At 70.9% G+C, this 57,671-nt stretch carries 47 protein-coding genes and 1 pseudogene (1 of these 48 running past the window's edge); 26 read left to right on the top strand and 22 right to left on the bottom strand.

Annotated elements, in window-relative coordinates:
* The 4 genes from ACFXBC_RS11890 to ACFXBC_RS11875 all read left to right on the top strand — a co-directional run.
* Positions 1-541, top strand: partial view of a hypothetical protein gene (locus ACFXBC_RS11890; RefSeq protein ID WP_385022118.1) — the 3' portion only. The gene continues 227 nt to the left of window position 1, outside the view; only the last 541 of its 768 coding nucleotides appear in the window; its start codon lies beyond the left edge, outside the window; it ends in the stop codon at positions 539-541.
* 32 nt (positions 542-573) lie between these two features.
* Entirely contained in the window at positions 574-1,035 is a 462-nt protein-coding gene (locus tag ACFXBC_RS11885; RefSeq protein ID WP_385022115.1) for a universal stress protein, read from the top strand.
* Between the two features lie 151 nt (positions 1,036-1,186).
* Complete coding sequence (locus tag ACFXBC_RS11880) at positions 1,187-1,723, top strand: sigma-70 family RNA polymerase sigma factor (RefSeq protein WP_385022112.1); 537 nt, start codon at positions 1,187-1,189, stop codon at positions 1,721-1,723.
* A gap of 170 nt (positions 1,724-1,893) precedes the next feature.
* Positions 1,894-2,379, top strand: coding sequence for a hypothetical protein (locus tag ACFXBC_RS11875; protein ID WP_385022110.1), 486 nt, complete (start codon positions 1,894-1,896; stop codon positions 2,377-2,379).
* A gap of 70 nt (positions 2,380-2,449) precedes the next feature.
* Here ACFXBC_RS11875 and ACFXBC_RS11870 read toward each other — a convergent pair whose 3' ends face one another.
* From ACFXBC_RS11870 to ACFXBC_RS11815, 12 genes are all read right to left on the bottom strand, one after another.
* A complete protein-coding gene (locus ACFXBC_RS11870) occupies positions 2,450-3,685 on the bottom strand; it encodes an NADH:flavin oxidoreductase (protein WP_385022107.1) in 1,236 nt (411 codons plus the stop codon).
* Between the two features lie 3 nt (positions 3,686-3,688).
* Positions 3,689-4,300: a helix-turn-helix domain-containing protein gene (locus tag ACFXBC_RS11865; protein WP_385022104.1), complete on the bottom strand. Its 612-nt coding sequence runs from the start codon at positions 4,298-4,300 to the stop codon at positions 3,689-3,691.
* A 107-nt stretch (positions 4,301-4,407) separates the two neighbouring features.
* The gene (locus ACFXBC_RS11860; RefSeq protein ID WP_385022100.1) at positions 4,408-5,595 is read right to left on the bottom strand and encodes a histidine kinase; all 1,188 of its coding nucleotides are present in this window, start codon (positions 5,593-5,595) and stop codon (positions 4,408-4,410) included.
* On the bottom strand, positions 5,592-7,082 hold the full coding sequence (locus tag ACFXBC_RS11855; protein ID WP_385022097.1) for a cation acetate symporter: 1,491 nt from the start codon (positions 7,080-7,082) through the stop codon (positions 5,592-5,594). The genes ACFXBC_RS11860 and ACFXBC_RS11855 overlap by 4 nt, the downstream gene beginning before the upstream one ends.
* Positions 7,079-7,465 carry a hypothetical protein gene (locus ACFXBC_RS11850; RefSeq protein WP_385022094.1) on the bottom strand — a complete coding sequence of 129 codons (387 nt, stop codon included), beginning with the start codon at positions 7,463-7,465 and terminating at the stop codon, positions 7,079-7,081. Before ACFXBC_RS11850 ends, ACFXBC_RS11855 begins: the two co-directional genes overlap by 4 nt.
* A gap of 110 nt (positions 7,466-7,575) precedes the next feature.
* Positions 7,576-8,325 carry a LytR/AlgR family response regulator transcription factor gene (locus tag ACFXBC_RS11845; RefSeq protein ID WP_385022091.1) on the bottom strand — a complete coding sequence of 250 codons (750 nt, stop codon included), beginning with the start codon at positions 8,323-8,325 and terminating at the stop codon, positions 7,576-7,578.
* Positions 8,326-8,429: 104 nt separating this feature from the next.
* Complete coding sequence (locus ACFXBC_RS11840) at positions 8,430-9,278, bottom strand: amidohydrolase family protein (RefSeq protein ID WP_385022088.1); 849 nt, start codon at positions 9,276-9,278, stop codon at positions 8,430-8,432.
* Positions 9,279-9,284: 6 nt separating this feature from the next.
* Positions 9,285-10,241, bottom strand: a complete 957-nt coding sequence (locus tag ACFXBC_RS11835) for an aldo/keto reductase (RefSeq protein WP_385022173.1) — start codon at positions 10,239-10,241, stop codon at positions 9,285-9,287.
* A gap of 19 nt (positions 10,242-10,260) precedes the next feature.
* On the bottom strand, positions 10,261-11,712 hold the full coding sequence (locus tag ACFXBC_RS11830) for a wax ester/triacylglycerol synthase family O-acyltransferase (protein ID WP_385022170.1): 1,452 nt from the start codon (positions 11,710-11,712) through the stop codon (positions 10,261-10,263).
* Between the two features lie 134 nt (positions 11,713-11,846).
* On the bottom strand, positions 11,847-13,919 hold the full coding sequence (locus ACFXBC_RS11825; protein WP_385022085.1) for a SpoIIE family protein phosphatase: 2,073 nt from the start codon (positions 13,917-13,919) through the stop codon (positions 11,847-11,849).
* A gap of 127 nt (positions 13,920-14,046) precedes the next feature.
* Entirely contained in the window at positions 14,047-14,217 is a 171-nt protein-coding gene (locus tag ACFXBC_RS11820; protein ID WP_385022177.1) for a hypothetical protein, read from the bottom strand.
* A 322-nt stretch (positions 14,218-14,539) separates the two neighbouring features.
* Complete coding sequence (locus ACFXBC_RS11815; RefSeq protein WP_385022081.1) at positions 14,540-15,994, bottom strand: SDR family NAD(P)-dependent oxidoreductase; 1,455 nt, start codon at positions 15,992-15,994, stop codon at positions 14,540-14,542.
* A gap of 287 nt (positions 15,995-16,281) precedes the next feature.
* Between ACFXBC_RS11815 and ACFXBC_RS11810 the strand changes: the two genes are divergently transcribed.
* Positions 16,282-16,698, top strand: coding sequence for an SH3 domain-containing protein (locus tag ACFXBC_RS11810; protein ID WP_385022078.1), 417 nt, complete (start codon positions 16,282-16,284; stop codon positions 16,696-16,698).
* A gap of 41 nt (positions 16,699-16,739) precedes the next feature.
* On the opposite strand, the gene ACFXBC_RS11805 is transcribed toward ACFXBC_RS11810, so the two are convergent.
* Positions 16,740-17,513: a helix-turn-helix domain-containing protein gene (locus tag ACFXBC_RS11805; protein ID WP_385022075.1), complete on the bottom strand. Its 774-nt coding sequence runs from the start codon at positions 17,511-17,513 to the stop codon at positions 16,740-16,742.
* Positions 17,514-17,586: 73 nt separating this feature from the next.
* Between ACFXBC_RS11805 and ACFXBC_RS11800 the strand changes: the two genes are divergently transcribed.
* Positions 17,587-18,849, top strand: coding sequence for an MFS transporter (locus ACFXBC_RS11800; RefSeq protein ID WP_385022072.1), 1,263 nt, complete (start codon positions 17,587-17,589; stop codon positions 18,847-18,849).
* Here ACFXBC_RS11800 and ACFXBC_RS11795 read toward each other — a convergent pair.
* The 3 genes from ACFXBC_RS11795 to ACFXBC_RS11785 form a co-directional block, all read right to left on the bottom strand.
* Complete coding sequence (locus ACFXBC_RS11795) at positions 18,839-21,181, bottom strand: GH92 family glycosyl hydrolase (protein WP_385022069.1); 2,343 nt, start codon at positions 21,179-21,181, stop codon at positions 18,839-18,841. The two genes, ACFXBC_RS11800 and ACFXBC_RS11795, sit on opposite strands and share 11 nt — an antisense overlap.
* A gap of 96 nt (positions 21,182-21,277) precedes the next feature.
* Positions 21,278-24,427 (bottom strand): discoidin domain-containing protein, encoded by a 3,150-nt coding sequence (locus tag ACFXBC_RS11790; RefSeq protein WP_385022066.1) that lies wholly within the window; start codon positions 24,425-24,427, stop codon positions 21,278-21,280.
* Positions 24,428-24,558: 131 nt separating this feature from the next.
* Entirely contained in the window at positions 24,559-27,111 is a 2,553-nt protein-coding gene (locus ACFXBC_RS11785) for a PA14 domain-containing protein (protein ID WP_385022167.1), read from the bottom strand.
* 200 nt (positions 27,112-27,311) lie between these two features.
* On the opposite strand from ACFXBC_RS11785, the gene ACFXBC_RS11780 reads away from it, so the two are divergent.
* From ACFXBC_RS11780 to ACFXBC_RS11755, 6 genes are all read left to right on the top strand, one after another.
* Positions 27,312-28,364, top strand: a complete 1,053-nt coding sequence (locus ACFXBC_RS11780; protein ID WP_385022063.1) for a LacI family DNA-binding transcriptional regulator — start codon at positions 27,312-27,314, stop codon at positions 28,362-28,364.
* Between the two features lie 170 nt (positions 28,365-28,534).
* A complete protein-coding gene (locus ACFXBC_RS11775; protein ID WP_385022060.1) occupies positions 28,535-29,623 on the top strand; it encodes an ABC transporter substrate-binding protein in 1,089 nt (362 codons plus the stop codon).
* Between the two features lie 2 nt (positions 29,624-29,625).
* Positions 29,626-31,158: a sugar ABC transporter ATP-binding protein gene (locus ACFXBC_RS11770; protein WP_385022057.1), complete on the top strand. Its 1,533-nt coding sequence runs from the start codon at positions 29,626-29,628 to the stop codon at positions 31,156-31,158.
* Positions 31,151-32,113, top strand: a complete 963-nt coding sequence (locus ACFXBC_RS11765) for an ABC transporter permease (protein WP_385022054.1) — start codon at positions 31,151-31,153, stop codon at positions 32,111-32,113. Before ACFXBC_RS11770 ends, ACFXBC_RS11765 begins: the two co-directional genes overlap by 8 nt.
* A gap of 5 nt (positions 32,114-32,118) precedes the next feature.
* On the top strand, positions 32,119-33,129 hold the full coding sequence (locus ACFXBC_RS11760) for an ABC transporter permease (protein ID WP_385022164.1): 1,011 nt from the start codon (positions 32,119-32,121) through the stop codon (positions 33,127-33,129).
* Positions 33,130-33,326: 197 nt separating this feature from the next.
* Positions 33,327-34,376 carry a DMT family transporter gene (locus tag ACFXBC_RS11755; protein WP_385022050.1) on the top strand — a complete coding sequence of 350 codons (1,050 nt, stop codon included), beginning with the start codon at positions 33,327-33,329 and terminating at the stop codon, positions 34,374-34,376.
* Here ACFXBC_RS11755 and ACFXBC_RS11750 read toward each other — a convergent pair.
* A complete protein-coding gene (locus tag ACFXBC_RS11750) occupies positions 34,346-35,704 on the bottom strand; it encodes a transglycosylase family protein (protein WP_385022047.1) in 1,359 nt (452 codons plus the stop codon). The genes ACFXBC_RS11755 and ACFXBC_RS11750 overlap by 31 nt on opposite strands.
* 159 nt (positions 35,705-35,863) lie before the next feature.
* On the opposite strand from ACFXBC_RS11750, the gene ACFXBC_RS11745 reads away from it, so the two are divergent.
* From ACFXBC_RS11745 to ACFXBC_RS11725, 5 genes are all read left to right on the top strand, one after another.
* Positions 35,864-38,323, top strand: a complete 2,460-nt coding sequence (locus tag ACFXBC_RS11745; protein WP_385022044.1) for a glycoside hydrolase family 3 C-terminal domain-containing protein — start codon at positions 35,864-35,866, stop codon at positions 38,321-38,323.
* 331 nt (positions 38,324-38,654) lie between these two features.
* Positions 38,655-39,437 carry an SAM-dependent methyltransferase gene (locus ACFXBC_RS11740; RefSeq protein WP_385022041.1) on the top strand — a complete coding sequence of 261 codons (783 nt, stop codon included), beginning with the start codon at positions 38,655-38,657 and terminating at the stop codon, positions 39,435-39,437.
* A gap of 326 nt (positions 39,438-39,763) precedes the next feature.
* Positions 39,764-40,591 (top strand): ArsR/SmtB family transcription factor, encoded by an 828-nt coding sequence (locus tag ACFXBC_RS11735; RefSeq protein ID WP_385022038.1) that lies wholly within the window; start codon positions 39,764-39,766, stop codon positions 40,589-40,591.
* A 213-nt stretch (positions 40,592-40,804) separates the two neighbouring features.
* Positions 40,805-41,227 (top strand): ATP-binding protein, encoded by a 423-nt coding sequence (locus tag ACFXBC_RS11730; RefSeq protein ID WP_385022036.1) that lies wholly within the window; start codon positions 40,805-40,807, stop codon positions 41,225-41,227.
* A 379-nt stretch (positions 41,228-41,606) separates the two neighbouring features.
* Entirely contained in the window at positions 41,607-43,199 is a 1,593-nt protein-coding gene (locus tag ACFXBC_RS11725) for a DUF4157 domain-containing protein (RefSeq protein ID WP_385022161.1), read from the top strand.
* A gap of 63 nt (positions 43,200-43,262) precedes the next feature.
* Here ACFXBC_RS11725 and ACFXBC_RS11720 read toward each other — a convergent pair whose 3' ends face one another.
* On the bottom strand, positions 43,263-44,588 hold the full coding sequence (locus tag ACFXBC_RS11720) for an ROK family transcriptional regulator (protein ID WP_385022033.1): 1,326 nt from the start codon (positions 44,586-44,588) through the stop codon (positions 43,263-43,265).
* Between the two features lie 142 nt (positions 44,589-44,730).
* On the opposite strand from ACFXBC_RS11720, the gene ACFXBC_RS11715 reads away from it, so the two are divergent.
* The 5 genes from ACFXBC_RS11715 (at position 44,731) to gndA (ending at position 51,185) form a co-directional block, all read left to right on the top strand.
* Positions 44,731-46,056: an ABC transporter substrate-binding protein gene (locus ACFXBC_RS11715; RefSeq protein WP_385022030.1), complete on the top strand. Its 1,326-nt coding sequence runs from the start codon at positions 44,731-44,733 to the stop codon at positions 46,054-46,056.
* 13 nt (positions 46,057-46,069) lie between these two features.
* Positions 46,070-47,131 (top strand): carbohydrate ABC transporter permease, encoded by a 1,062-nt coding sequence (locus ACFXBC_RS11710; protein WP_385022027.1) that lies wholly within the window; start codon positions 46,070-46,072, stop codon positions 47,129-47,131.
* Positions 47,124-48,032: a carbohydrate ABC transporter permease gene (locus tag ACFXBC_RS11705; RefSeq protein WP_385022024.1), complete on the top strand. Its 909-nt coding sequence runs from the start codon at positions 47,124-47,126 to the stop codon at positions 48,030-48,032. Before ACFXBC_RS11710 ends, ACFXBC_RS11705 begins: the two co-directional genes overlap by 8 nt.
* A gap of 70 nt (positions 48,033-48,102) precedes the next feature.
* Positions 48,103-49,458, top strand: a complete 1,356-nt coding sequence (locus tag ACFXBC_RS11700) for a GH1 family beta-glucosidase (RefSeq protein ID WP_385022021.1) — start codon at positions 48,103-48,105, stop codon at positions 49,456-49,458.
* A 287-nt stretch (positions 49,459-49,745) separates the two neighbouring features.
* Positions 49,746-51,185, top strand: a complete 1,440-nt coding sequence (gndA, locus tag ACFXBC_RS11695) for an NADP-dependent phosphogluconate dehydrogenase (RefSeq protein ID WP_385022018.1) — start codon at positions 49,746-49,748, stop codon at positions 51,183-51,185.
* Between the two features lie 95 nt (positions 51,186-51,280).
* Here gndA and ACFXBC_RS11690 read toward each other — a convergent pair whose 3' ends face one another.
* Entirely contained in the window at positions 51,281-51,685 is a 405-nt protein-coding gene (locus ACFXBC_RS11690) for an ACT domain-containing protein (RefSeq protein ID WP_385022015.1), read from the bottom strand.
* Positions 51,682-52,140 carry an OsmC family protein gene (locus ACFXBC_RS11685; RefSeq protein ID WP_385022012.1) on the bottom strand — a complete coding sequence of 153 codons (459 nt, stop codon included), beginning with the start codon at positions 52,138-52,140 and terminating at the stop codon, positions 51,682-51,684. Before ACFXBC_RS11685 ends, ACFXBC_RS11690 begins: the two co-directional genes overlap by 4 nt.
* Positions 52,141-52,205: 65 nt before the next feature.
* Here ACFXBC_RS11685 and ACFXBC_RS11680 point away from each other — a divergent pair, with 65 nt between their 5' ends.
* Positions 52,206-52,937 carry an ArsR/SmtB family transcription factor gene (locus ACFXBC_RS11680; protein ID WP_385022009.1) on the top strand — a complete coding sequence of 244 codons (732 nt, stop codon included), beginning with the start codon at positions 52,206-52,208 and terminating at the stop codon, positions 52,935-52,937.
* Positions 52,938-53,002: 65 nt separating this feature from the next.
* A pseudogene (locus tag ACFXBC_RS11675) lies at positions 53,003-53,122 on the top strand (SAM-dependent methyltransferase); the annotation flags it as partial.
* A 767-nt stretch (positions 53,123-53,889) separates the two neighbouring features.
* Here the strand turns inward: ACFXBC_RS11675 and panD are convergent.
* A complete protein-coding gene (gene panD / locus ACFXBC_RS11670) occupies positions 53,890-54,321 on the bottom strand; it encodes an aspartate 1-decarboxylase (RefSeq protein ID WP_385022006.1) in 432 nt (143 codons plus the stop codon).
* A 217-nt stretch (positions 54,322-54,538) separates the two neighbouring features.
* On the opposite strand from panD, the gene ACFXBC_RS11665 reads away from it, so the two are divergent.
* Positions 54,539-54,982 (top strand): DUF6355 family natural product biosynthesis protein, encoded by a 444-nt coding sequence (locus ACFXBC_RS11665; protein ID WP_385022003.1) that lies wholly within the window; start codon positions 54,539-54,541, stop codon positions 54,980-54,982.
* A 111-nt stretch (positions 54,983-55,093) separates the two neighbouring features.
* Here the strand turns inward: ACFXBC_RS11665 and ACFXBC_RS11660 are convergent, their stop codons facing one another.
* The gene (locus ACFXBC_RS11660; RefSeq protein ID WP_385022000.1) at positions 55,094-56,635 is read right to left on the bottom strand and encodes a sulfatase-like hydrolase/transferase; all 1,542 of its coding nucleotides are present in this window, start codon (positions 56,633-56,635) and stop codon (positions 55,094-55,096) included.
* Between the two features lie 245 nt (positions 56,636-56,880).
* Here ACFXBC_RS11660 and ACFXBC_RS11655 point away from each other — a divergent pair, with 245 nt between their 5' ends.
* The gene (locus ACFXBC_RS11655) at positions 56,881-57,621 is read left to right on the top strand and encodes a hypothetical protein (protein WP_385021997.1); all 741 of its coding nucleotides are present in this window, start codon (positions 56,881-56,883) and stop codon (positions 57,619-57,621) included.
* Positions 57,622-57,671 lie beyond the last annotated feature (50 nt).

The following is a 57,671-nucleotide window of genomic DNA, read 5'->3' as shown; positions in this document are numbered from 1 at the left end:
CATGGAGGCCCAGGCCCTGCACGAGGTGGACGCCCGCTCGGCCGTCTATCCCCCCTCCGTCCACCAGCGCATCCACTCCGATGTGGAGACCTATGTCAGCTATGTACTGGACACCGAGTGGAAACACATGGGCGAGCACGGCGATCTCACCGATCGTGGAGCGCAACTTCTCGGCCAGGTACGCCGGGACGTCAGCGACTACAAACCGGCCAACGATCACGAGGGCGAGGCGTACCAGCCGCTGGTCGACCAGGTGTCGGCGGCCGACGACGCCCGCAGTTCGCGTGCGCAGAACGCGCAGGCGACGATGCCGGGGGTGGTCTGGTTCGGCCTGATCGTCGGTGCGGTGATCACCGTCGGGCTGATCTTCACCCTCCAGATCCGGCGCTCCCCGAAGGAACTGCTGCTCGCCGGGCTCTTCAGCGCGCTGATCGCCTTTCTGCTCTTCCTGATCTGGGACTTCGACGCTCCCTTCGGCAGGGGAGTCATCTCCGCCACCGCGGGACCGTTCCTCGACCTCTTCCCGCACGCCACCAAATAGGAGTCCGAACGCCGGAGCGATAACCTCTCGGCGTGACAGATCAGCAGCCTCACCAGTTCGAACGCGGTACGGACGGCCCCAAGGTCATCGTGGTCGGAATCGACGGATCGGAGCCGTCGCTACGGGCCGCCTCGTACGCCGGGGGGCTCGCCCGGCGGCAGAACGCCCTGCTCGCCATCGTGTACGTCCAGCCGGTGCTCTCCGCCGGGGTCTCGCTCGGGGCCCCGGTCGGGGACACCACCGGGGAGATCGCCGAGGGGCTGGTCGCCGAGATCCGGGCCGCGACCGAGCGGGTCAAGGAGATATTCGCCGTGCGCTGGGAGTTCCACACCTTCCGCGGCGACCCGTACAACGGCCTGGTCACGGCGGCCGACGAGCTGAAGGCGGACGCCGTGGTGGTCGGAGCCTCCGAGTCGGCCGGCCACCGGATCGTGGGTTCGGTCGCCGTCCGGCTGGTCAAGGCAGGCCGCTGGCCGGTCACCGTCGTTCCGTAGCGGCAGCCACAGGCCGCCCGAGGGCCCCGGCGCTCAGGAGCCGGCCGCACGACGACCGCTCACCGTGCCGTTCGTCGCACGGTTCAACCGCTCGCCGCAGAGCCGTGCCGGGCCGCTGTCCCTTCCGGCCGTGCTGCGCTCGGATACGACGGTGACCTCCACACGGACTTGCCGCGGAACGGACGAGCGGGACCTCCGCGAACTCCAGCGCGCCCACGGCGGTGCGCTGCTGCGGTTCCTGCTGCGTCTGACGTACGGAGACCGGCAGCGGGCCGAGGACCTGGCGCAGGAGACCCTGGTACGCGCCTGGCAGCACCCCGAGGCGTTCGAGGGACCGTACGAGTCGATACGGCCCTGGCTGTTCACGGTGGGCAGGCGGCTCGCCATCGACGCCCGCAGGTCCCGGCTGGCACGTCCGGCCGAGGTGAGCGACCGCCTGCTGGAGTCCACCGCGGCCCATGGCGACCCCGCCGAGCGGTCGGCCGCCGCCCTCGATGTCCGTGAGGCGGTACGGACGCTGAGCCCGGAGCACCGGGCGGTACTGGTGCAGCTCTACTTCCGCGGACTGAGTGTGCACGAGGCCGCTTCGGCGCTCGGCGTACCGGCCGGCACCGTCAAGTCCCGTTCGCACTACGCCCTGCGCGCCCTGGGCCGCAGCCTGCCGGGCTATCCGGACGGAAGCCGCTGATCCTCACGGCGGCGGCGCGTCCCGCCCCGCGCCGCGCCGCCCGGTGAATCCTGGCTTTATGGCAACGGCGGGCGCCCGGCACGGGTTCAATGCTCCGTGGAGCGCCGGACGGCGCGCCTGCCGATGTGCCGGGCAACGGGCCGGCCGAGTCAGGGAAGAGGCGAGACGGGATGCGTCCCGAGGGCACCAACGGGACCAGCGGTCACGAACTGCTGGTCCCGATGGACTGGATGTACGCCGAGTACATCGCGGATGAACTGCTGCGCACCGGCGATCTCATGCCGCCGACGACGATCGAGTACCAGGCGGGACGGGACGCGCTGGCCCTGACCGTCTTCCTCTCCGACGGCGCGGTCGGCGGGGCGCGGACGGTGGCACGGCTCGACGAGTGGCTGTCGCTCACCTCGTACGACGCCCGGTGGCGGGAGTGGGTGTGCGGCCGCATCGCGGCGCTGGTCGCGGACGGTTGCGGGGGCCCCGATCTGCCGCTGGCCCTGGCGGCCTGGCGGTGGCTGGAGGACACCGAACTGTTCGCCGCGGACCTCGACGCGGTCGCACCGGGAGCCGTGGCCGGCCAGGACGAAGAACCCCGGGTGTGGACCCCGGCCTGGCGGCTCGGGCTGCCGCTGGGCCATCTGGCGATCCACCTGTTCTGAGGGGTCCGCCCCATGCGGTCCGCGGTGCTCTTCGTTGCCGGTCCACCGGCCGGCCCGGCGAACGGCGTGCCTACGGCCGGCCTGTGCGGTCCGGTTGCTCAGGGCCAAGGCTGTCCGATGCGGGCTCGACCAGCACGCACCGTGTACCGGAGTAGATCGTCGGCATGCAGCGGTTGCAGTGGATGCACAGCGACTTCGTGGCCCGGTCCTGCTCGATCCGCCGGATCAGGTCCGGCTCGCGCAGCAGTGCACGGCCCATCGCCACGAACTCGAAGCCCTCGGCCATCGCCAGGTCCATGGTGTCCCGGTTGGTGATGCCACCGAGCAGGATCAGCGGGAGTTCCAGCGCGGCGCGGAACTGCCGCGCCGACTCCAGCAGGAACGCCTCCCGGTACGGATAGCCGACGAGGAACTTCTTCCCGATGAGCTGTACGCCCAGCCGCTGCGGCTGCGGGAACGCCGCGGCGAACTCGGGGATCGGCGCGTCTCCGCGGAAGAGGTACATCGGGTTCATCAGCGAGCTGCCCGCGGTCAGCTCCAACGCGTCGAGCGTGCCGTCCTCCTGGAGCCACTCGGCGACCTGGATGCTCTCGTCCAGCCAGAAGCCGCCGGGCACACCGTCGTCCATGTTGAGCTTGGCGGTGACCGCGAGGCGGTCGCCGACCGCTTCGCGCACCGCGCGGACCACACCGCGTGCGACCCTCGCCCGGTTGACGAGGCTGCCGCCGTACCGGTCCCGGCGCTTGTTGATCTTCGGGCTCAGGAACGAGCTGGCGAAGTAGTTGTGTCCGAGGTGGATCTCCACCGCGTCGAAGCCCGATTCGACGGCGATCCGCCCGGCCTCGCCGTGTGCGCGGGTGATCCGCTCGATGTCCGCGTCGGTCGCGGCCCTCGCCATCCTCATGCTGACCGGGTTGAACAGGCGTCCGGGCGCGAGCGCGGGCCGCCCGTTGGATTTCGCGTCGGCGACCGGCCCGGCGTGGCCGATCTGGGCCGAGACCGCCGCGCCCTCGGCGTGCACGGCGTCGGTCAGACGGCGCAGGCCCGGTATCGCATCGGGGCGCATCCAGATCTGGCGGCGCTCGGTGCGCCCCTCGGGCGCGACCGCCAGGTACGCGACGGTGGTCATCCCCACGCCGCCGGCGGCGGGCCGCCGGTGGTACTCGATGAGCCGGTCGCTGACGAGGGCGTCAGGTGTGGCCCCCTCGAACGTGGCTGCCTTGATGATCCGGTTGCGCAGGGTGAGGGGGCCGAGCTTCGCCGGGGCGAGGACGTCAGGGTGGTCACGGGATGTCGGGACAGTCATGAGTCATCCTTCGTACGCTTGCGTGGAAGGGGCGTCGAGACCTGCCGTCACGAAGGCGATCACCGTGGCGGGCAGAGGGGCCGGGGTCGCGCCGAGCCTTCCGGCGTCGGCCAGGGGTTCCCCGTACAGCTGGAGCAGCAGGTCGAAGGCCAGGCACCAGCGGTCCTGGACCTCCTGCGCCGTCAGGTCCGGGCGGGCGGCGGACAGCAGCTCGCACCAGGGGTCGTGGCGGAACCACGGCTCGTCCCAGCGCAGGTCCCGGTTGCGGAAGACCACACGGGCCAGCAGGTGCAGCAGCATGCGCCCGCCGGGGCGGGCCGCGAGCTCGTCCAGGGGCCGGACGACCACATCGACGATCTCGGCCGCACCAGGGGTCCAGCCTGCTTGGCGACGCTGCGTCAGCCCGGTCAGGCGGCCCGCCCAGAGCGGGCCCAGCCGGCTCTGCAGCAGCGCTACGACCAAGCCCTCCTTGGAGCCGAAGTGGTAGTGGACCGCTGCGGGGTTCATCCCCGCGGCGGCGTTGACGGCGCGTGCCGAGACACGCTCATATCCGTGTTCCAGGAAGAGCCGTTCGGCCGCGTCGAGGAGTCGGGCCCGGGTGGTGTCGGTGGCCATGGCACGACATCACAGCACAGCGCACCACACTTTTCAATCACTGATTGAAAAGAACCCGTATCCCGTTCACCGCACGCGAAGCCGCCGCCCCGGGGGTTCCCGGTGGGTCATGAACCGTGCACGCCCGCACGGTATTTCGGGATGCGCAGGGTCACCTTCATGCCCGCGCCGCGCGCCGTCTCGATCACCAGGCCGTAGCCGTCCCCGTACACCTGGCGCAGCCGTTCGTCCACGTTGAGCAGCCCGATTCCGGAGGAGGTCCCGGCCTCACCGCGCAGAATCCGGCGCAGCAGCTCCGGTTCCATGCCGACGCCGTTGTCCTCGACCACCACCTCGGCCTCGGCGCCCGCGTCGAGGGCGCTGATGGTGATGCGGCTCTGTCCGGCTTCCCCCTCGATGCCGTGCTTGACGGCGTTCTCGACGAGCGGCTGCAGACAGAGGAAGGGCAGCGCCACCGGCAGCACCTCCGGCGCGACCTGGAGCGTGACGCCGAGCCGGTCGCCGAAGCGGGCGCGCACCAGGGCCAGATACTGGTCGATGGAATGCAGTTCGTCGGCGAGCGTGGTGAAGTCTCCGTGGCTGCGGAAGGAGTAGCGGGTGAAGTCGGCGAACTCAAGCAGCAGTTCGCGGGCGCGTTCGGGGTCGGTACGGACGAACGAGGCGATGGCCGCCAGCGAGTTGAAGATGAAGTGCGGGGAGATCTGCGCCCGCAGCGCCTTGATCTCGGCCTCGATCAACTGCGTACGTGAGCGGTCGAGTTCGGCGAGTTCCAGCTGTACGGAGACCCAGCGGGCCACCTCCCCGGCCGCGCGGGCGAGCACCGCGGACTCGCGCGGAGCATAGGCGACGAGCGCCCCGAGCACCCGGCCGTCGACGGTCAGCGGGACGGCCACGGCCCAGCGCAGCGGGCAGCCCGGATCGCCGCAGCCGCTGCTGAACGCCTGGTCCCTGCCGGTGTCCAGGAGGGTGCTGAGCTGTTCCATGGCGGGGGCCCGGTGGTGCTCCCCGATGCCGTCCCAGGCGAGGACGCGCTCGTCGTCGGTGAGGCAGAGTGCGTCGGTGCCGAGCAGCGAGCGCAGCCGGCGTGCGGCCTTGCGTGCGCTCTCCCCGGTGAGTCCGGCCCGCAGCGGCGGCGCGGCGAGCGAAGCGGCGTGCAGCGTCTCGAACGTGGCGTGCTCGACCGGGGTCCCGACGCCGCTGCCGCGCGCGGGGCGGGTGCGCCGCCCCAGCAGGAACCCGCCCGCGAGCAGCAGCGGTCCGAGCACGATCAGCGCGGCCGTCGCGGCCCCGCTCACCGGCCGCCGCCCCGGGCGGCGGCCAGCGCCTCCGGCAGGTGGAAGCGGGCCATGGCGGCGCTGGTGCCGGGCGGAATACGGCCCGGGGTGGCCAGCGAGACCAGGATCATCGCGAGGAAGCCCACCGGTACGGACCACACGGCGGGCCAGGCGAGCAGGGTGTGCGCCCAGCCGGGCCGTACGCCCCCGCCCATCGTCACCGACACGGCGATCAGCGCGGAGCCACCGCCGAGCAGCAGCCCCGCGACGGCGCCCGGCGGGGTGAGACGGCGCCACCAGATGCCCAGGACCAGCAGGGGGCAGAAGGACGAGGCGGAGACCGCGAAGGCCATGCCGACGGCGTCGGCCACCGGCACACCGCTGACCAGCAGCGCGCCACCGAGTGGTATGCCCATGGCCAGCACCGTGGCGAGGCGGAAGTGGCGTATGCCGCGGGCTCCTTGGGTGAGGACCCCGGCGACGGCCATGGTCAGCCCCGACGCGGTGGAGAGGAACGCGGCGAAGGCACCGCCCGCGACGAGCGCGCCGAGCAGTGCGCCGCCGCTGCCGCCGATCACCCGGCCGGGCAGCAGCAGCACGGCGGCGTCGGCGTCACCGCCGAGGGACAGCTCCGACGCGTAGAGCCGCCCCAGCGCCCCGTACACCGGCGGGAGCAGATAGAAGACGCCGATCATGGCCAGGACCACCACGGTGGTACGGCGGGCGGTGCGGCCGTCCGGGCTGGTGTAGAAGCGAACGACGACATGGGGCAGGCCCATGGTGCCGAGGAAGGTCGCGACGATCAGCCCGTAGGTCGCGTACAGCGGGTGGCCCGCCCGGTCGAGGCCCGCAGCGGCTGCCAGTTGGGGGCCTGCGGCCGGCATCCGGGGCCGGCCGTCGCCCTGCCAGGCGAGCACCAGGAAGAGCGCCGGGACCAGCAGGGCGGTCAGCTTGAGCCAGTACTGGAACGCCTGGACGAAGGTGATGCTGCGCATTCCGCCCGCGGCGACCGAGAGCACGACGACCGCGGCGACGATCACCGGGCCCAGCCAGCCGGGCGCGCCGGTGAGGATCTCCAGGGTGAGCCCGGCGCCCTGGAGCTGGGGTACCAGATAGAGCCACCCCGCTCCGGTGACGAGGACCCCGACGAGCCCGCGTACCTGCCGTGACTCCAGGCGCCCCTCGGCGAAGTCGGGCAGGGTGTAGGCGCCCGAGCGGCGCAGCGGTGCGGCGATGAGCACCAGCAGGACGAGATATCCGGCGGTGTAGCCGACCGGGTACCAGAGCATGCCGGGGCCGTGGACGAGGACGAGTCCGGCGATCCCGAGGAAGGAGGCGGCGGAGAGGTACTCACCGCTGATCGCCGCGGCGTTGAGCCGTGGGCCCGCGGTGCGCGACGCCACATAGAAGTCGGAGGTCGTACGGGAGATCCGCAGGCCGAAGCCTCCGACCAGGACCGTGGCGAGGACGACGGCGGCCACCGCCACCACGGCGTACGTCCGGCTCACCGCGCGGGTCGGCCTTCCACGAGCCGGGCGAAGTCCCGTTCGTTGCGCTCCGCGCGGCGGATGTACCACCAGGCGACGGCCACCAGGACCGGATAGGCGCCGAGGCCCAGGACGATCCAGACGGCCAGGTCGCTGCGGAGCGCGGCGAAGGCCAGCGGCAAGGTGCCGGCCAGCAGCGCCACCAGGCCGAAGGCACCCAGCCCGGCCCGCAGCTGACCGCGCATCAGGGAGCGGACATAGGCGTCGCCCAGCGCGGTCTGCCCGTCGAGTGCCGCGGCGGGCGCGGACAGCGGTTCCGATGGCACCCTGCGGCGGGGCAGCGGCCGCACCCGCCGGGACTCGCCCGTCACGGTCTCGCGTCGGGGTGGCGGCTCAGCGGACATGGCGCGGAGTGTACGCAGCGGGGCGAACGGCCGGGAGGCAAACGGAGAAGGAGTACGCGTTAAGGGGGCAGCGGCCGGGTGCCGGCGGCCCCGGGTTCAGCAGACCCGGGTCAGCGGCCGGGGCGGCGCATGAGGCGGTCGCGGAGCGCCCTGGCATGGCGCCGGCTCACCTGGAGTTCGGCCGTGCCGATCCGTACGCTCATGGAGCCCGCCTCCAGGCGCAGTTCGTCGATCCGGTCCAGTGCGACGAGGCGGCTGCGGTGGATCCGGACGAAGCCGCGAGCGCGCCAGCGCTCCTCCAGGGCGGAGAGCGGGACGCGGACGAGATGGCTGCCGTCGGGGGTGTGCAGCCGCACGTAGTCCCCGTGGGCCTCGGCATAGGTGATGTCGGAGACGTCGACGAAGCGGACGACTCCGCCTAGTTCGACCGGGATCTGGTCGGCCGTGTCCAGGACCGGGGCCGCCCGGTCGGCGACGAGTTCGGCGGCCCTGCGCACGGCCTCGGCGAGGCGTTCCCTGCGCACCGGTTTCAGGACGTAGTCGACGGCCTTGAGGTCGAACGCCTGCAGCGCGAAGCCCTCGTGCGCGGTGACGAAGACGACCAGCGGGGGCCGGGCGAACCCCGCGAGAAGCTGGGCGATGTCGAGACCGGTGAGCCCGGCCATGTGGATGTCGAGGAAGACGACATCGACGGTGGCCGTTCCCCCGGCCCCGGTGCCGAGGGCGCCGCCGATCCGGCGCAGCGCCTCGGTGGCGCTCGGCGCGCCCTCCGCACTGCTGACCCGGGGGTCGCTGCGGAGCAGATACAGAAGCTCCTCAAGGGCGGGCTCCTCGTCGTCCACGGCCAGTACGCGCAGCATGGCCCGGAGTGTACGGCCCGGGGCGTGGCCCACGGCCCGCGAAGGGCCGGCCGGAGCGTCCCCAATGGGCTCTGTTGCAGAGGGCGTTGAGATCGTGCTGTTGATCAGGGCGTGGCGATTCCGTAGACCCGAGCCGCAGTCCCCCCGAACACCTCGGCGCGCTCGGCTTCGCTCAGACCGTCGGTCAACCGGTGTGCGGCGTCGGCGACTTGGGCGTAGGAGGCATGGAGGGTGCAGACCGGCCAGTCCGATCCGAACATCAGCCGGCCGGGGCCGAAGGCGTCGAACACCGTATCGGCGTACGGACGGAGCCCGTCCACCGTCCAGTCCGGGCCCGCCTCGGCAGCCATCCCGGAGAGTTTGCAGACGGTGTTGGGCCGGGCGGCCAGGGCGCGCACATCGGATGCCCAGGGCTGGAGCGTCCCGTCGGCGATGGGCGGCTTGCCCAGATGGTCGAGTACGAAGGTGAGTTCCGGCAGCTGCGCGGCGACAGCGGCGGCGACCGGGAGCTGGTGGTCGAGGAGGATCAGGTCGTACGCCAGTCCGGCCCCCGCGACGGCGGCGAGACCGCGCCGGACATCGGGGCGCAGCAGCCAGCCGGGGTCCGGCTCGCCCTGCACCTGGTGCCGGATGCCGACCAGATGCTCCCCGCCCGGCAGTTCACGCAGCGCGGCGAGAGTGTCGGCGATCGCGGGATCGGTGAGGTCGGTCCAGCCGACCACGCCCGCGACCAGGCCGCTCCGCCCGGCCAGGGCCAGGAACTCCGGGGTCTCTTCGGCGACCGTGACGGTCTGTACGAGGACGGTGGCCGCCACACCCGCCTGCCGTGCCTGCGGTGCGAGTTCTTCGAGTGCGAAGTTCCTTCGCAGCGGGGCCAGTCCGGGCCCGGTGATCCAGTCCTGGTCGCGTACGGAGAGGTCCCACACATGGTGGTGGGCGTCGATGATCCGCATCGGCTCTCAGCCCTCCCGCAGTGCGGCGAGCTCGTCCCAGAGCGCCTCCGGTATGCCGGTTTCCAGCATCTCGGCGGCGTCCCGCACCTCGGCCGCCGAGCGGGTGCCGACGAGCACGCTCGCCACCGCCGGGTGACGCCGGGGGAACTGGAGGGCGGCGGCCCGCAGCGGGACCCCGTACCGTTCGCAGACGGCTTTCATCCGCAGGGCGCGGTCGAGGACGCCGGCGGGCGCCGCTCCGTAGTCGTACGGGGCGCCCGGCCTGGGGTCGGCCAGCAGGCCGGAGTTGAAGACGCCTCCGACGACGACGCTCCTGCCGCGGGCCTGCGCCTCGGGCAGCAGAGTATCCAGGGCCGACTGGTCGAGCAGGGTGCAGCGTCCGGCGCAGAGCACCACGTCGGCGTCGGTGTCGCGCAGGAAGCGGGTGAGCATCGCCGTCTGGTTCATCCCGGCGCCGATGGCGCCGACCACCCCGTCCGCGCGCAGCTGCTCCAGGGCGGGGTAGGCGTACCGGAAGGCGTCCTCGGCGTGGTCGTCCGGATCGTGCAGATAGGCGATGTCGATCCGGTCGGTGCCGAGCCTGACCAGGCTCTCCTCGATACTGCGCCGCACCCCGTCCGCGCTGAAGTCCCAGACCCGGTGGCGGTCGGCGGGGACCGCGAACCCGTTGGAGAGGTCGTCGCCCTCCCCTGGACCTGGCTTCAGCAGACGTCCTACCTTGGTCGACACCACGTACGCGGCACGGGGCCGTTCACGCAGTGCGTCGCCGAGCCGCTCCTCGGAGAGTCCGAGCCCGTAGTGCGGCGCGGTGTCGAAGTACCGGATGCCCGCGTCCCAGGCGGCGTCGACGGCCTTTCGGGCGTCCGCCGGGTCCACCGGGGTGAAGAGATTGCCGATCCCGGCCGCCCCGAAGGACAGTTCGGTGATGCCGACCGTGCCGTTTCCGATCTTGTTGCGCCGCATCACACGAATATTCATCGGATCACTTCAGGGCGTCAACACCCTTGCATGATCTCTCCTCCACAAACTCCTGCTCCGCGAACCTCTCGTCCGCGACCCCCTCCCCAGAGATTCTCCCCTCCGCCGCTCTCTCCTCCGTGATGTCCAGCAGAGCGGACAGCTCGTCGGAGAAGCACTGGGCGAGCCGCCCCGCGTCCGGCACCGCCTTCCCGTCCGCGACCAGCCCGACGTGGATCCGCCCGCCGTAGGCCGAGAGTGCGACGGCGAGGGACTGCCCGTGCGCGAGCGGCGCCAGCGGGTAGAGCTCCCGGAGCGGACAGCCGCCGAGCGAGAGCGTCGAGCGAGGCAGCGGCACACTGGTGACCAGGACGTCGAAGAGCATCCGGGCCGCGCTCCCGGCCAGTTGGGCGCCCACCCGGTGGGCGAGCGGCGGGAGCCGGTCCGCGAGTACGGCCACCGCGCCGGGCCCGCGCGCGGGCCCGGCCGCCTTGTTGCGGTCCATGGCCGCACGGACGCGGCCGACCCGCCGCCAGGGATCGGGTTCGGAGACCGGCAGGCCGAGCAGATACGCGGACAGCCTGTTCGCCGAGCCGGGCGGGGAGCCGGGGCGGCGACGGGACACCGGCACCAGGGCCCGCGGATCGGCGGCCGGCAGCCGCTCCCCGCGCTCCAGCATCCAGCGGCGCAGCCCGCCCGCGACCACCGCGAGCAGCACGTCGTTGGCGGTGCCGCCCGCCTCCCGGCGCACCCGCAGCACCTCGTCCTGGTCGAGCACGGCGGTGGCCAGCCGCCGGGTGCCGCTGGAGCTGGCAGCCAGCGCGGACCCGGCCCACAGGTCGATGCGGCTGGCCCGCATGACGGAGGCGCCGATCCCCACGGCCCGGCCCAGCTCCTCGATCCGCTCCCTGGCGAACCCCGCGAACTGCCCGGGGCCCGGCAGCCAGGAGCGCGGCGGTACGGGTCGCGTCCTTCTGCCCTCCGCGCCGCGCCCGTCCGCGATCTGGTCGAAGATCCCGGCACCGATCGCCACCGCCCGCATCCCGTCGGCCAGCGCGTGGTGGAGTTTGACCAGGACCGCGAAGGGGCCGCCGGACCGCCCGGTCAGCACGTACATCTCCCAGGGCGGGCGCCCGCGCTCCAGCGGCCGCTCCATCAGCTCCCCCGCGAGGCCGTTCGCCCCGGCGGCGAAGTCCCCTTCGGGCAGTACGACATGGCGCAGATGGCGGCATACGTCGAAGTGTCTGTCCTCGGACCAGGCGGCGCCGCCGAGGGGCAGCAGCACGGGGCGTACAGACATCCGCAGCCCGGGGATGGCGGCGGCGCGCTCCGCCAGCAACTCCATGACGTCGCCGGGGGCGGGCCCCGGGCCGGTACCGGGCCCGAAGACCGCGAGCGCCCCCAGATGCATGGGGTGCTCCGCGGATTCGAGGTGCCAGAACGCGAGATCAAGCGGGGCCAGCGGCTCGGAGCTCAACAGATCCTCGATGTCGTCGTCGGGAGCCGGTGCCGCGATGCCATGGGCGGACACCCGGGATGCAGCAGTCAAGCTCCATGGGTCAGTTACGGTCAAGTACGATCTCGATACTTACAGTTACTAACTGGTATCCCTCACATCGACGTCGTCCCGGGCAGGGCGAATTCACTCCAGACGCACTTGCCGCTGCCCCGGGACTCGACCCCCCACCGGTCCGCGAGCCGAGCCACCAGCACAAGTCCCCGCCCGGAGACCCCGGTCTCCCCCGCCTCCCGCAGGCGCGGCAGCGCGCTGGAGCCGTCATTGACCTCGACCCGCAGTCTGCGGTGCGGCCGGGCGAGGACCCTGAGGGTGATCTCCGCACCGCCCTCGGTGTGCAGCAGGGCGTTGGTCAGCAGTTCGTCGGCGGCCAGTTCGATGTCGTCAGCGCGCTCCGCCGCGCCCCAGGCCCGTACCGCCGCACGGACCATGTGGCGTGCGGCGGTGAGCGCCTCGGGGTCGGACTGGGCCACCCGCTGCTGCAGCCTGCCCCCGGTCTGCGGGGCCTCAACCCCCTGTCTGCGCAGCAGGAGCACCGCGACGTCGTCGGCGCCGCCCCACTCGTCGACCACCTCGCACAGCTGGTCGGCGAGGAGCTGGAGATCACGGGGGCCCGACCGGACCAGCCGGGTGAGCCGCTCCATCCCTTCGTCAAGGTCGGTACCGGGCCGCTCGACCAGCCCGTCGGTGAAGAGCAGCAGGGTGTGCCCGGGGTCCAGTTCCAGGATGGCGACCGGGTAGTCGAGCCGGCCGAACTCGGCGGAGAGCCCCAGCGGCAGTCCGCCCTCCACCGGCACCCGGCGACAGGTGCCGTCGGGCGCCCGCAGCAGTGGATCGACATGTCCGGCGCGGACGAGCTGGACCACCCCGGTGGCCAGATCCACCTCCGCGTACAGGCAGGTGGCGAAGCGGTCGGTGTCGAGCTGGTGCAGGAAGTCGGATGCGCGGGCGATCACGGTCGCCGGGCTGTGCCCCTCGGCCGCGTAGGCCCGCAGGACGATGCGTAGCTGGCCCATGACGGCTGCCGCGTGGGTGTCGTGCCCCTGCACATCCCCGATGACCATGCCGAACCGGCTGCCGGGCAGCGGGATCACGTCGTACCAGTCACCGCCGATGTCACGGCCCGCCCCGGCGGAGCGGTAGCGGACGGCGACCTGTCCCCCGGCGACCTCGGGTATCCGGCGCGGCAGCATGGCCTGCTGGAGCCCCTGGGCGAGGTCGTGGTCCTGCTCGTAGAGCATGGCCCGCTGGAGGCTCTGCCCGATGGAACTGCCGAGCGCGATCAGCAGATCACGCTCGTCGGCGCTGAAGCCGGCCTTGTCCCGGTAGAGCAGACCGATCGCACCGATCGGTCTGGCCTGCGCGATCAGCGGCAGATAGGCGGCCGATGTGATGCCGAGGTCCTTGATGTGGGGCCACAGCCGGGGGTAGGAGACGGCGAAGTCGTGCGGCGATTCGATGAAGCGGGGGGCGAAGGTCCGGACCACCTCGCTCATCGGGAACTGCTCGTCCACCCGGGTGTACCGGGTGCCCGGCACATAGCTCCCCTCGGGCCCGTCGGCGACCAGCCGGATCCGCCCGGCCTCGACGAGCCCCATGACCAGACTGGTCACACCGAGGTATTCGAGGCCCCGTGAGTCGCTGAGCACATCGGTGACGTCCTGGACGGTACGGGCATGGGCCAGCGCCGCCGCCGTGCCCGCGACCACACTGGATCTCCGCCGACCCTCGTCATCCAGGGCGATACGGACCGAGGCGTCCGTGAGTTCCTGGTCCGCGTGCCTGACGATGCCGATGATCCGGTGCGGGCGGCCCGTCGCATCGCGCCGGACAGCGCCCTGGGTATGGGTCCACCGCAGCGAACCGTCGCGGCGGCGGATGCGGAAGTACGCGCCGTAGGTGGTGACTCCGCCCTTGAGCGCCTGCGAGACCATGGCGTCGAGTCGGCTCGACTCGTCGGGCGGGACCCGCCGGGCGAGCGTCTCCGGGCGGCCGTCGTACTCGTCGGCGTAGAGGTCGAACACGTCGAGGGCGGCCTGATCGAGGTGCATCAGCCCGGTGTCCAGATCCCAGTCGAAGCTGCCCATACGGTTGAGGGCGAGGCTCAGATCCGGGTGGGCGGGCCAGTCCGATGGCAGGGACAGGGCGCCCTGTGCCCGTTCAACCATGTGATCACTCTGTCATGGTTCGTCCCATTCTTCTCCCCCGCTCCCGCTCCGGAACGTCCGCACCCCGAGCACGCGAACGGCCCGCTCCAGGTGCGGAACGGGCCGTTCGGTGGTGTGCGTGCAGCGGTCAGTCGATCCCCTGCAGGATGTGGGGCTCGGCGAGGTCGTCCTCGTAACCGGCCAGCCTGATCGGGGCCGACCTGGCCCAGACGTCGAGATTCTGAAGCTTCTCGGGCCGGACGATCCCGGTACGTTCCGCCGGGCGCTGCTCGCGCTTGGTGATGGTCTCTGATGTCACCGCGCACTCCTTTGTGTCGCGTAACCGCATGGACAGGGGCAGTTCGGACGCGGTGGCGCCGGCTTTCTGGCGGGAGCGCGGCCGTGGTGCGTGCCTGTCCCGGGACGGGACGAGAGATTTGGTGGAACCTCTTCGGCTGTCCGCCCACATCAGAGTAACCAAATGAGCGGGGTTCCGCTCGATAGGGGCGCCAGTCGGTCGGCCAAGTTTTCTTTGCCTTCCGTTCAGAAGGACGCCCACCCGGCCATGATCTGCCGAAATCGGCCAGAAGGCACCTCGGGGCGGACAGACCTGTGGCGCCGACCGGGCCTGGGCGCCGGCCCTACCAGTTCGCGGGGGCGTAGTCCTTGAGGAAGACGCTGTGCAGGTCCTCGCCGGCCTCGCCGCGCACGATGGGGTCGTAGACCCGCGCCGCGCCGTCGACCAGGTCGAGCGGTGCGTGGAAGCCCTCGTCGGCGAGGCGCATCTTGTCGGGGTGCGGGCGCTCGTCGGTGATCCAGCCGGTGTCCACCGCGGTCATCAGGATGCCGTCCGACTCGAACATCTCCTGTCCGCTGGTACGGGTGAGCATGTTCAGCGCGGCCTTGGCCATGTTGGTGTGCGGGTGGCCCGCACCCTTGTAGCCGCGGCTGAAGACGCCCTCCATCGCGGACACGTTCACCACATAGGTACGGCCGGCCGCCGCGGCCGCCATCGCCGGGCGCAGCCGGCTGATCAGGATGAACGGCGCCGTGGAGTTGCAGAGCTGGACTTCGAGCAGCTCGACCGCGTCGACCTCCTCGACGGTCTGGATCCAGCTGTTCGTGTCGTGCAGGTCCGGCACGAGGCCGCCCGCGTCGATCGCGGTGCCGGCCTCGATCCTTGCCGGTGACGCGGACCCGGTCACCAGGGCGAGCTCGGCCACGTCCTGGGCGCTCAGCCCGCCGGGCCTGGCGCTGGGCAGGGAGACCTGCGCACCGCTGCCGAAGGCACCGATGACCTGCGACGCGGGCAGCTCCCCCGCGGGCAGCGGCGCGGTCTCGGCGGCGATCAGCTCGCTGTACGCCTGGGGGGAACGGCGCACGGTCTGCGCGGCGTTGTTGATCAGGATGTCCAGCGGACCCTCGGCGGCGACCGAGTCGGCGAGGGCGATGACCTGGGCGGGGTCGCGCAGATCGATGCCGACGACCTTGAGGCGGTGGATCCACTCGTCACTGTCGGGCATCGCCTTGAAGCGGCGGACCGCGTCCTTCGGGAACCGGGTGGTGATGGTGGTGTGCGCGCCGTCGCGCAGCAGCCGCAGCGCGATGTACATGCCGATCTTGGCCCGCCCGCCGGTGAGCAGGGCCCGCCGGCCGGTGAGGTCGGTACGGGCGTCGCGCCGCGCGCGGTTCTCGGCGGCGCAGTCACGGCAGAGCTGGTGGTAGAAGACGTCGACCTCGACGTACCGGGCCTTGCAGATGTAGCAGGACCGCGGACGCTGGAGTATGCCCGCGATCTCACCCCGGGCCCGCGAGGAGGGCAGCACGCCCTGGGTCTCGTCGTCGATGCGCTCGGCCGAGCCGGTGGCGGTGGCTTCCGTGACGGCCTTGTCGTGGGCGGTCTTCGCGGCCCGGCGCTCCTGCCGGCGGCGCTGCTTCACTGTGCGGTAGACACCGGCGGTGGCACGGCGCACCGCGACGGCGTCCGGATGGTCGACATCGATGCTGTCCAGCTCGTCGAGCACACTGAGGCAGAGAGCCAGCCGCTCCGGATCGATGCCCGGGCCGAACGCCTGGCTGTCCTCTGTCACCGTCATCGTCGTCCCTCTGTGTTCCGTAGCCCCAGGTCAGCAGTCGGCCATCGACCAACTGACGAAGATATACGCAGCCGGGCGGGATACCAAAAAAGGCGGCCCCGCGCTCAGCCCCTCCAGCACCCGGAAGACCCGTCCTTCACCGCCCGCCGGACCACCGGCGAGCACGGGTTTCAGCCTCACACGTTCGGCCCAACACCGCGTGTTCTCCCACTCGTTGGGCATTTTGCGGCTTAATGTCCCACTCGCGCCAATGAGTGTCATTGCGCTTCAAGAAACAGGAGAACGTCTTGTCCACAACCGCTGCCCTCCGCACCGCCCGCGGCCGGAACATCATCGCGGGCGCAGGCGCGCTGACCACCGCCCTGACCCTCGGAGCCACCCTGATGGCCGCCGCCCCGGCCCAGGCCGCCCCGCCGCGCCCGTACGGCACGGTCACCTCCCCCTCCGGCCTGATCCAGCGGATGTACCCCAGCACGGACTCCTCCGTGCGGGGTTCGCTCCGCTTCCACCAGCAGGTGGGCCTGCGCTGCAAGGTCCGCGCCCAGAACATCGACGGCAACACCATCTGGTACCTGCTCCGCGACAGCAACACCTGGATCTCGGCGCGCTACGTGGACAACACCGGTTTCGTGAACTACTGCAAGGACGTCCAGCGCAGCAGCCGTGAAATGATCAACTCGGTGCCGAAGGGCGCCAAGGGCTGATCAGCCCCATCGGCTGAGCACGCCCGGGATGCCCGGCGCGCTCAGCGCCCCGGGGTGAAGTACCCGGTGGGACTGATACCGAGCGCACGGCGGAACATCGCGGTGAAGGCGCTCGGCGTCGCATAGCCCAGCGCGCCGGACACCGAAGTGACCGGCACTCCCCTGGCGAGAAGTGTCACCGCGTGAATGAGCCTGGCCTGCTGAACCCAGCGGGCCAGGCTCATTCCGGTTGCGGCGGGGAATCTGCGCTGCAGCGTACGGGGGCTGAGATGCGCGAACTCCGCGGCCGCCCCGGTGCGCCAGTCGGCGCCGGGGGCCCGCTGGACAGCCGCGCAGAGGGACGCGAGGCCGTCGTCCGCCGGGGCGGGCAGATGCAGCGCGGGGACCGGATGCGGGGTCAGCTGGAGGAGCAGCAGCTCCATGACCTTGCCGTCGCGGCTCTCCGGGTCGTACTCCACGGGCAGCCGCGCCGCCTCCTCGATCAGTTCGCGCAGCAGGGGCGAGACGGAGACGACGGTCGGCTCCCGTGGCAGGTCCGGCTGGGGCTCGATGTACAGGGTGCGCATCGCGACCGCCCCCGCGCAGGTCATCTCATGGGTGAGGCCGGCCGGCACCCAGACACCCCGGGTGGCCGGGACGACCCAGGCGCCGTGGCCGGTGACCACGGTGATGGCCCCGGTCGTGCCGTAGATCAGCTGGGCCCGCCGGTGGTGGTGGGGCGGGATGTGGTGGCCGTCGGGGAGGTCCCTGGCCATCGCGGCCAGCGGCCTGGGCACCGACTGGTAGTCGTCGCGCTGCTCGCTCTTCCCGTACATTGGCGCATTCTCGATAGACGTTGGCGTAGCGGAGAAAGTATGCCACCGGGTGCCCGCCCTAACGTCGACTCATGTGATCGAATCCAACATTTCCGCAGGCCAGGGCCGTGCGGCCAGAGCCAGGACCCGTCAGCTGACGCTGCTGCTCACCGCCACCAGCGCCGTCACGGCCGCCAATGTGTATCTCAGCCAGCCGCTCATGGGGGCGGCGGCCGCCTCGCTGCGGGCCGGGCCCGACGCGCTGGCCGCCGTTCCCACCGCCACCCAGCTCGGCTACGCGGCGGGCATCCTGCTGGTCGTACCGGCGGGCGACAGCCAGGACCGGCGGCGGCTGATCCTGTGGCTCGGTACCGGGTCGGCCGTCGCACTCGCGGGGTGTGCGCTGGCCCCTTCGCTCGGCTGGCTGGTCGCCGCCGGGTTCGCCGTCGGTCTGCTGTCGCCGGTCCCGCAGCTGGTCACCCCGCTCGCGGTCGCCCTGGCGGGCGACGGGCGGGCGGGCGCGGGGCGGATCGTCGGCACCGTGCAGGGCGGCCTGCTGATGGGCGTGCTCGCCTCCCGCGCCTACTCGGGGTCGCTGGCCGAACTGGCGGGCTGGCGGGCCGTGTTCGGCTGTTCCTGTCTGCTGACCCTGGCACTGGTGCTGGTCCTGCGCGGGGCGCTGCCTTACGTCCCCGCCGCCGCGGGCGCCGCCTCGTACCGGGCCACCCTCTCCTCGCTGCCGCGGCTCTTCCTGGCCCATCCGCTGGTCCGCCGGATCACCGTGTCGGGAGCGCTGGTCGGCATCGCGTTCGGCGCGTTCTGGACCACGCTGACCTTCCTCCTGGAGCAGCACTTCCACATCGGGCCGACCGGCGTCGGGCTGTTCGGTCTGGTCGCCGCGGCCAGTGCGCTCCTCTCACCGTCCGCGGGGCGGCTGGCCGACCGGATCGGCCGGCGCGGTGCGCTGGCGGCGCTGACCGGTCTGGTCATCGCAGGGTGGCTGGTGCTGCTGCCGGGCGGCAGCCGCTTCTGGTGGCTGGTGGCCGGGGTCGTCGTGCTCGATGTGGGGGTCTGGGGCGGTCAGGCCGTCAGCCAGACCGTGCTGTTCACCCTGGAGCCGCGCATCCACAGCCGCCTCAACACCCTCTACTTCACCTTCCGTTTCCTCGGGATCGCGCTGGGCTCGCTGGTGGGCTCGCTGGCGTGGGCGGGCGGTGGCTGGCCCGCCGTGGTGGCCACCGGGGCGGGCGTGGCACTGGCCGGGCTGGCCGTGGGGGTGCTGCCCGCCCGCGAAGGGGACCGCCCGCCCCCGGGCGCGGGGACGGGCGGGGCGGAGCGGCCGTCGGTCAGCGGATGACGGGCGGGGCGGCGGAGGCTTCCGTACCCCAGCCGGACGGCTTGGCGCCGACGCTGAAGGAGAGGGTGCGGCCGGAGCGGATCTCGTCGGTGGTGAGATACGTCTTCGCGTGCGCCCTGCCGTCCACGGCCGCCGACTGGATGTACCGGTCGGTGTCCGAGGCCCCCGGCGCCTTCACCGTGAAGCGGCCCTGCGGGTAGTAGCGGCGGTCGAGCCTCAGGTCGACACGCTGGAAGGCGGGTGTCGAGAGGCCCCAGGTGTCGGTGCCGGGCTGGACCGGGAAGACCCCGATGGAGGACAGGACGTTCCAGGCGGACATGGTGCCCAGGTCGTCGTTGCCCGTCATACCGGTCGGGGTGTCCGTGAAGAGCGTCAGCGCGGCGTGTACGACATCGGTGGTCTTCCACGGCTGGCCGGTGGAGAGATAGGTGTACGGGGCGATCAGGTCGGGCTCGTTCTGCGGGTTGTACTTGTCCGCGTTGTAGTAGTCGTACGGGCCGTTGACCCACACGTCGGTGGCCGTCTTCGCCGGGTCCGCGAGGAGCTGGTCGTAGGCGAAGAAGGAGTCGAGGCGCTTGTTGGCCGCGTCCTTGCCGCCGATCAGGTCGACCATGCCGGAGAGGTCCTGCGGGACCATCCACTGGTACTGCCAGGCCGTGCCCTCGTGGAAGCCCTCGCCCTGCGCCGGGTCGGCGGGACCGGTGAAGTTCCCCTTCTCGTCACGGGCGCGGAAGAAGCCGGTCGAGGGGTCGAAGATGTTGCGGTAGCTCTGCGCACGGGCCGCGTAGCGCTTGGCGTCCGCCCGGTGGCCGAGGTCGCGAGCCATCTGGCCGAGCATGGCGTCGGAGAGCGCGTACTCCAGGGTGGCCGACGCGCCGTGGTCGAAGTCCGAGTCGCCGGGCTTCGCATGGGGGCGGTCCTTGATGTACGGGGCGAAACCGTCCTTCAGATACTGGACGTTGGCCTCACGCCCGACCGCCGGGGAGTCGGTGGGCGGGGTCCCGTCGGCGTTCTTCTTGAGTGCCCGGTACGCCTGCTCCTCGTACCCCTTGAGCAGCCCCTGCCGGTAGGCGTTGGTGAGGAAGGGGGTGACCGGGTCGCCCGTCATGATGTTGGTCTCGACCGTGCCGTAACCCCACTTGGGCAGCCAGCCGCTCTGCTCGTCGATCTTCAGTACGGAGATCGCCATGTTCCGTTCCTCGCGCGGCGCGAGGAGCGAGAGGAGCTGGGTCTGGGTGCGGTAGGTGTCCCACAGCGACCAGTTCTGGTAGTAGTCGAACCCCTTGGCACGGTGGATCTTCTGGTCCCAGCCGGTGTAGCGGCCGTCGGTGTCGCTGCCGATGTTGGGCGCGAGGAACGACCGGTAGAGCGAGGAGTAGAACGTCCGGCGCTGGGTGTCGCTGCCGCCCTGCGCCTGTACGTCCTCCAGCCGGTCCTCCCAGCTCGCCTGTGCGGCGCGGTGGACGCGGTCGAAGCTCCTGCCGCCCTCGGCGCGCAGATTTCGGGCCGCGCCCGTCGCGTCGACGTAGCTGATGGCCGTGGTCGCCTCGACCGTGCGGTCCTTGGAGGTGTCGAAGCGCACCCAGGCGCCGTTGCCGCCGGTCCCGGTGGACTTGCGTGAGCCCTGGGTGACCGTGCCGTCCTTCCAGGTGCCCGACGTGGTGAAGGGGCGGTCGAAGTGCGTGACGGTGTAGAGGGTGTACGGCTTGGTGTCCTGGCAGAAGCCGCTGCCCGTGATGGCGGTGCGGATGGTCCGGGAGTCGAGGACCTCTACGGAGGTGGAGACCGTCTTGTGGAGCGACTGGCCCGCGTTCAGCAGGACGTTGGCCTTGTCGGTGGCGGGGAAGGTGTAGCGCTGCACCCCGGTCCGCTTGGTGGCGGTGAGTTCGGCGGTGATGCCCGAGTCGAGTACCGCCTTGTAGTAGCCGGGGCTCGCCTTCTCGGTGTCGTGGCTGAACTTCGCCGCGTACTTGGCGTAGTCGGTCTCGGTGACGTCACCGGTGGTCGGCAGGGTCGGCAGGTCCCCGCCGAGCCCGCAGCCCACGCCTGAGATGTGCACGCTGGAGAAGCCGCGGATCTCGTTCTGGGCGTGGTCGTAGCCGGTGTTGTGCCCGGTGTCCGGCGAGAGCTGCACCATGCCGAAGGGCACCGCGGCCCCCGGGTAGGTGTTCCCCTCGTTCTCCGTACCGATGAACGGGTTGACGAGATCGGTGAGCCGGCCACCGTGACCGGCGCCCGCGGCCTCGGCCGCCGGCGCGGCGAGCACCCCGCCGATGAGCGCTGCGGCGGCCACGGCCGTCCCTGCGCCGCGCAGCCGTTGTGTCCAGTACATGGGTGGAGACCTCCGCGAGGATGAAGGGGGAACTACGGGTGCCCGGTCCGGGACTCTGGGGGCTGTGGGAATCGGGGCGGGCGGCGGGGCGCCGGTTCAGGTGATGCTGAGGGAGACGAGCGCCGCGTCGCCGTGGCGCCAGCCGGGGACGGAAAGGGCGACGTAGCGGGCGGACCCGTCCGTGGTCAGTGCGCTGTCATGACCGTGGCGGGAGCGTGCGGAGAGCCGGCCGGCGGGCCGGTAACCGATGCCGTCGGCGCTCAGCTCCGCCTGCGCCGCCGGTGTCCGGCCGCCGGTCCACACCGCCCGCACCGCGCTCACCCGCCGTACCGAACCGAGGTCGACCACCATCCGCCCGCCCGGCCCCGGCGTCCACGACGTGTGGGACTGCCCGTCGACCGCCGCCGCGGGGTCCGACATGCCGGGCGGCAGCGGAGCCGTCGGGAAGGTGGTCCGGCCGAGCGCGGCGTCGGTGAGCGGGTACGGGGTGACTCCCGGGACCCTGACCTCGTACGGGCGTCCGGAGCGCAGGGTCACCCGGGCGCTGTGGCCGCCCGGAGCGGTGACGGTGTACCGGCCGGAAGGACCGGTGAGCCGTACCGTGCCCGCGTCGGTCACCTCGGCCCGCATCCCGGCGGGGACCCGTGTGCCTTTCGCCGTACGCAGCGTGAGCCGTGCCGGGGCCAGGACCGCCGCCGCCGCGCCGAGTGCGGCCGTGTACGCGGTGCCCGTCGCGGTGACGCGCTGGTCGCCCGGGTAGAGCCGGACCGAGCGGGTGTCCTGCGGGAGCGTGACCGTGCTGGTGACCGGCTGCGCGGTGAGGTTGAAGAGGCTCAGATACCCCTCCGCGTCACAGGCCAGCACGCCCGGGTGGTCGGCCGCCGGGACCTTCCTGCCCGCGGCGGCGCGGGTCCGGCCGGGGTCGGCCGACGGGTACCCCTCCACGAGCAGCGGCTGGGCGGGCCCGTCGCAGAGGACGACCGTGTCGCCGTACACCGCGAGCGGACTGCGCGCTCCGCGTACGACGAGCCCGGCCCGCCCGTCCACGCAGAGCCAGTCACCCGTGCTGGTGAGATCGGGGTGCGGATAGCGGGCGAGCTCGGTCCAGTTCCGCCCGTCGGTCGATCCCTGCACGGTGTACGCACGGCCGGCCGCGGCCTCCCAGCGCAGGGTGGCCCGGTCGAACCGGCGCCCCGTGCCGAGGTCGACGGTGAGGCTGCTGTCCGCCCGGCCCCGGTCGGCGCGGGACACGGCCCAGCGGGTCGTGTTGTCGCCGTCGACCGCGAGGGCCGCCGCTCTGCCGGTGTCCTCGGACGACGCGGTGGCGGTGGCGCCCCTGGCCAGGTCGGTGCCTGTGGCACCATCGCGGACCTCGATGGCGTAGAGCGAGTATCCGTAGGCCGGGTCCGGGGTGATTCCCTGCATCCGTACATAGCGGAACTCGCTTGCCGCGCAGGGGAGTTCGTCGGTGCGTCCGGCTGTCGCCGTGGGCGCGGCGCCGTCCTGCGCGGGCACGGTGACCGCTCCGTCGGCCGCCGTGTAGGTGCGGCTGCCGTCCAGTCCTGGCATGCCCGGCATGGTCAGGTTCCGCACCTCCAGATGGCCCTCCCCCGCACCGGTGCCGGACGTCGCGTAGACCACCGCGCCGGACGGCAGCGTGGTCAGGCCGGCGAAGCCGCTGTCCAGGGTGAGCAGACTGGCGCTCCCGTCGAAGCCGTCGCGCAGCGCGCTGTACGTCACGGCGGTGCGGGCGGTCACCTTGGCGCCGGTGCCGGGGAGGAACATCGGGGTGTGACCGCTGAGCGCGAAGAGCCAGTCGTCGTGGGCGGGCTGCCAGGCGAACTTCACGAAGCCGGGTTTGGTGACAGCGGCCGCCCAGGCGCCGGGCGACTGATGGGCCAGCAGTCCGGGCCCGGCGCCGAAGTCCTTTGCGCCGCTTGCCTGTTCGAACAGCTGACGTTCACTCAGCGGGCGCACCGGGGAGCCGGTGCGGGCGCGCCACTCGTGCAGCAGATAGCTGATGGCGATCTCGGCTCGGGCCTCGGGCTCGTACTTGGGCTCCCCGGAGAACTTCGCCATCCGGTGCTCCGGCGGGTACGCCTGGTAGGCGACGAGCCGGTCGGCGAGTGCGGCCTCGGCGCGGGCCGCCGCCCGGTCCCCGACGACCTGGGCGAGGAAGGCGAGCGGGATGACATCGCGCCCGTACAGATGCTCGCGGTCCTCGACCATAGGCATCAGCGGTTCGCCCGCGTCGCTGGCCATGGTGAGCAGGGTGTCCCAGAGCGGGCCGGCGTTCGGCTGGGCGGTGAGTACCTCGGGGAGCGGCTGCCCCGCGGTGATGAAGTGGGCGGCGTTGCGGCCGGAGGTGCGCCAGAGTTCCTCCTGGTAGTGCGGGCCGAACGAGCCGTGGTTCTCGACGATGAACGTGTCGTACAGGTTCTGCGCGGTGTTGTCGCTGACCGGTACGCCGTCCACCCGGGCCGGGTTGGCGAGGTCGGCCGCGGGCAGCCCGGTCTCGTTGCGGCTCCAGCGGCCGAACGCGGCACGCCAGGCGTCCTGTTGGGGGTCGGAGGGCGCCCAGGCGAGGCCCGGTGCGAGCGACTGGGCGTAGACACCCATCTCCTCCAGTTTGGTGTCGCCCTGGAAGCCGCCGGTGGCGCCGTGCGGGGTCCAGCTGCCCGACGCGGGGTCGTCGCCGGTGCCGAGGGATGTCGTGTACCGGGCCTGGGCGCGGGCGATGGTGTCGACGTTCGCCCGGGTCTTCTCGTCGAGGCCGGACCAGAGCAGCCGTGCGGCGAGGATGAAGTACGACTGGAAGGTGGTGTCGAAGAAGAGGGTGCGGCCCCATTCGGTGCCGCCGGTGAGCCGGTTGGAAGCGGCGAAGTGGCGGATCGTGGCGAGGGTCCGCGCGCGCAGGGTCGCTTCGTCCACCCCCGCGGCGTCCGCGTCATAGGTGCCGCGCGTCAGCAGCAGCGCATGGCCCAGGACGACGGCGAAACCGAAGTCGGTGGCGGTGTAGTGGCCGGACTTCGCGTCCCACTGGGTCTCGGACCAGCGGGTGTGGTCGAGCAGGACCCGGTAGTAGGTGCCCGCCACCGTGTCGGGGTGGCCGCCGCGGGCCGGCCGGCCGCTGTCCGCGGCGGCGGGGGGTGTGCCCGTCACGAGCGGAACGGCCGTCAGTGCGGCGGAGACGCCCAGCAGTTGGGCGAAACGGCGTCGGCTCGGCTGGTACGGGTGGTGCGACACGCCGCTCCGCCTCCTTGGACAACGTTGTCAGAACGCGATCATTGTTGGTTCCTGTCGGGCTCGCGTCAAGAGTTCCGACCGGAATGCTCCGGGTGCCCCGGGCCGCGTACGGCACGGGGCACCCGGCCCCGTCAGGAGGACGGGCACCCTGCCGGAACCGCCTGCGACGCGTCATGGATCAGCGCCTGCTGGGCGTCCCTGACCCGCTTCACATCCGGCTTGATGACCTTCCGGTCGTAGGTCATCAGCCCGTTCAGCTCGCCCTCCACATCCGAGATCTGGGTGTAGACGGCGCCGTTGCTGCCCTGGCAGGCGAGCTTGCGTACCTCATTGAGCTTGGTGAGGTAGTCGTCCGTGTACGTGGCCGGGTCGACCGCGACGTATGACTGCTGCACCGCCCAGGCGTGCCCCGGGACAGCCAGTCCGAGTCCGCCGTACTCACCGCTGACCAGCGCGCGTCTCCCGTCGGGCGCCGGCAGCGCCGGACTGGGATAGCCGTGCTCGTCGATGATGTCGCCGGTACCGCCGTCGGCTCCCAGGTTGATCCCGGACATGCTGTTGACCAGACGCGTCGGGTCCCAGGCCTTGGCCTGGTCGGCGATGCGCGCCATGTCGTACTGGCCCCAGCCCTCATTGAACGTCACCCACATGACGACCGACGGGTGGCTGCTGTGCTGGTCGATCATCTGCTTCATCTCGTGCTCGTACTCGGTGCGCGCGGCCGGCGACGGGTTGGTGCCCGCCTCCATGGCCGGCATGTCCTGCCAGACGAGCAGCCCGAGCTTGTCCGCCCAGTAGAACCAGCGGTCCGGTTCGACCTTGATGTGCTTGCGGACCGCGTTGAAGCCCATCGCCTTGTGCATCTTGAGGTCGTACGCGAGGGCCTGGTCGGTCGGCGCGGTGTACAGCCCGTCCGGCCAGAAGCCCTGGTCGAGGGTGGCCATCATGAAGACCGGCTTGCCGTTGAGCACGGTGCGCGGGGTGCCGTTCACCTTCTCGACCGCGATGGAGCGCATCCCGAAGTAGCTGCCGACCCGGTCGGAGCCGACGGTGACCTTGAGCCGGTAGAGATGCGGGTCGTCCGCCGACCAGAGGTGCGGCCTGGGCACCGGCACGTTCAGCGCGGTGCCGGTACGTCCGGTGGCGGTGCCCACCTTGCGCCTGCCGTCGTACGCGGTCGCCGTGACCGGCACTCCGCCGCGCACACCCTGCACCTCGACGGCGACCTTCTGCGCCTTGACGTCCGGGGTGAGCTTGAGGGAGTCCGCGTGGTCGGCCGCGACCGGCTCCATCCACACGGTCTGCCAGATGCCGGACGACGGGGTGTACCAGATACCGCTGGGGTCCTGGCGCTGCTTGCCCATCGGCGGGTTCTCGCCGTCCTTGGCGTCGGTCGGGTCATAGACCCCGACGATCACCTCCTGGGTGCGGCCCGGCTTCAGCGCGTCGGTGATGTCCGCGCTGAACTTGTCGTAGCCGCCCTTGTGTTCGGTGACCTTGGTGCCGTTGACGTACACATCGGCCTGCCAGTCCACGGCCCCGAAGTTGAGCTGGAGCCGCTTGCCCGAGCCGACCTTCCAGCCCTTGGGGACGGTGAACGTACGCCGGTACCACATCCGGTCCTCGTGCCGCTCCACTCCGGAGAGCTGGGACTCGACCGGGTACGGGACGAGGATCTTCTCCGCCAGCTTCTTCCCGACCGGCGGCTTCTCGCCCGCCTTGGCCGCGGCGAACTGCCAGCTGCCGTTGAGGTTCTGCCAGTCGTCCCGGGTGAGCTGGGGTCGCGGGTACTCGGGGTGGGCGTTGGACGGGCTGACGTCGTCCGCCCACTTGGTGCGCAGCTCGTACTCGGAGTTGTTGGAACCGCTCGACCAGAAGGCGCCGACCGCCTTGCCGTCGCGGCTCTTCAGCGAACCCTTGCCGTCGTAGCGGATGTCGGCGAGACCGTTGGCACCGCCGCCCTTCTTGCCGACCACGGGCTGCTTGAGTGCGACGGTGAGGCTGTGCGGGTCGGAGCGGTCGGCCTTGACGGCGCCCAGCGGCCAGGTAGCGCCGCCTATCTCGGCGTCGAGATGTCCGGCGAGTCCGGCGGGCGGGGGTGCCAGCTTCTGCGCGAAGTCGAGCTTGAGGGTGCGGCCGGACTTCTGGACGGTGGCGGCGATGGCACCGTCGTAGTCGTATCCGTCGGGCAGCCGGAACGCGGACTGCGGGACCGGCGTCTTGGTGCCGCCCGGCGGGGTCCACTTCAGATGGAGGTTGGAACCGCCCTCGTGCTCGAAGTACTCGATCTTGATGTCGTAGGCCTTGCCCGCCGTCAACTCGACCGGCTGGGAGGTCTGTTCCTTCTCCCAGTCGTCGACCCAGTGGTCGATGACCGGCTTCCCGTCGATCCAGAGCCGAAAGCCGTTGTCGCCGATCATCGAGAACGTATGGGCGCCGGTCTTCTCCGGGACGATCTTCCCGGTCCAGCGGACGCTGTCGTTGTCCGACTGGCCGGTGGCGGACTGGAGCCGTGACTCCAGGGTGGGGAAGTCGATGTCCGGGTCGAATCCGGTGGCCTTGAGCTGCGCGAAGTCGAAGGCTCCCGGGGCCGACTGGGTGTAGTACTCCCCCTTCAGCCCATGGGCGGTGACGGTGGTGCTCGGGTGTGCGGACCTGGCCGGCGCGGCCGACGCGGCCGGCATCGCGGAGAGCCCCGCGAAGCCGGTGACGGCGGCGAGGAGTAGGGCCAGATTTCTTCGGATGCGCACGGATCCTCCTTTGGTGAGGAAGGGTGGCGGCTCGTTGCATCAGTCTGTACAACGTTGGAAGGAACGGCAGTTGGCATGACAGCACGACTCCTGCCTGCTGTCCAGCGGCATGACCAACTCGGAGGGGAGACTCAGTGGGCGTAAGCCTCAAGGACGTCGCCGGGCTCGCGGGCGTCTCGATCAAGACCGTCTCGAACGTGGTGAACAACTACCAGCACGTCACTCCGGCGATGCGGGCCAGAGTGCAGGCGGCGATCGACGAGCTCGGCTACGTACCGAACCTCACCGCCCGCCACCTGCGCAAAGGCCGTACGGGAATCCTGGCGCTCGCCGTGCCCGAACTGGGCAACCCGTACTTCGCCGAGCTGGCGGGGGCCGTCATCGACGCGGCGGCCGAGCACGACTACACGGTGCTGCTCGACCACACACGCGGCGAGCGCGAACAGGAGATCCTGGTCAGTCAGGGATTCCGGGGGCGGGTCATCGACGGGCTGATCCTCTCCCCCATCGAGCTGGAGCCCGAGGATCTGAGCAGCCGGATCCATGACGCGCCGCTGGTGCTGCTCGGCGAGCGCGAGTACGACGCCCTCCCGTACGACCACATCGCGATCGACAACGTCGCGGCCTCGCGCTGCGCGGTGCGGCATCTGATCGGGCTCGGCCGCACCCGGATCGCCTACCTCGGCGCCCGCACCGACCGCATCAACAGGCCCGCCCAACTGCGGCTCCGCGGCTGGCGCGAGGAGCTGACGGCCGCCGGGCTGCCCGCGCCCGACGGGCTGGCGGCCCCGACCAGCGGCTGGGACCGCGGGGACGGGGCGCAGGCGATGGCCTGGCTGCTGGACTCGGGACAGCGGCCCGACGCCGTCTTCGCCTACAACGACCTGGTGGCGGTGGGTGCGATGCGGGTGCTCTCGGAGCGGGGGCTGCGGGTGCCGTGGGATGTGGCGGTGGTGGGGTTCGACGACATCGCGGAGGGCAGATTCGGTGCGGTCACACTCACCACCGTCTCGCCCGACAAGCAGTCCATCGCGCGGCTCGCCGTGGAGTCGGTCATCGGCGGTCTCCAGAGTCCGGAAGGGGGCTCCGACCAGCACAGCGAGCAGTCGGGCGGGACGCGCGCCGGACGTGAACTGGCCGCGGAATTCAGGCTGGTGGAGCGGGAGAGCACTCTGGGGCGCCGGTGACGCGGGATCAGGCCCGGTATTGGGTTGTCAGGTACGCGAAGGGTTTACAGGACCCTTCTAACGTTGTAAAAAGTGCCCCGGAACGCTGTGAGTCGACTCGTACGAGCCCGCCTCCCGTGCCTCAACCACCACGGGCCTGCGCCAAATCTGGGGACGCCATGAATCCGACCATGCTCCTTCGACGCACCACCAGCAAAGCTCTTCTCGCCACCGGCCTCACCGCGTGCCTCGCGCTCGCGTCCGGCTGCGCCAAGTCCGAGGACGACGGCTCGAAGGACACCTCCGCCTCGTCCGGCAAGGGCGATTCGGGCCAGGTCGTCGCCACTCCGACCGCGGGCGACGCCAAGAGCTGCACCATCGGTCAGTTCGGCGGCAAGAAGCTCGACATCAAGAACGCCACGATCGGTTTCTCGCAGTCCGAGAAGGAGGCCAACCCCTTCCGGATCGCCGAGACCGCGTCCATGAAGGCCGAGGCCAAGAAGCGCGGTCTGAAGCTGCTGACGGCCAACGCGCAGTCGCAGTTCTCCAAGCAGATCAGCGATGTCCAGGACCTGATGGCCAAGGGCGCGGACCTGCTGGTCATCGCCCCGCTGAACTCGGACGGTTGGGGCCCGGTGCTCCGTACCGCGGCGGCGAAGCACATCCCGATCGTCACCGTGGACCGGAAGATCAACGCCACCCCGTGCAAGGACTACGTCAGCTTCATCGGCTCGGACTTCGTCCAGCAGGGCAAGCGGGCGGCCGACCAGATGATCGCGTCGACCGGCGGCAAGGGGAAGCTCGCGATTCTGCTGGGCTCCGCGGGCAACAACGTCACCACCGAACGCACCAAGGGCTTCAAGGACGAGCTGAAGGCCAAGGCCCCCGGGCTCAAGGTGGTCTTCGAGCAGACCGGTGACTTCGTACGCGAGAAGGGCCAGCAGGTCACCGAACAGCTCATCCAGTCGAACCCCGACATCGCCGGGATCTACGCGGAGAACGACGAGATGGGCCTCGGCGCCGTCAACGCGCTCAAGGGCGCGGGCAAGAAGGCCGGCGCGGTGAAGATCGTGACGGTGGACGGCACCCGCAACGGCGTCCAGCAGATCGTGGACGGCTGGATGAGCGGTGACGTGGAGTCCAACCCGCGCTTCGGGCCGCTCGCCTTCGAGACGCTGGACAACTTCACCAAGGGCCAGAAGGTCGCGCAGGACATCGTCATCCAGGACAGTGAGTACAGCAAGGACAACGCCAAGTCCGACATCGACAAGGCGTTCTGAGCATGGGGGCGCCCGAGGCGCCGGTGCTGTCCGTCACCGGTCTGACCAAGACCTTCCCGGGTGCCCGCGCGCTCGACGGGGTGGACTTCGCGGTGCGGCCCGGTGAGGTCCACGCGCTGATCGGTGAGAACGGCGCCGGGAAGTCCACCCTCATCAAGGTACTGACCGGTGTCTACCACCCTGACGAAGGCGAGTTGACCTACCGTCAGGAACCGGCCTCCTTCGCCACCCCGCTCGCCGCACAGCACGCCGGGATCTCCACGATCTACCAGGAGGTGAATCTGGTCCCGCTGCTGAGCGTGGCCCGCAATCTCTTCCTCGGCCGCGAGCCCCGCAACCGTATCGGCCTGATCGACTTCCGCCGGATGCACCGCGAGGCGGACGAGGCGCTCCGCTCACTGGGTGTCCGTACCGATGTGCGCAGGCCGTTGCGGTCCCTCGGCGTCGGCACCCAGCAGATGGTGGCGCTCGCCCGCGCGGTTTCGGTGGACGCCCGGGTGGTCATCATGGACGAGCCGACGTCCTCGCTCGAACCGGCCGAGGTCCAGACCCTGTTCGGGGTGATCCGGATGCTGCGCGACCGCGGGATCGCGGTGATCTACGTCAGCCACCGCCTGGAGGAGCTGTACGAGGTCTGCGACAACGTCACCGTGCTGCGGGACGGCAAGGTCGTGCACACCGGGCCGATCGCCGAGCTCGACCGGCTGCGGCTGGTCTCGCTGATGCTCGGGCGGGAGATGGGCGAGGTGCGCAGCGAGGGCCTCACCAAGTTCACCGGCGGACACATCGAGGGCGCCGAACCCGTCCTGAGTGCAGAGGGATTGACGGTACGTCATGTGCTGGACGGGGTGTCGGTCACCATCCGGCCCGGTGAGGTGGTCGGTCTCGGCGGGCTGCTCGGCTCCGGCCGGAGCGAGACCGCCAAGGCCATCGCCGGGGCGCTGCCGCCCGACACGGGCCGGGTGCTGGTCGCGGGCGGCGCCGTCCGTACCGGCTCCACCCCGGCCGCCATCCGGGCGGGCATCAGTCTGCTGCCCGAGGACCGCAAGGCCGAGGGCATCGTGCCGGGGCTCTCGGTACGGGAGAACATCGCCCTCGCCGCACTGCCGGGGCTCTCGCGCTTCGGCCTGGTCGACGAGAAACGCATCGACAGCATCGTGGAGACCTTCATGACGCGGCTGCGGATCAAGGCCGCGGGCCCGCACCAGAAGGTGGGCGAACTCTCCGGCGGCAACCAGCAGAAGGTGCTGCTCGCCCGCTGGCTCGCCATGCACCCCAAGGTGCTGCTCCTGGACGAGCCGACCCGGGGCATCGACGTCGGTGCCAAGGCCGAGGTGCAGAAACTCATCGACGAACTCGCCGAGGACGGGCTCGGCGTCCTGCTGATCTCCTCCGACATGGAGGAGCTGATCGAGGGCTCCGACCGGGTCGTCGTCCTGCGGGACGGCGCCGTCGTCGCGGAGCTGTCCGGTGACGCCGTCACCGGGGAGCGACTGCTGCGGGCCATCGCCGCGAAGGGCGGGGACCATGACTGACCTGGCGCTCCGGCGCACTTCCTACGACCGTGACCGGCTGCTGCGGCTCCTCCAGGAGTACGGCGTGTACGCCGGGGTGGCCGTACTGATCCTGGCCAATATCGCCTTCACCCCGCACTTCCTGTCCGCGGAGAACTTCCGCACCCAGGCCGTGCAGGTCGCACCGGTCCTCATCGTGGCGCTCGGGATGGCGCTGGCGATCGGCAGCGAGGGCGTCGACCTCTCCGTCGGCTCGGTGATGGCCCTCTCGACCTCGCTGGTCTCGCTCTACCTCGGCTACGGGGTGTGGATCGCGCTCATCACGGCCGTCGTCGGCGGGATCGTGGTGGGGGTGGCCAATGGATCGCTGATCGCGTTCATCGGCGTCCAGCCCATCGTCGCGACCCTGGCACTGATGGTCGCAGGACGCGGGATCGCCCTGGTCCTGCTCCCCCAGCTGAAGGACATCCACGACCCGGGCATGGCGTCGCTGGGCTCCGGGGACGTGCTCGGCATCCCGTATCTGGTGCTGATCGCGGCGGCGCTCGCCCTGGTCGTCGCGTTCACCGTGCGGCGTACGACCTTCGGCAGGCAGCTGCTCGCCATCGGCGACAGCCGGCCCGCCGCCCAGCTGGCCGGGCTTCCGGTCCGGCGGGTGCTGATCCTGGTCTATGTCTGCTCCGGGGTGCTGGCCGCCGTCGCGGGGGTCCTCGCGTCGGCGCGGCTGCAGGCCAGCGATCCGACCTCGCTCGGCAATCTGATGGAACTCTCCGCGATCACCGCGGTCGTCGTCGGCGGTACGCCGCTGAGCGGCGGCCGCATCAGGATCGGCGGCACCGTGGCGGGGGCCGTCCTCATCCAGCTGCTCACCGCCACGCTCATCAAGCACGATCTGCCTCCGTCCTGGACGCAGATCGCCCAGGCCGTGGTGATCGTGCTCGCGGTGTACGCGGCACGGGAACGGGGGAAGCGGTGACCGCCGTGCAGACCATCGGGACCGGCCGCGAGGCCGAAGGGGACGAGCCCACCGGATCGACCCGCGGCGAGCGGATCAGCGCGCTCGCCCAGCAGCACGGCGCCCTGGTGACCCTGGTCGTCGCCGTGATCGCGGCATCGCTGAGCTTCGACACCTTCCTGACCGCCGACAACCTCGGAAACATGGCCGTCTCCTCGGCCTTCCTCGCCGTCGTCGCCCTCGGGATGACCTTTGTGATCATCACCGGCGGCATCGATCTGTCGGTGGGCTCGCTCTTCGCGCTGGGCGGTGTGCTCGGGGCCTGGGGCTCGCGGTACGGGACGCTGGTGGCGCTGCTGCTGCCGCTTGCGGTGTGCGGGCTGATCGGCCTGGTCAACGGCCTGCTGATCGCGCGGGCCCGGCTGGCGCCGTTCATCGTGACCCTGGCGTCGCTGCTCGCCGCGCGCGGCATCCTGCTGGCGATCACCCACGAGGGGGCGACGACCTACCTCGTCGACGGCTCCTCGCTCTTCGCCCACCTCGGCCAGGACAGCTGGCTCGGCCTGGGGGTTCCGGTCTGGATCACCCTGGCGCTCTTCGTCCTGGGAGCGGTGGTGCTGCGCCGCAGCCGCTTCGGCCAGTATGTGTACGCGGTCGGCGGGAACGAGGACGCGGCGGCGCTGATGGGCGCCCCCGTGGCCCGTACGAAGACCACCGTGTACGCGCTCTCCGGGGTCTGCGCGGGGCTCGCGGGCGCGCTCAACGCGGCCTGGCTGGTCTCCGGTGTCACCATTCTCGGCTCGGGCATGGAGCTGGAGGCGATCTCGGCCGTCGTCATCGGCGGCACGCTGCTGACCGGCGGATTCGGCTTCATCAGCGGTTCGCTCGTCGGGGTGCTGCTGCTGAAGGTCATCCAGAACGTGATCAACCAGATCGGTTCGCTGGACTCCGCGTACCAGCAGGTGGTCAGCGGCGCCTTCCTGGCGGTCGTGGTCATCGCCCAGACCTGGCTGGGCAGGCGCCGCAGGATGCTCTGAAGGCCGCGCCCTGACCACCCGGTGACCACGCCGCGAACCGCCCGGTAGCCGCGGTGCGCGGCTCCCGGGGGGTTTGCGGCTCTTGCACGACCGCCGCGAGGACTACCTCCCGGGTTGCCGCGTACTGCTCTGGTAGTACGAACGATTCGGTGCCTGGGTACGACGACAATCCGGCCGAAAGGAGAGATCGTTGATACATGAGTGCCCTCGCGCTGTCCGTGCTGCTGTCGCTGGTCTCCGCGGTCGCGTATGCGGCCGGGGCCATCGTGCAGGAACGTGTCGCCGTGGCCACCCCCGGCAGCCCCTACGCACCCCTGCGTCACGCCGGCTGGTGGGCGGCCATGACACTGAACGGCCTCGGGGCCGGACTGCATGTGATCGCGCTGGCCTACGGGCCACTCAGCCTGGTGCAGCCACTGGGTGCCCTGACCATCGTCTTCGCACTCCCGATGGCTGCCGTCTTCGTACGCCGCAGGGCGGGGGCCGCCGCCTGGCGTGGCGCGATCATGGCCACGGTGGGGCTTGCCGGGCTGCTCGCCCTGACCGGCGGTGCGGGCAGCGGCACGCTGCCCGGCGGCGAGCGGACCGTACTGGCGCTGGCGACCTTCGGCGGGATCGCCCTGCTGTTCCTCACCGCTCTGCGGGTGCGCAAGCCGGTGGTGCGGAGCGTCGTGATGGCAACGGCCGCGGGGGTGGCCTTCGGCGCCGCCTCGGTCTTCGTCAAGACCGTCGCGGTGGACTGGACCTCGCACTCACCGACCGCCGAGTGGCCGAGCCTGCTGGCCATCGCCGGGTTCGCGGCGACCGGGGTACTGCTCTCGCAGGCGTCGTACCGGGGGGCCGGGCTCGCGGCCCCGCTGGCGACCGTGACCGTCGTCAATCCGGTGCTGGCCGCCGCGCTCGGTGTCACGCTCTTCGGTGAGCAGTTCCGCTACGGGGTGACCGGTACGGTGCTGGCGCTCGCCTGCGGCGTCGTGGCGGCGGGCGGACTGATCCTGCTGACGACGGAGCGGCTCGCCGCCGACCGGCCGGACTCCGGGGCCACGCACGGGCCGGACGCCGGGACCCCCCACGGGCCGGACGACCGGCCGGACGCCGGAACCCCGCGCGGCTCACAGTCACAGGGCCGGCAGACCTCCGCCACGGTCCCGCCACCCGGCGGGCCCGCGCCGCAGCCGCATCTGGTGGCAGCGCGCACCCGCACCAAGAAGGACGGTCACACGGCGACGCCGCCCGCCCTGAGGTAGCCCAACGGATCGATATCGCTGCCGTAGTCCGGGCCGGTCCGCGCCTCGAAGTGCAGATGCGGTCCGGTGGCGTTGCCGGTCGACCCGGAGCGGGCGATGCGCTGCCCCTGCTGGACGTTCTGGCCCATCCGGACCGTCAGTGCGGACAGATGGGCGTACTGGGTGTACGTGCCGTTCGCGTGCCGGATGACCACCTGGTAGCCATAGGCACCGCCCCACCCGGCGGCGACCACTCGGCCCGCGGCGACCGCCTTGACCGAGGTGCCCGTCGCGACCGGGAAGTCGATACCGGTGTGGTGGCCGCTGGACCAGGAACCGCCGGACGCGCGGTAGGCCGTGGTGTGGTGGCCGGGCACGGGTGCGACCAGGGCCGTCGAGGACGCGGCCGAAGCGGGGTGGCGTTGAGCAGCCGAAGCGGGGTGGTGTTGCGCGGGCGCCGTCCGGTGGGACTTCGCCGCGGGTCCGGCGGGCGCCGTCGTGGTGTGCGCCGTATGTGCCGTACGGGGCTCCGCGGTCCGGGGCGCGGCGGGGGCGTGTCCGGACCGGGCCTTCCGCTGCTGCCCGTCGATGGTCAGCCGCTGGCCGGGAAAGATCAGGTCGGGGTCGGTGCCGACCACCGGGCGGTTGCCCTCGTACAGCCGGTGCCAGCCGCCGCTGACGTGCTCGGCCTCGGCGATCCGGGAGAGCGAGTCACCGCTGACCACCGTGTACGCGTCGTGGTGCGTGGCGGAAGCGACGGTCGCCGACGGCCTCGCCGACGCCGCGGGCGCGGCACCGGTCTTGGAGCCGGCCGGGGTCCTGGGGTGCGGCTCACTCCGGGGCTTCGGGGCGGATGTGTGCTCCGGCGCCGCGGTACGGGATTTCGGGGCCGCTCGGCCGGCCGTTCCGGTCCCGGTCCGTACGGCCGTCTTCGGCGCCCCGGCCTTCACGACCGTCCTCGGCGCGGCATCGTCCCTGCTGAGCCCGGCCCGTACCGAGCAGACCGGCCAGGCGGTGGGACCCTGCGCCCTGAGCACCTTCTCCGCGACCGCGATCTGCTGCTGCCGGGTCGCCAGATCGGCCCGCGCGGCGTAGACACCGCCGCCGTACGCCTGCCAGGTGGACCGGCTGAACTGGAGCCCGCCGTAATAGCCGTTGCCGGTGTTGATCTGCCAGTTGCCGGTGGATTCGCAGCGCGCCACCTTGTTCCAGACGTCTGCCGTGGCGGCGCCCGCAGGTGCGGCGGTGAGCAGCGGCAGCGCGAGCCCGGCGCCGCCCGCGGTGACCGCGAGCGAGGCACGGTTGATCCGGCCTGGCTCGTAACGGCGATGACGACCGGATGCGGCCATGCTCGGCTCCCCCACTCGCGCCTCGGACGCGCCCCTCGGACACGTCGCAGGGCGCAAAAGTAAGGCCGGCGTGGAGGGAATGACAAGGGCACGTGCGCGCCGTACCCTTGCAGCCGATACGGGAGAGCGCTCTCCGAAGGAGAGCGCGGAGGGGGCTTCATGACCGACGAAGAACTGGACGCCCTGGTCGCCGCGTTGAGCCCGGCGGCCAGGGTGCGTCTGCTGACCGGGGCCTCCGGCTGGCGCACGCACGCCGAACCGGCGGCCGGGCTGCGGGCGATGGTGACATCCGACGGGCCGGTGGGCGTACGCGGTGAGTCGTGGGACGAACGCGAGACCTCGCTCGTCCTGCCGTCACCCACCGCCGTCGCGGCGGCCTGGGACGAGGAACTCGCCGCGGAACTGGGCGGGTTGCTCGCGGCCGAGGCCCGGTCCAAGGGCGTGGACGTACTGCTGGCGCCCACGCTGAACCTGCACCGGACGCCGCTCGGCGGCCGCCACTTCGAGTGCTGCTCCGAGGATCCGCTGCTCACCTCCCGTACCGGTGCCGCCCTCATCCGCGGTGTGCAGGCGGGCGGAGTCGCCGCGACGGCCAAGCACTTCGTCGCCAACGACGCCGAGACCGACCGGCTGACGGTCGATGTCCGGGTGGGCGAACGGGCCCTGCGCGAGGTCTATCTGGCGCCGTTCGAGGCCGCCGTCGAGGCCGGTGTGTGGGTGGTGATGTCGGCGTACAACCGGGTCAACGGCGCGACCATGTCGGCGAGTCCGCTGCTGGACGAACCGCTGAAGGGCGAGTGGGGCTTCGACGGCCTGGTGATCTCGGACTGGGGTGCGGTGCGCGCCACGGTGGAGACGGCGCGGGCCGCCCAGGATCTCGCCATGCCCGGACCGGCCGGTGCCTGGGGCGATGCGCTGCTGGCGGCCGTACGGTCTGGGGCGGTGGCCCAGTCCGCGGTGGACGACAAGGTGCGCAGGCTGCTGCGGCTGGCCGACCGGGTGGGCGCGCTCGGCACACCGGCTCCGGTGTGGCGTCCTGTGGTGCCCGATGCGGAGCGGCGCGCACTGCTGCGCCGGGCAGCGGCGGCCGGCATGGTGCTGGTGCGCAACGCGGGGCAGGTGCTTCCTCTCGACCCGCGGGAACTGCGGACCGTCGCCGTGATCGGGCCGCGGGCCGCCGGGCTGCGTATCCAGGGCGGGGGCAGCGCCGAGGTCTTCCCCGGCTCCGTCGTCTCCCCGCTGGAGGGGATCCGGGCGGCGCTCGGCCCGGGGGTGCGGCTGCTGCATACACCCGGGGTGCCGGCCGGACGCGGGCCCGCGCCGCTCACCCGGGAGGCGGCACGCAATCCGGAGACCGGTGAACCCGGCTTCCTGGTCAGCCTGTTGGACGCCGGTGGCGCCGTACTGCACTCCGAACACCGGCTGTCGGGGCGGATCGTGGAACCGGCCAGGACCGAGGGCGCGGCCACCGTGGAGATCCGCACCCTGCTGCGGCCGGGGGCGAGCGGTGAGTGGACCCTGGCGGTCGGCGGATTCGGCCCGGTCTCGCTGACCGCCGATGGCCGGACCGTGGTGGAGGGTGTGTTCGCCCCGGAGACCGACGACCCGACCCATATCCATGTGTCGCCCCCGTACCGCTCCGGCCGGATCACCCTCACCGCGGGTGCGGAGACCGAGATCGTCGCCCGGCGCGGACTGGCCCCCGGCACCGGAGTCGCCACGGTCCTCGCCGCCGCGCCACCGGCTTCGCCCCCCGCCGCCGCACTGGCCGAAGCGGTCGCGGCGGCCCGCGCGGCCGATGCCGTCGTGGTGGCGGTCGGAACCACGGAGGAGACCGAGTCCGAGGGCAGCGACCGCCTCTCGCTCGCACTGCCCGTCGGTCAGGACGAGCTGGTACGGGCCGTGGCCGCCGTCCGTCCCGACACGGTGGTCGTCGTGAACGCGGGCGGCCCGGTGGTTCTGCCCTGGCGGGACGAGGTGGCGGCGGTGCTGCTCGGCTGGTTCCCCGGCCAGGAGGCGGGGCATGCTGTGGCGGATGTCCTCCTCGGCCGTACGGAGCCGGGCGGGCGGCTGCCCACGACCTGGCCGGCCCGGCAGGACGACGTACCGGTGCTGGGCACCACGCCCCGGGACGGCGCGCTGCGCTACACGGAGGGCCTGCACATAGGCTACCGGGCCTGGCTGCGGGGGCCGGTGGCGCCCGCGTACTGGTTCGGGCACGGTCTCGGGTACACCAGCTGGGAGTACGAACGGCTCGAACCCCCCGGAGCCGTGTCGGGCGACGGCTCGTTCGACGTACGGGTACGGGTCCGCAACACGGGCGGCCGTGCGGGGCGCGAGGTCGTCCAGCTCTATCTGGCGCGACCGGTATCGGCCGTGGAGCGCCCGGTCCGCTGGCTCGCGGGCCATGCCGCCGTACACGCGCGGCCCGGCGAGAGCGCCGAAGTGGTCGTCCGGGTACCGGGACGGTCTTTGCGGCACTGGTGCGTGGCGGAGCGGTGCTGGCGCGTCGAGCCGGGGGTGTTCACGGTGTACGCGGGGCGGTCGGCCGGGGATCTGCCACTGGTGACGGAGGTGGACGTGCCGGTTCCGGTGCCCATGGCGGGCGTACTGCCCTGAGACGGGGACTGCGGGCGGGTCGGGCAGGGCCGGGCAGGAGACTGAGCCGGGCCGGGCAGGAGACTGAGCCGGGCCGGGCAGGAGACTGAACGGGTCCGGGCAGGAGACTGAACGGGTCCGGGCAGGAGGACGGGCGGGTCCGGGCCCACCCGGCCCTCCGCCGGGGCCGGCTCGGGGCCGCGAAAGGCTCGTCACACCGCGGAAGTGACAGACTTCGAGGTGAGGACGGGAGGCGAGCAGTGCGTGAGCGTGGCGGCCCCTCCGCCCGGACTCGCTCGTTCCCACCGATTCCACGCCACGTCCGGACCGCAACGGAGCACTCGGAGCACCCATGACGGCAGGCAACCCCAAGCACCCCATCGACACCAGCAAGCCGCACCCCGCGCGCGTCTACGACTATCTGCTCGGCGGCAAGGACCACTATCTCGTCGACCGCGAGCTGGGCGAGGAGCTGGCCGACTTCATCCGGGTCGGAGCGCAGCAGAACCGCGCGTTCATGCACCGCGCGGCCGCCTGGGCGGCGCACCAGGGCATCGACCAGTACCTGGACATCGGCACCGGGATCCCGACCGAGCCGAATCTGCACCAGATCGTCCAGGAGATCATCCCCACGGCCCGGGTCGTCTACGCGGACAACGACCCCATCGTGCTGCGCCATGCCGAAGCCCTGCTGGTCAGCACCCCTGAGGGCGCCACGCACTACGTGGAGGCCGATGTCCGCGAACCGGACACGATCCTCGAACACGCCCATGGTTTCCTGGACTTCAGCAGGCCGGTGGCCCTGTCGCTCATCGCCGTCCTGCACTTCATCCTCGACGAGGAGAACCCGCACGCGATCGTGCGGGAGCTGGTCGGCCGGCTGCCGTCGGGCAGCTGCCTCATGCTGGCGCAGGCCAGCCTCGACGCATTCCCCGAGGCGGAGGAGCATGTGGCCGGCACCTACTCCAGCCGTATCCCCTTCCAGCCCAGGACGCGCGCTGAGATCGTGCGGTTCTTCGACGGGCTGGATCTGGTCGAGCCGGGCGTGGTGACGGGCCCCGAGTGGTTCCAGGTCCCGCCCGCGCCCGAACTCACACCGTATCCGGGCTATGTCGGCGTGGGACTGGTCCCGTAGCGGACGGTCCCGCACCGTGGAGGACTCCGCGTTCCTTCCGGCGCGACGGCTTACCCATCCGCACGGTGACACCCACGGCCCCTGTCACCGTCGGCTACGAGCCGACCGGCCCCACTCTCGCGCTCCCGTACCCGACAGGCGGGCTCAGGCAGTGAGCCCGGACCCACATGGGTCACGTCCTCGCCACTCGCGAGAGCCACGACGCGCGAGCGTCCCAGCCATTGCCGGGCCACAGGTTGTTGACGCCGTCGACTCGTGAATCTTCCCGCGGGTCGCTGGATCTGAGCCGTTTGCATTAGGCAGGTGACTACCTGCATAATGATCGCGTGGATGCGGATAAGGTGTTCAAGGCCCTGGCAGATCCTGGTCGACGGCGTTTGCTGGACATGCTTCACGAGCGGACCGGGCTGACGCTCGGGGAGCTCTGCGAAGGGCTCGACATGCGCCGCCAGTCGGTCAGCCAGCACCTTGAGCTCCTGGAGGCCGCGAATCTCGTCACCTCGGTGCGGGATGGCCGACGCAAACTGCACTATCTGAACCCAGTACTGATCCACCAGATCCAGACCCGATGGATCTGGAAGTTCGAGGAGCCGCAGCTTGCGGTGCTCGCGGGGGTCAAGAACCGCGCGGAGGAGGACGCCATGACCGAGTCGTCCCAGACAGGCCCAGTTCCTGACTACGTCTACACGACCTACATCAAAGCCACGGCTGAGCAGGTGTGGAACGCCCTGACCGACCCGGACATCACCGCGAAGTTCTGGGGGCATGCCCAGGTCTCGGACTGGAGGGTCGGCAGCCGGGTCGACCATGTCCGGGTCGATGGATCAGGTATTTCCGATGCTGCTGGAACGGTTGTGGAGGTTGATCCTCCACATCGGCTCTCCTTCGGCTTCGGCGAACCGAGCCGGGCCCTTGATCCAGCCTCCGAACAGAGCCTTGTGACATTTGAGATCGAGCCGTACCGCGACATCGTGAAGCTCACCCTCACCCAATCCAAGTTCCGTTCGCTCGCCGACCGGGAAGCCATCGGACAGGGCTGGCCGACAGTGCTCGCGAATCTCAAGACGCTGCTTGAAACCGGTGAGGCGCTGCCCACCCCTCCGTGGGAGTTCCACACTGACGCGCGTGCCGCCCGGATGGCGAAGCACGGGTAACGCGGCCTCGGAAGCGGAAAGTCTCCGTGCCGGCGGCGAGGAACGAACGCGGGCCTTCGGAGACCTTGCGGTTCCCCGTCGGGATCCCGCGGCACTGCCGTCCCGACAAGGATGCCGGTTGCCACGGGTCGCGGGCGTCATCCGGAATCCGGAGGGTATCCGTTACGTCCCAGGACGCTGCTGAGCGGTCCCAGAACGCCCGAAGGAGTCACGGTGACGGAGCAGAGTTCGCTGAGAGCGGTGGGCTGGGCGCGGTCTCTTCCCATGAACTGCGGCGTGGCCGAAGCCCGGGACTGGACGCGAGGGCACCTGGACTCTCTCGAATGGTGCCACCAGGCACAACACGTCGTGGACTCCGTTGTGCTGACCGTCTCCGAACTGATCACCAACGCTCACGTCCACGCCCGCAGTGACGCACAGCTGATCCTCCTGTGGGACGAGCAGTGTCTCCACGTGACCGTCCACGACACGTCAGCGGACCTGCCCGCACCACGTCAGCCCGCCTCCGACAGTCCCGGGGGGCGCGGACTGCTGCTCGTCGACGCTCTCGCCGACGACTGGCAAACCCACCGCTGCACCCGCGGCAAGGACGTCACCGCGTGCTTTCAACCCCCCGCCCCACCCAACGCCGCCTGAGAAGCCGGCTATCTGACGACACCGACTTGTTACTCCTGCCGGGACCGGCCGGGGAACGCGCAGGCCGGGGCTGACGGATGCCGCGACCGGCGCAGCGAACACCCCGGCGCTGTCCGGCAGTCCGGCCCTCTCGCTCGTTTCTGCCCGTTCGACCGGTCGGCGCTGCCCGGTTGTCTCTGGTGCTGATGCGCTCTGACTGTGTAGACAGGACAAATCAGCGTACCGAACCAGAGGCGAGGCTCCCTTGCGCGATCACGAGACGAATCGGGACGCAGGAACCCCCGCCCGACGGACTCCGGCGGCTTCACCATCGCGGGCGGTACGGCAGAGCGGGCTGCTGAACCTTCAGACCACGGCCGGCAACGCCGCCGTCGTGCAGATGCTCCGCCGGGCCGCCGAGGAGCGGCACGAACACTCCGCCGGTTGCGGCCACCAGCCGGACGCACAACCCGCAGTGCAGCGCTCCGCTGTCCACGAGGTGCTGCGCTCGCCCGGCCATCCGCTGGACGACACGATCCGCAGCGACATGGAGTCGCGTCTGGGCGCGGACTTCTCCGGTGTACGCCTGCATACCGACGCCGCGGCCAAGGCCTCCGCGAGCGAGGTGGGCGCCCACGCCTACACCTCCGGCAACCATGTCGTCATGGGCGAGGGGGGCGAGGACCGGCACACCCTGGCCCATGAGCTGACACATGTGATCCAGCAGCGGAAAGGACCGGTGGCCGGCACGGACCAGGGCGACGGGCTCGCCGTCAGCGACCCCTCCGACCGCTTCGAGCGTGAGGCCGAGGCCAACGCCGCCCGGGTGCTGGCCGGACCTGCTCCCGACCGGGCGACGGCTCCGCCCGGCGAGGCCACCGCCCCCACGACCGCCACCGGTGCCGGTACGGAGCCACTTCAGCGGGCCATCGACACCAGGCTGGGCCGTATCGACGGCAAGGAGAACACGGTCGACGCTCTTGCGCCTTGGAATGCCCACACACCGTCCTTCTTCACGTTCAGCGCCAAGAAGTGGAAGGAAAAATGGGGGATCGGAGCCCACGACGACGCCAAGAAGAAGGAGAAGCAGAAGGAGCTGTTCCGGACCCTGAATCAGCTCATCGATGACGAGGAGGTCCATCAGGCTCCGACCAAGGACACACTCGCCGAGCTCGTGAAGGGCCTGCACGGGAAGGCGGGGAAGGCCCCTTCCGGTCCCGGCCAGGAGGAGTCCGAGGCCGACGGTCAGTCCCGAGATCCGGATGCGGAGACGACACTCGCCAAGCTGAAGCAGATGGGCAACCGGGCCTTCCCGCAGGAGGAGATGCGGCAGCTCGCGAACAAGGCAAGGCCGGGCACCGGCTGGCTGTACGAGCTGGAGGCGGGGCTGGAGCAACTGGAGGCGGACCCCACATGCGTGGTCCAGTTCGGTGCGTGCTCCCGGGACGACATCAACCATCATCTCGGCCTGTCCCTGGGCTCGACGGAGCGTGGCGACTTCATCGCCTCCTTCGTGTCGGAGAAGCGTTCGGGCAAGACGGGCGCCGACTGGGTGGTCTGGCGGCCTGCCCCCAAGGACGCGGATCCAGGCGCGGCGGAGCAGCAACCCGACGTGTTCACCGGTGAGTTCGTCCAGGCGAAGCTGACGGTCGAGCGGAACTTCCGCCACAACCTCTTGGCGGCCGCGAGCCAGCTCGAAGGCAAGAACGCCAGCGGGAAGGGGAACGCCATGACCGACCGTGAACTCACTCTGCGCTCGGGACAGGGCGGCGGAGCCCGGCACACGGGGACCATCGCCATGCAGGTGACCGACGACGTGAGCGACCCGAGGAAGATCGAGAATTACATTAAGGAGGTGCTGACGAAGGACATGGACAAGACCACGATGAAGCGGCCCTACGTCGACCGTGTCGTCCTGGAAGAGAGCATGCGGGGCCACAGGAAGACCGTCTACGAACTCAATAACGGCGAACTCACGAAGACGAAGTCGTGAGCCGGGGGCATCGTCGCTCATCGGGCGCGAAGAACGTGCTGACGGCGCCGGGAAGGACAGTCCTCAGCGCCGTTCCACCACGACCGGCCGCCAGTCCCCCTGCCGCAGCAGATTGACGGGGTCGGCGTCCGGGTCCGGCGCGTCGTGTCTGCGGTGTCTGCCGCCGCGGGCGAAGAAGTCGGCGAGCGGCAGGGTGGCCGCTCCCAGCGTCACCGCGTCGGGGCCCAGCGTGCCCAGGCCGATGGTGACGCGCTCGGCCGGGTGGTGCATCGCGTACTCCTTGGCGTACCGCCGCACGGCGGGCAGCAGCGCGGGGCCGAGCAACAGGCCGGCCCAGCCGCCCACCAGGATCCGTTCGGGGCGGAAGAGGTTGATCAGATCGGCGATGCCGGCCCCCAGATACTCGGCGGTCTCGTCCAGCAGTCCGGCGGCGGCGGTGTCGCCCGCCAGCCCCCCTGATGCGGGCAGCGCGTCGGCCAGCAGGGTGGCCAGGGCCGTCTCCTCGTCGGCCGCCGCTGCCGGGGAGCCGCCCGACTCCAGCCACCGCTCGCGGATCGCCTCGGCCCCCACGTACGCCTCCAGACAGCCGGGCGAACCGCAGCGGCAGCGCCGTCCGCCCACCCGCACGGTGGTGTGGCCCCACTCGACGGCCCTGGTCTCCGCGCCGCCGTAGAGCTCGCCGTCGACCACGATGCACGCGCTGACCCCGGAGCCGAACAGCACCACGACGGCGTCGCTGGTGCCGCGTCCGCCGCCGAACCACATCTCGGCCTGGCCCAGCGTCTTGGCCCCGTTGTCGATGAAGAACGGTACCCAGGAAGGGAGTTCGGCCGATTCGCGGAGCATGGCCTCCAGCGGGACGGCGTCCCAGCCGACGGTCTGGCCGTGGACGACGACCCCGTCGGGCCCGTCCCGGTCGATGATCCCCGGCACACCGACCCCGACACCGACGAGCCGGTTCGCGGACACGTCGGCGTCCCGCAGCACATCGGCGACGGCCTCCCTGATGTGGCCGACGATCCGGCCGACGTCATAGCCGTGATGCGCCAACGGGCGTTCGGAGCGGGCCAGTTCACCGAGTGAGAGGTCGAAGAGTTCGACCCGGACGCGGGTCTCCCCCACATCGATCCCGATCAGATGGCCGCTCGCGGGGGCGACGCGCAGCAGCGTGCGCGGCCGGCCGCCCTCCGAGTCGACCACGCCGGCCTCCTCAAGCAGTCCGTCCGCGGCCAGTTCGGCGACCACATTGCTGATCGAACCCGAGCTCAGACCGGTCGCGGCGGCGAGCTCCTGGCGGCTGAGCGGCCCGTCGAAATACAACCGTTGCAATACCTGGGCGCGGTTGCCGCGCCGCAGGTCACGCACTGTTCTTCTGCCCTGTTCAGCCATGTGGCTCCTTCCCGGTAGGCAACATACCCCTGTGAAAGCTCTTGACGCGACCTTCTCTCACTACTTAACTCACGCTCTGAATTAAGTCGTGAAGGCCGTTCGAATCCTGAACGCAGCCCTCCCCGGGAAGGGGCCAACGGACATGCGCAGTATCAGAGCCGCAGCAGCAGTCGCCGTCACCATCTCCACGCTCGCCGGAGCCACGGCGTGCGGTGGAGGCAGTGATTCCAGTGGCGGAGGCAGCAACGCGTCGCCCAAGACGCTCACCTACTGGGCGTCCAACCAGGCGCCGAACATCCCCGCCGACCAGAAGATCCTCACGCCCGAGCTGAAGAAGTTCGAGAAGCAGACCGGGATCAAGGTCAAGCTGGAGGTCGTGCCCTGGGCCGACCTGCTCAAGCGGATCCTCGCGGCGACGACCTCGGGCCAGGGCCCCGATGTGCTCAACATCGGCAACACCTGGTCATCCTCGCTGCAGGCCAGCGGCGCTCTGCTGCCCTGGAACAAGGCCAACTTCGACGCGATCGGCGGCCGCGACCGGTTCGTCGATGCGGCGGTCGGGTCGGCCGGCGCACCGGACAAGGACCCGGCGGCCGTTCCGCTGTACTCCCTCTCGTACGCGCTCTACTACAACAAGAAGATGTTCGCCGACGCGGGCATCACCAAGCCCCCGGCCACCTGGGACGAGCTGGTCGCGGACGGCCGGAAGATCTCCAAGAACGGCACCAGCGGCAAGTGGGGCCTCGGCGCCGAGGGCGGCAACCTCTCCGAGAACATCCACCAGGCGTTCGTACTCGCCAAGCAGCACGGGGCCGACTTCTTCGACGCGTCCGGCAAGCCGACCTTCACCTCTCCCAGCGCCGTGGCAGCCGTGAAGCAGTACGTCGACCTCATGGGCAAGGACAAGATCATCGCGCCGGGCAACGCGGAGTACGCCCAGAACCAGTCGCTCAGCGACTTCTCCAAGGGCAAGACCGCCATGGTGCTCTGGCAGGCCGCCGCGACCACCTTCGCCTCCCAGGGGATGAAGCCGCAGGACTGGGGGGCCGCGCCCGCGCCGGTCGAGTCCGGCACCCCCGGTCAGGGCAAGAACGTCAACTCCATGGTCGCGGGCATCAACATGGCCGTCTTCAAGAACACGAAGAACACCAAGGGCGCGCTGAAGTTCGTGAAGTTCATGACCAGCGACGACGAGCAGAAGATCCTCAACAAGGCCTACGGCGCGGTGCCGCCCGTCACGGCCGCCCAGTCGGACCCGGCCTTCAACGTGCCCGGTGTGAAGGTCCTCAAGGACACGCTGACCAAGAGCGCGGCGCCGCTGCCGCAGGTGGCGTCGGAGTCGCAGTTCGAGACGACCGTCGGGACCGCCATCAAGGAGCTGTGGGCCGACGCCGCCGCCGGAAAGGCCATCACCACGGCCTCGGTCAAGGACAAGCTCACCAAGGCGCAGCAGCAGATGACCCAGTGAGGCACTGAATCCGATGACCTCCCATCCGGCGTCCGACCGCCGCTCCGTCACGAGAGGCGCTGCCTCGCCCGTCCTGCTGGAGACCGCATCCCAGGTGCCTCCGGCGGCCGGCGGTGACGTACTGAAGTCCGGGGGCGCGCGGTCCCGTCTGCCGCGCGTCCCCGACCGGATCCGCCGCGGCGGCCTGCCCTATCTGCTGCTGCTTCCCGCGCTCGTGCTCGAACTGCTCATCCATATCGTGCCGATGGCCATCGGTATCGTGATGAGCTTCCGCGGCCTCACCCAGTTCTTCATCCGCAACTGGGGCCAGGCACCCTGGACGGGCCTGCACAACTACAGCGTCGCCGTCGACTTCGACGCCCCGATCGGCAAGGCCCTCCTCCACTCCTTCACCGTCACCTGCGCGTTCACCGTGCTGGCCGTCGGCCTCTCCTGGCTGATCGGTACGGGGGTGGCGATCCTGCTCCAGGAGGACTTCCGCGGACGCGGACTGCTGCGCACGGTCTTCCTCATCCCGTACGCCCTGCCCGCCTACGCCGCGATCATCACCTGGGCGTTCATGTTCCAGCGGGACAACGGCCTGGTGAACCACGTACTCCACGACCAGCTGGGCCTCACCGACAAGCCGTCGTTCTGGCTGATCGGCGACAACAGCTTCTACGCGCTGGTCATCGTCGCCATCTGGAAGTCCTGGCCGTTCGCCTTCCTGATGGTGATGGCGGCGCTCCAGAACGTCCCGCGCGAGCTGTACGAGGCGGCATCGATCGACGGTGCCGGGATCTGGCAGCAGATCCGCAGGATCACCCTGCCGTCGCTGCGTTCGGTCAACCAGGTCCTGGTCCTGGTGCTCTTCCTGTGGACCTTCAACGACTTCAACACTCCGTACGTCCTGTTCGGCAAGTCCGCACCGGAAGCCGCCGACCTGGTCTCCATCCACATCTACCAGTCGTCGTTCGACACCTGGAACTTCGGCAGCGGCTCGGCCATGTCCGTGCTGCTCCTGCTCTTCCTGCTGCTGGTGACGGCCGTGTACCTGATCTTCACGTCGCGCGGGAGGAAGAGCACCGATGTCTAGTACCAGCACCGCGCCGCGCGCCACCGCTCCCCCGCGCCCGACGACCGCCCACCGCTCCCCCACCGCGCCGCCGCGGTCCTTCCTCTGGACCCGGCGCGTGGTGCTCACCCTGGTGTCGCTCTTCACGCTGGTGCCCGTGTACGTCATGGTCAGCAGCTCGCTCAAGCCGCTGGGCGATGTGTCGGGCCGGTTCTCCTGGATTCCCAGCGGGTTCACCGTCCGCCCGTACATCGACATCTGGAGCACCATCCCGCTCGCCCGGTACTTCATGAACTCACTGATCGTGGCGGGTACGGCGAGTGTCTGCTCGGTGGTGGTCGCGGTCTTCGCCGCGTACGCCGTGAGCCGCTACCGCTTCCGCGGCAAGCGGGTCTTCACCGTCACGGTGCTCTCCACGCAGATGTTCCCCGGCATCCTGTTCCTGCTCCCGCTGTTCCTGATCTTCGTGAACATCGGGAACTCGACCGGCGTCAACCTCTATGGCTCCCGCGGCGGTCTGATCCTCACCTATCTGACCTTCTCGCTGCCGTTCTCGATCTGGATGCTCATCGGGTACTTCGACTCGATTCCGAAGGACCTGGACGAGGCGGCGATGGTGGACGGCTGCGGGCCGTTCGGGGCGCTCTTCAGGATCGTCGTCCCCGCGGCCGTCCCCGGCATCGTCGCCGTCACCATGTACGCGTTCATGACCGCGTGGGGCGAGGTGCTCTTCGCATCGGTCATGACCAATGACACGACGCGGACGCTCGCCGTGGGGCTCCAGGGCTACTCGACGCTGAACGACGTGTACTGGAACCAGATCATGGCCGCCTCGCTCGTCGTCAGCGTGCCGGTCGTCGCCGGGTTCCTGCTCCTCCAGCGCTACCTCGTCGCGGGTCTCACCGCCGGCGCGGTGAAGTGACCCCGCACTCCTCCTTACTCGCCCCTCCTCACCTCTCACCGCGCGGCACCGCGCAGCAGAAAGGCAGCCCGTGAACGAGTACAACTCCCTTCCCCCGGACTTCACCTGGGGCGTGGCCACGGCCGCGTACCAGATCGAGGGAGCGGTCGCCGAGGACGGCCGTTCGCCCTCCATCTGGGACACGTTCTCGCACCTTCCCGGGAAGATCGACAACGCTGACCACGGCGACACGGCCTGCGACCACTACCACCGCTGGCGCGAGGATATCGGGCTGATGAAGCAGCTCGGCGTGGACGCGTACCGGTTCTCCGTCGCCTGGCCGCGCGTGGTGCCGGGCGGTGACGGACCGATCAACGAGAAGGGCCTCGCCTTCTACGACCGGCTCGTCGACGGCCTGCTCGAAGCCGGGATCACCCCCTTCCCGACCCTCTACCACTGGGATCTGCCGCAGACCCTCCAGGACCGCGGCGGCTGGCCCGCCCGGGAGACGGCCGAGCACTTCGCGGAGTACGCGGGTGTGGTGGCCCGGCGGCTGGGTGACCGGGTGAAGGACTGGACGACGCTGAACGAGCCGCTCTGCTCGTCGTGGATCGGCCATCTGGAGGGCCGGATGGCGCCCGGCCTCACGGACATCACCGCAGCCGTCCGCACCTCGTACCACCTCCATCTGGGCCACGGTCTTGCCACCCAGGCGATCCGGGCGGCCGTCCCGGGTGCCCGTGTCGGCATCGTCAACAACCTCAGCCCCTGCGAGGCGGCCACCGAGCGCGAGGAGGACCGGGCGGCGGCCGTCCGCGCCGACGGCCACACCAACCGCTGGTGGCTGGACCCGATCCACGGCCGCGGCTATCCGCAGGACATGGTCGATCTGTACGGTGTCGACCTCCCCGTCCGGGCCGGTGACCTCGACACAATCGCCGCCCCGCTCGACTGGCTGGGCGTGAACTACTACTTCCGCAACGTCGTCACGGACGACCCGACGGGTCCGCTGCCGCACGCCAGACAGGTCTATCTGCCGGGCGCCCGCCACACGGCGATGGACTGGGAGGTCAACGCGGACGGACTGGAGAACATCCTGCTGCGGCTGGCCGACGAGTACGGCGCGCGGAAGATCTACGTCACCGAGAACGGCTCCGCCTACCCGGACGTGGTCCGCGCGGACGGCTCGGTCGACGACCCGGAGCGCGTCCAGTACCTCGACGAGCACCTGGCAGCCTGCGCCCGCGCCGCCCGCAAGGGTGTCCCGCTCGCGGGGTACTTCGCCTGGTCGCTGCTGGACAACTTCGAGTGGGCGTACGGGTACGACAAGCGCTTCGGCCTGGTCCACGTCGACTACGCGACGCAGCGGCGCACCGTCAAGAGCAGCGGTCACCGGTACGCGGACATCGTCCGCTCCGCCCGCGGCCGGGGGCGCAGGGCCGCGTAACCGCACGGCCGGCGCACCGCTGAATGTGCCACGCCCCCAGGGGCTCCGGGACCACCGGGGCCCCTGGGGGCCTACCCGCTCCCACCGGCTGGGCCGAACGGGGATACGACCGGCGGAGTCGGGCACCCGTACCCCGGAACGGTCATGGTGCCCTGTAGGCCGCCCGGCCCACAGATCCCGGCAGGACAGCGGCGCCGGACGTACGGTCCGGGTAGGCGCGACACGCGCGATACGCAGGCGTGGCACCCCCAGCAATCGGCACCCCCAGCGAGTCCGAGGAGCGACCCATGAGTGGAACAGCCCAGATCGGCGTCACGGGACTGGCGGTGATGGGCCGCAATCTCGCCCGTAACTTCGCACGCAACGGATACACCGTCGCGCTGCACAACCGCACAGCGGCCAGGACGCACGAGCTGGTGGAGGAGTTCGGCGAAGAGGGCATCTTCGTGCCCGCGGAGAGCCCCGAGGAGTTCGTCGCTGCCCTGGAGCGCCCCCGCAGGCTGGTGGTCATGGTGAAGGCCGGTGACCCCACCGACGCCGTGATCCAGGAGTTCGCGCCGCTCCTGGAGGAGGGCGACGTCATCATCGACGGCGGCAACGCGCACTTCGAGGACACCAGGCGCCGCGAGCGGGAACTGCGCGAGCGGGGCATCCACTTCGTCGGCACCGGGATCTCGGGCGGTGAGGAGGGCGCCCTGCACGGGCCGAGCATCATGCCGGGCGGTTCCGCCGAGTCGTACGAGTCGCTCGGGCCGATGCTGGAGAAGATCTCCGCGAAGGCCAAGGACGGATCACCGTGCGTGACGCATATCGGTCCGGACGGCGCCGGGCATTTCGTGAAGATGGTCCACAACGGCATCGAGTACGCCGACATGCAGCTCATCGGCGAGGCCTACCAGCTGCTGCGGGACGTGGCCGGCTACTCCCCCGCGCGGATCGCGGACGTCTTCCGCGCCTGGAACACCGGGCGGCTCGACTCCTACCTCATCGAGATCACCGCGGAGGTGCTCTCGCACGTCGACGCGGCGACCGGCAAACCCTTCGTGGACGTCGTGCTGGACCAGGCGGAGCAGAAGGGCACCGGCCGCTGGACCGTCCAGACCGCTCTCGACCTCGGCGTGCCCGTCTCCGGTATCGCCGAGGCGGTCTTCGCCCGCTCCGTGTCCGGCCATGCCGACCTGCGCGAAGCATCCCGGCACCTCGCGGGGCCCACCGCCGGGCCGCTGGCCGATGACGAGGCCGCGGCCTTCGCCGACAAGGTCGAACAGGCCCTGTACGCCTCGAAGATCGTCTCCTACACCCAGGGTTTCCACGAACTCGCCGCGGGCAGCGAGCAGTACGACTGGAGCATCGACCTCGGCCGGATCGCCGCGATCTGGCGCGGCGGCTGCATCATCCGGGCCGCTTTCCTCGACCGGATCACCGGCGCCTACGAAGCACAGCCACAGCTGCCGAGCCTTCTCGCGGACAAGGGCTTCGCCGACGAGATCGCCGCCGCGCAGGACGACTGGCGTGCCGTCACCTCGACCGCCGTCACCCAGGGCGTGCCCACCCCCGGCTTCTCCGCTGCCCTCGCCTACTACGACTCGCTGCGCGCCGAACGCCTCCCCGCGGCCCTCACCCAGGGCCAGCGCGACTACTTCGGGGCCCACACCTACCACCGCACCGACCGCGAGGGCACGTTCCACACGCTCTGGGGCGGGGACAGGACCGAAGTCGAGAGCTGAAGCCCGATCCACCGCCGATCCGCCGCCGGGCTGATGGAGAGCACCCGTCCACGGGGTGGGCACGTACCGCCGCGTCGGCGGACCGGCCGGTCGGATCAACCGTGCCGCCACCGGCTGATGGCGTCCTGACAGGCGGCGGCCTGCTCGTCCGCCACGAGCAGGACCAGGTTGCCGCCGTGGTCGCTGTACTGGGTCAGGACGTTGACCCCGGCGTCGCCGAGCACTCGGGCCAGTGCGCCGAGTTGTCCCGGCCTCTCCTGGTCGAGCCGGGTCATCAGGACGTCGCGGACGACGCCCGGACCGAATCCGGCGGCCTCGACGGCGGCCAGGGCGGCGGGACCGTCGTCGACGAGGTAGTGCGCGACACCCTGCCCGTCGTACGTGGTCACACCGCCCCCTTCCAGACTCACCCCGCGTTCGCCGAGGGCCCGGCCCAGGGCGGCCAGGGCGCCGGGCCGGTCGGGCAGGTGGACCTCCAGGTCCTGCATACGGCGGTTCATGACGTCACCACACGGGTGGAGACCCTGACGGGTACGGCGAGGCTGTTGGCGATGTAGCAGTCCCGGTGGGCCTGGTCGGCGAGCCGGTGGACGGTGGCCTCATCGGTGCCGGGCGCGGTGCGCACGGTCGCGTGCAGCTGGATCGCGGCCAGACGGGCCGGTCCGGTGGTGACGTCGAGATGGCTGGTCGCCTCGTCGTCGTAGGCGAGCACATCCACTCCGGCGCGGGCCGCCGCGCCGAGGAAGGACAGCATCTGGCAGGAGGAGGCAGCCATGACGACCAGCTGTTCGGGGTTGAGCCGGCCGGCGTCGCCGCGGAACGCGGGATCCGCGCTCAGGTCGACCCGGGCCGTCGCGGGCGCGGCCGAAGCGGTGTGGTCGCGCGTGTAGGCGCGGATGCCGGCGGCGGTGGAGCCGTCCCAGTGCAGTTGGGTGCGGTAGGTGTGCGTGTCCATGACCGAACCGTAGGTGCGCGACGTTTCGGGACCGGCCGAAACGTCACGGTCGTAGAGTCGTCCCCATGAGCAGGGAGCGGGACTTCACCAGCATGGGCAGGGCGCTTGCCGCACCGGCACGTTCGGTGTTCCTGAACCTGCTCATGGACGGCACCACACGGCCGGCCGGGGAACTCGCCCGGGAGGCCGGCGTGAGCGCGTCGACGGCTTCGGAGCATCTGGCGGTGCTCGTCGACGCCGGTCTCGTGACCTGCCGGGCTCGCGGACGGTGCCGGTACTACTCGCTCACCGGCCCCGATGTCGCGTCCGCCCTGGAGGCGCTCGGTGTCCTCACCGCCTCGGAACCCGTCACGGGGTATCGGCGAAGCCGCCAGATGAAGAACCTCGCCACGGCCCGTTTCTGCTACGACCACCTCGCCGGGCGGCTCGGCATCGCGCTGGCGGACGCCTGGAGCGGGCTGGGCTGGCTGGCCGACCGCGACACTCTCGCCCTCACCCCCGCCGGGGTGGACGGCCTGTGCCGGATCGGCGTGGACGTCGATGAGGCCGTCGGGTCGCGCCGGGCCACCACCCGCACCTGCCTGGACTGGACGGAACGGCGCGTTCATCTCGCCGGAGCCCTGGGCGCCGCCGTCGGCAGGCGGTTTCTCGACGCCGGGTGGGTGGTGCGGCGCCCCGGTGACCGCAGGGGCCTGAACCTGACGGACGACGGCCGCGCCCTCCTGCTCGGCAGTTGGGGAATCGACCTGGCCGGCGAGCGCCCCCCGCCGGCCGGTCTCACTCAGCCGGGCCGCTGAGCCACGCCGGTGCACTGAGCCGCGCCGGTGCCCTCTCGTAATCGGCAAGAGCCGAGTACGGGAGCGAGGACGAGATCGGCCTGCGGCTGGCAGCCCCCGGCGACGACTGGCGCAGCCGGCCGGACATGGACGTGCAGGCCACCAGCGGGTTCCGGGCGGCCATCGTTGCCCGCGCCCGTTTCATCTTCGAAGACGCGCGGCATGTATCGGGAGCCTTGCTCGCCGAGCGCTACTTCGCCGACCGTACGGACGGTCTCCGCCCGTCGAGCGGAGAGGACCTGCTGCTGGCCACCGTCTGACCCCCTCGCCGCACCGACCGCCCGCCCCGAGAACGCTCCGGACCCTGCGCACTCCTGGAGAACGGCGTTCCCGGCGGCGGTGCAGGACGACTGGCGTGCGGTGGCCGGCCCCGCCGCACGCCAGGGCGTCCGGTTGCCGGGCCTGTCGGCTGCGCTCGTGTTCTCAAGCCGGACGCTGCGGTCCGAGCGGCCGACCGCGGCGCCCACCCACCGTCAGCGACGTGAGACCGGACCGGGCTGCGGCTCCGGCTCAGGCGTGGGGTCAGGGCCGGGTCCCGGTCCTGGTGTCGGTGTCGGCTCGGGGCCCGGCGGCTGCGGTACGGGGTCGGGCAGCGGATCGGGCAGCGGCGGCGGCACCGGTGCCGGACCGGGGCCCGGCGGCGGGGTCGGCGTCGGCGGCACAGGATCCGGACCACCCGGGTTGGGCGGCATAGGGCCGGGATAAGGATGCGTCACGGTGGACCTCCCACAGTACGGCTGTATGTCCTGACCAATGTCTCCCGCTCCGCCTGCCCACGCGCGCCGGGTCGAACCGGACGGGCCACCGCCCGCGGCCGGAGGCGGGCCCGGAAGTGGACGCTGCGGCGGACCGGGAGCGCGGCGCCGCGGTGCTCGTACGGCGGGTACGGAGAACCACCTCCGCCACGGGCCGGTCAGGCTCCGGCGAGCAGCGGCCGGGCGTGCGGGGGGCGCACCTGATCGGTGCCGGGCACAGGCGCGGACGCGTCGGCGCCGAGGGCGACGATCTTGTTGTCGGCGTCGACATGCACGACGCTCGGCCGAAGCGTACGCGCCTCGGCGTCGTCCATCTGGGCGTAACTGATGAGGATCACCAGGTCGCCGGGGTGTACGAGGTGGGCCGCGGCGCCGTTGATACCGATGACGCCAGAGCCGCGCTCGCCCTCGATGACATAGGTCTCCAGGCGGGCCCCGTTGTCGATGTCGACGATGTGCACGAGCTCGCCCGGCAGCAGGTCGGCGGCTTCCATCAGTGCGGCGTCGATGGTGACCGACCCGACATAGTGCAGGTCGGCCTGGGTCACCGTGGCACGGTGGATCTTCGATTTGAACATCGTACGGAACATGGGCGCACTCCTGAAAGTAGGCTCCCTGCCTGCGTATTTGCAGGTCAAGGGCTGTTTTCACATCTTACAGCCAGTCGCGTGTGCGGTCAGCTCTCCCTGTGTTCTTCCACCACGGCATGTGATCAAGGGCGCGGGGCGTACGCCGCGTGCCGAGTGTGCTGCCTCACTCCGCCTTCACTCTTTGGAGGAATAGCTTCGACCAGCACCGACGACCAGCATGGCGAAAGAGCGCGAGGGTCGGCTCCGCGGCCCGTGCGGGCCGGTCAGATCCTCGTCAGTCCCCGAAGAAAGGACCTCCATGCGGTCAGGACGTTTCCCCCTCTCCCGACTCCGGAAAGCCGGCCGGCTGGGTCTCGCCGCGCTGACGATCGCCGGTGCGCTGGCGCTCTCCCCGGCAGCCCCGGCGGATGCCATGGCGCAAGCGCCGCAGCGGCCTACGGCCTGTGGCTGGAACAACCCGGGAACAGAGCATCCGTTCTATGAGCACTGTGACTCCAGGACGAACGTCTGGATCCAGGTCACACGCACGTTCATCTCGGGTGATTACCACCGCTGTGTGGGGCCGGGGAAGACGGTCCTGGACTCGAATGCGACGGGGGCCTGGTACGACAGTGGCTACCGGGGCGGTCTCTGTTCACACCCGGGAGACACTGGGCCCTGACCGTCAACTGACGGCTGGCGGCTGGCGGCTGGCGGCTGGCGGCTGGCGAAGGCGCCTTGCACCGACAGAACATCCGGGTGCAAGGTGCCTCCACAGCCCAGGCGGTCTGTCTCAGGAAGGGCCGCTCTGCGGATACCGCAGCGGCCACTCCGGAGCGTCGAACGCCCCTGTGGGGTCGCCGTCCAGGGGTGCGGACTGGCCCGCCCCGGTCACCGGCAGGCGGCTCCCGTCCCGCTCGGGCTCTCCGTGCTCCAGGAACCAGGCGTCCAGCCGCCGCCGCAGAGTTCTGATGCGTTCGCGGTGGACCGGGTCATCGGCGAGGTTGACGCGCTCGCCCGGGTCGTCGGCCAGGTCGTAGAGCTCATGCGGGCCGTGCGGGTAACGGTGGACGTACTTCCAGTCCATGGTGCGGATCATACGGACCGGCCCGTACTCGTCGTAGACCACCACGGGCCGGGACGGGGCGGACCGCCGCGCTTCGTCGCCGATGAGCAGTCCCGCGAAGGAGTTGCCGGGTCCCTGTTCGTACGGTTCCGGGTCCAGGCCCGCGCACTCCATGAGCGTCGCCGCGAAGTCGTAGGCCGACAGCAGCTCCTGGCGCACCTGGCCCGCGGGGATCCGCCCCGGCTGCGAGATGATCGCGGGGACCTTGACCGAACTGTCGTACATGTTCTGCGGGAAGGTTCCGTTGCCCTTGCCCCAGATGCCGTGGTGGCCGCAGTTGAACCCGTTGTCGCTGGAGAAGACGACAAGGGTGCTCTCCGTCAGTCCCTCTTCGGCCAGTGTGTCGAGCACCCTTCCGATGCCCGCGTCCATGGCGGTGACAGAGGCGAAGTAGCCGACGAGCGCCGCCCGTACATCCGGTTCGCCTCCGACGGGCACCCCGTCGACCAGCGGCTGCCAGGGATGCGGCGGCTCCTGTGGGCAGCTGTCGAAGGCGCAGTCCTTGTACAGATCCTCGATGTGCGGCGGGTGCTGCCCCTTCCAGGGCTTGTGCGGGGCGGTGAAGTGCAGGGAGAGGTAGAAGGGGGTGTCGCCCCCGGCCTCGGCACGTACCCGGGCCGACGCGTCGTCCGCGAGCAGGTCGGTGAGGTAGCCGTCGGCCGGGGCCGGTACGCCGTCCCGGTACATGGGCGCACCGTGGTAGGGACTGCCGCCGCTTTCGTGGGAGTACCAGTGGGTGAATCCCGTCCGGGGCCGGTCGTTCGCGCCGAGATGCCACTTGCCGGAGAGCGCCAGGCTGTATCCGGCTGCGGCCAGGTCGTCGGTGAACAGGCGCTGCCCGGACAAGAAGTCGGTGCCGTCCTGCCCGGTGTGACCGCCGGAGAGCCAGTCGTGCACCCCGTGGCGGGACGGTATCTGCCCGGTGAACAGGCTGGCCCGCGCGGGAGAGCAGACCGGTGATGTGCAGAAGAAGTTCTCCAGACGGGTCCCTTCGGCGGCGAGCGCGTCGAGGCGGGGGGTGATGATCTCGTCATTGCCCGCGCTGCCCAGAGCCCAGTGGCCCTGGTCGTCGCTGAGGACGAGCAGGATGTTCGGGTGCAGCGGATCACGGCTTGCCACGGTGGCCTCCAGAGTGGGCGGGTCGCGTACGGGGGCGGCTCCCACCCGGCGCCGATCGGCACCGTACGAGGTCGTCAACTTTTCAGTCAACCCTTGAGAATAATTAGGGCGCCGCACTCGGCCCCGTGGTCATTCCCGCCTGCGCCCCGGTGACCGCCATGGATGCCCGGCCGGTCGGTGCCCGGATTCCTTGTTACCAAGTGCGGACAGAACCTGGCGAACAACTCCTGCCGGGGCGCCGTCTCACGGTGTGTAGGCAACAGCAGATACGGGCGGTCGACCTGCCGGAGCAGGCGGCGGCACCCGTATCCCGACAGTCCATGGGGGACTTCATCATGACCACTCGTCGTGCTCGCCGTACCGTCCGTTCCGCCGGCCTGGTGGCCGTGGCCGCCGCCGCGGCCTTCTCGCTGACCGCCTGCCAGAGCGGGGGCAAGGACGCCGCAGGGCCGGAGAAGAAGGACTCCGTCGCCGCCTCCGACTCCACCGGCGACGGCGGTGCGTCGAGCGGTTCCAAGGCCGGAGCGGGTGACTCCCGGGCCGGTGCGGGCGACTCCAAGGCCGGTGCGGGCGACACCCGGACCGACGCGCGGACCATGACGCGGACCGAGGCGCCCGCCGGGAGCCACACCAACACGCAGGCCGGCAAGGGCAATGCGGCGTCCCCGACCCGCACCCAGACCCTGGCGGACGGCAGCAAGGGCGAGATCTACCGGCTGGGCGACCAGCACTACCGGCTCAAGATCGTCAGCCGCGGTTCGGTGCTGGCCACGCTGGACACGGACGGGCACGATGCCGGGCTCGACGCCAACGACATGTTCGTCGTGCTCACCCTCGGCGGCGAGGTCCACTCCTGGATGGGCGGCGGGCACCAGGGTCCTGGCACCTTCAAGCTCGCGGGCGGCTGGACGGCCAAGGTCACGAAGACCGGCGAACTGCGGTACCGCGCGCAGATCCTCGGCCACGACGGCGAAGTGGACGCCACCCTCAACACCAACCAGCAGGATGTCGGCCTCGACGCCAACGGCATCTACATCGTGCTGAGCGCCGGCGGCATCATCAGCGCCCTCTCGTAGTCGACATCCGCCTCCGCCCCGGGGGTTGAGCGGCACAGGCAGCTCAACCC

Origin of the sequence: Streptomyces sp. NPDC059398 (genome assembly GCF_042751845.1) — a bacterium.
Classification (GTDB): Bacteria; Actinomycetota; Actinomycetes; order Streptomycetales; family Streptomycetaceae; genus Streptomyces.
Note: the sequence above shows the minus strand (reverse complement) of the source record. Positions and strands in the feature narration are given on the sequence as shown.

Bases quoted from the DNA above. Each gene is read 5' to 3' on its own strand.
- ACFXBC_RS11875 (WP_385022110.1), top strand. From the start codon at position 1,894: ATGCGTCCCGAGGGCACCAACGGGACCAGCGGTCACGAACTGCTGGTC.
- ACFXBC_RS11870 (WP_385022107.1), bottom strand. From the start codon at position 3,685: ATGACTGTCCCGACATCCCGTGACCACCCTGACGTCCTCGCCCCGGCG.
- ACFXBC_RS11865 (WP_385022104.1), bottom strand. From the start codon at position 4,300: ATGGCCACCGACACCACCCGGGCCCGACTCCTCGACGCGGCCGAACGG.
- ACFXBC_RS11850 (WP_385022094.1), bottom strand. From the start codon at position 7,465: ATGTCCGCTGAGCCGCCACCCCGACGCGAGACCGTGACGGGCGAGTCC.
- ACFXBC_RS11845 (WP_385022091.1), bottom strand. From the start codon at position 8,325: ATGCTGCGCGTACTGGCCGTGGACGACGAGGAGCCCGCCCTTGAGGAG.
- ACFXBC_RS11840 (WP_385022088.1), bottom strand. From the start codon at position 9,278: ATGCGGATCATCGACGCCCACCACCATGTGTGGGACCTCTCCGTACGC.
- ACFXBC_RS11835 (WP_385022173.1), bottom strand. From the start codon at position 10,241: ATGCGGCGCAACAAGATCGGAAACGGCACGGTCGGCATCACCGAACTG.
- ACFXBC_RS11825 (WP_385022085.1), bottom strand. From the start codon at position 13,919: ATGGTTGAACGGGCACAGGGCGCCCTGTCCCTGCCATCGGACTGGCCC.
- ACFXBC_RS11815 (WP_385022081.1), bottom strand. From the start codon at position 15,994: ATGACGGTGACAGAGGACAGCCAGGCGTTCGGCCCGGGCATCGATCCG.
- ACFXBC_RS11805 (WP_385022075.1), bottom strand. From the start codon at position 17,513: ATGTACGGGAAGAGCGAGCAGCGCGACGACTACCAGTCGGTGCCCAGG.
- ACFXBC_RS11795 (WP_385022069.1), bottom strand. From the start codon at position 21,181: ATGTACTGGACACAACGGCTGCGCGGCGCAGGGACGGCCGTGGCCGCC.
- ACFXBC_RS11785 (WP_385022167.1), bottom strand. From the start codon at position 27,111: ATGCCGGCCGCGTCGGCCGCGCCGGCCAGGTCCGCACACCCGAGCACC.
- ACFXBC_RS11775 (WP_385022060.1), top strand. From the start codon at position 28,535: ATGCTCCTTCGACGCACCACCAGCAAAGCTCTTCTCGCCACCGGCCTC.
- ACFXBC_RS11770 (WP_385022057.1), top strand. From the start codon at position 29,626: ATGGGGGCGCCCGAGGCGCCGGTGCTGTCCGTCACCGGTCTGACCAAG.
- ACFXBC_RS11765 (WP_385022054.1), top strand. From the start codon at position 31,151: ATGACTGACCTGGCGCTCCGGCGCACTTCCTACGACCGTGACCGGCTG.
- ACFXBC_RS11755 (WP_385022050.1), top strand. From the start codon at position 33,327: ATGAGTGCCCTCGCGCTGTCCGTGCTGCTGTCGCTGGTCTCCGCGGTC.
- ACFXBC_RS11750 (WP_385022047.1), bottom strand. From the start codon at position 35,704: ATGGCCGCATCCGGTCGTCATCGCCGTTACGAGCCAGGCCGGATCAAC.
- ACFXBC_RS11745 (WP_385022044.1), top strand. From the start codon at position 35,864: ATGACCGACGAAGAACTGGACGCCCTGGTCGCCGCGTTGAGCCCGGCG.
- ACFXBC_RS11740 (WP_385022041.1), top strand. From the start codon at position 38,655: ATGACGGCAGGCAACCCCAAGCACCCCATCGACACCAGCAAGCCGCAC.
- ACFXBC_RS11725 (WP_385022161.1), top strand. From the start codon at position 41,607: ATGCTCCGCCGGGCCGCCGAGGAGCGGCACGAACACTCCGCCGGTTGC.
- ACFXBC_RS11720 (WP_385022033.1), bottom strand. From the start codon at position 44,588: ATGGCTGAACAGGGCAGAAGAACAGTGCGTGACCTGCGGCGCGGCAAC.
- ACFXBC_RS11715 (WP_385022030.1), top strand. From the start codon at position 44,731: ATGCGCAGTATCAGAGCCGCAGCAGCAGTCGCCGTCACCATCTCCACG.
- ACFXBC_RS11710 (WP_385022027.1), top strand. From the start codon at position 46,070: ATGACCTCCCATCCGGCGTCCGACCGCCGCTCCGTCACGAGAGGCGCT.
- ACFXBC_RS11705 (WP_385022024.1), top strand. From the start codon at position 47,124: ATGTCTAGTACCAGCACCGCGCCGCGCGCCACCGCTCCCCCGCGCCCG.
- gndA (WP_385022018.1), top strand. From the start codon at position 49,746: ATGAGTGGAACAGCCCAGATCGGCGTCACGGGACTGGCGGTGATGGGC.
- ACFXBC_RS11690 (WP_385022015.1), bottom strand. From the start codon at position 51,685: ATGAACCGCCGTATGCAGGACCTGGAGGTCCACCTGCCCGACCGGCCC.
- ACFXBC_RS11685 (WP_385022012.1), bottom strand. From the start codon at position 52,140: ATGGACACGCACACCTACCGCACCCAACTGCACTGGGACGGCTCCACC.
- ACFXBC_RS11680 (WP_385022009.1), top strand. From the start codon at position 52,206: ATGAGCAGGGAGCGGGACTTCACCAGCATGGGCAGGGCGCTTGCCGCA.
- panD (WP_385022006.1), bottom strand. From the start codon at position 54,321: ATGTTCCGTACGATGTTCAAATCGAAGATCCACCGTGCCACGGTGACC.
- ACFXBC_RS11665 (WP_385022003.1), top strand. From the start codon at position 54,539: ATGGCGAAAGAGCGCGAGGGTCGGCTCCGCGGCCCGTGCGGGCCGGTC.
- ACFXBC_RS11655 (WP_385021997.1), top strand. From the start codon at position 56,881: ATGACCACTCGTCGTGCTCGCCGTACCGTCCGTTCCGCCGGCCTGGTG.